The organism is Chlorogloeopsis sp. ULAP02 (assembly GCF_038404745.2).
In the GTDB taxonomy this organism is placed as follows: domain Bacteria; phylum Cyanobacteriota; class Cyanobacteriia; order Cyanobacteriales; family Nostocaceae; genus Chlorogloeopsis.
The window spans coordinates 1-57,671 of the sequence record NZ_JAYKTT020000045.1; the positions used below are offsets into that span (position 1 = coordinate 1).

The 57,671-nt window shown below is 41.9% G+C and carries 50 protein-coding genes, 1 tRNA gene and 1 pseudogene (1 of these 52 running past the window's edge); 24 read left to right on the plus strand and 28 right to left on the minus strand.

Annotated elements, in window-relative coordinates:
* The first annotated feature begins 320 nt into the window (after positions 1–320).
* From U2718_RS15790 to U2718_RS15810, 5 genes are all read left to right on the plus strand, one after another.
* A complete protein-coding gene (locus tag U2718_RS15790; protein WP_341996564.1) occupies positions 321–1,277 on the plus strand; it encodes an AraC family transcriptional regulator in 957 nt (318 codons plus the stop codon).
* Between the two features lie 236 nt (positions 1,278–1,513).
* The gene (locus U2718_RS15795; RefSeq protein WP_341996566.1) at positions 1,514–4,222 is read left to right on the plus strand and encodes a TonB-dependent siderophore receptor; all 2,709 of its coding nucleotides are present in this window, start codon (positions 1,514–1,516) and stop codon (positions 4,220–4,222) included.
* A 13-nt stretch (positions 4,223–4,235) separates the two neighbouring features.
* Positions 4,236–5,231, plus strand: coding sequence for an iron-siderophore ABC transporter substrate-binding protein (locus U2718_RS15800; protein ID WP_341996568.1), 996 nt, complete (start codon positions 4,236–4,238; stop codon positions 5,229–5,231).
* A 757-nt stretch (positions 5,232–5,988) separates the two neighbouring features.
* Complete coding sequence (locus U2718_RS15805; protein ID WP_341996570.1) at positions 5,989–8,148, plus strand: AMP-binding protein; 2,160 nt, start codon at positions 5,989–5,991, stop codon at positions 8,146–8,148.
* Between the two features lie 83 nt (positions 8,149–8,231).
* A complete protein-coding gene (locus U2718_RS15810) occupies positions 8,232–9,431 on the plus strand; it encodes a hypothetical protein (protein WP_341996572.1) in 1,200 nt (399 codons plus the stop codon).
* A gap of 127 nt (positions 9,432–9,558) precedes the next feature.
* Here the strand turns inward: U2718_RS15810 and U2718_RS15815 are convergent, their stop codons facing one another.
* Entirely contained in the window at positions 9,559–11,169 is a 1,611-nt protein-coding gene (locus tag U2718_RS15815) for an acyl--CoA ligase family protein (protein ID WP_341996574.1), read from the minus strand.
* A 161-nt stretch (positions 11,170–11,330) separates the two neighbouring features.
* Between U2718_RS15815 and U2718_RS15820 the strand changes: the two genes are divergently transcribed.
* Positions 11,331–11,585, plus strand: coding sequence for a DUF4212 domain-containing protein (locus tag U2718_RS15820; RefSeq protein ID WP_016873370.1), 255 nt, complete (start codon positions 11,331–11,333; stop codon positions 11,583–11,585).
* A 9-nt stretch (positions 11,586–11,594) separates the two neighbouring features.
* On the plus strand, positions 11,595–13,277 hold the full coding sequence (locus U2718_RS15825) for a sodium:solute symporter family protein (RefSeq protein ID WP_341996577.1): 1,683 nt from the start codon (positions 11,595–11,597) through the stop codon (positions 13,275–13,277).
* 166 nt (positions 13,278–13,443) lie between these two features.
* Here the strand turns inward: U2718_RS15825 and U2718_RS15830 are convergent, their stop codons facing one another.
* Positions 13,444–14,559, minus strand: coding sequence for an ABC transporter permease (locus U2718_RS15830; RefSeq protein ID WP_341996579.1), 1,116 nt, complete (start codon positions 14,557–14,559; stop codon positions 13,444–13,446).
* A gap of 55 nt (positions 14,560–14,614) precedes the next feature.
* The gene (locus tag U2718_RS15835) at positions 14,615–15,490 is read right to left on the minus strand and encodes an Npun_R2479 family HD domain-containing metalloprotein (RefSeq protein ID WP_341996581.1); all 876 of its coding nucleotides are present in this window, start codon (positions 15,488–15,490) and stop codon (positions 14,615–14,617) included.
* A 333-nt stretch (positions 15,491–15,823) separates the two neighbouring features.
* Between U2718_RS15835 and U2718_RS15840 the strand changes: the two genes are divergently transcribed.
* Positions 15,824–15,895, plus strand: a tRNA-Gly gene (locus U2718_RS15840).
* A gap of 180 nt (positions 15,896–16,075) precedes the next feature.
* On the opposite strand, the gene U2718_RS15845 is transcribed toward U2718_RS15840, so the two are convergent.
* The 4 genes from U2718_RS15845 to U2718_RS15860 all read right to left on the minus strand — a co-directional run bounded on the left by U2718_RS15845 (position 16,076) and on the right by U2718_RS15860 (position 20,082).
* On the minus strand, positions 16,076–16,225 hold the full coding sequence (locus U2718_RS15845) for a hypothetical protein (protein ID WP_341996582.1): 150 nt from the start codon (positions 16,223–16,225) through the stop codon (positions 16,076–16,078).
* Between the two features lie 170 nt (positions 16,226–16,395).
* Positions 16,396–17,472, minus strand: a complete 1,077-nt coding sequence (locus U2718_RS15850) for a PstS family phosphate ABC transporter substrate-binding protein (protein ID WP_341996584.1) — start codon at positions 17,470–17,472, stop codon at positions 16,396–16,398.
* A 191-nt stretch (positions 17,473–17,663) separates the two neighbouring features.
* Entirely contained in the window at positions 17,664–18,800 is a 1,137-nt protein-coding gene (locus tag U2718_RS15855; RefSeq protein ID WP_341996586.1) for a serine/threonine-protein kinase, read from the minus strand.
* 322 nt (positions 18,801–19,122) lie between these two features.
* Positions 19,123–20,082 (minus strand): YegS/Rv2252/BmrU family lipid kinase, encoded by a 960-nt coding sequence (locus tag U2718_RS15860; RefSeq protein ID WP_341996588.1) that lies wholly within the window; start codon positions 20,080–20,082, stop codon positions 19,123–19,125.
* A gap of 419 nt (positions 20,083–20,501) precedes the next feature.
* On the opposite strand from U2718_RS15860, the gene U2718_RS15865 reads away from it, so the two are divergent.
* Positions 20,502–22,811 (plus strand): cytochrome-c peroxidase, encoded by a 2,310-nt coding sequence (locus U2718_RS15865; RefSeq protein WP_341996590.1) that lies wholly within the window; start codon positions 20,502–20,504, stop codon positions 22,809–22,811.
* A gap of 226 nt (positions 22,812–23,037) precedes the next feature.
* Here the strand turns inward: U2718_RS15865 and U2718_RS15870 are convergent, their stop codons facing one another.
* Positions 23,038–24,447, minus strand: coding sequence for an MATE family efflux transporter (locus tag U2718_RS15870; RefSeq protein ID WP_341996592.1), 1,410 nt, complete (start codon positions 24,445–24,447; stop codon positions 23,038–23,040).
* Positions 24,448–24,682: 235 nt separating this feature from the next.
* Between U2718_RS15870 and U2718_RS15875 the strand changes: the two genes are divergently transcribed.
* The 5 genes from U2718_RS15875 to U2718_RS15895 all read left to right on the plus strand — a co-directional run bounded on the left by U2718_RS15875 (position 24,683) and on the right by U2718_RS15895 (position 30,486).
* On the plus strand, positions 24,683–25,570 hold the full coding sequence (locus tag U2718_RS15875) for an AraC family transcriptional regulator (RefSeq protein ID WP_341996594.1): 888 nt from the start codon (positions 24,683–24,685) through the stop codon (positions 25,568–25,570).
* A gap of 133 nt (positions 25,571–25,703) precedes the next feature.
* Positions 25,704–26,675 (plus strand): hydroxymethylbilane synthase, encoded by a 972-nt coding sequence (gene hemC, locus U2718_RS15880; RefSeq protein WP_341996596.1) that lies wholly within the window; start codon positions 25,704–25,706, stop codon positions 26,673–26,675.
* Between the two features lie 138 nt (positions 26,676–26,813).
* Positions 26,814–28,247, plus strand: a complete 1,434-nt coding sequence (glgA, locus tag U2718_RS15885) for a glycogen synthase GlgA (protein WP_341996597.1) — start codon at positions 26,814–26,816, stop codon at positions 28,245–28,247.
* Positions 28,248–28,685: 438 nt separating this feature from the next.
* Positions 28,686–29,603, plus strand: a complete 918-nt coding sequence (locus U2718_RS15890; protein ID WP_341996598.1) for a M23 family metallopeptidase — start codon at positions 28,686–28,688, stop codon at positions 29,601–29,603.
* Between the two features lie 214 nt (positions 29,604–29,817).
* Entirely contained in the window at positions 29,818–30,486 is a 669-nt protein-coding gene (locus U2718_RS15895; protein ID WP_341996599.1) for a peptidoglycan-binding domain-containing protein, read from the plus strand.
* Positions 30,487–30,573: 87 nt separating this feature from the next.
* Here U2718_RS15895 and wecB read toward each other — a convergent pair whose 3' ends face one another.
* The 3 genes from wecB to U2718_RS15910 all read right to left on the minus strand — a co-directional run bounded on the left by wecB (position 30,574) and on the right by U2718_RS15910 (position 33,636).
* Positions 30,574–31,689 carry a non-hydrolyzing UDP-N-acetylglucosamine 2-epimerase gene (wecB, locus tag U2718_RS15900; protein ID WP_341996600.1) on the minus strand — a complete coding sequence of 372 codons (1,116 nt, stop codon included), beginning with the start codon at positions 31,687–31,689 and terminating at the stop codon, positions 30,574–30,576.
* Between the two features lie 273 nt (positions 31,690–31,962).
* On the minus strand, positions 31,963–32,337 hold the full coding sequence (locus U2718_RS15905) for a hypothetical protein (RefSeq protein WP_341996601.1): 375 nt from the start codon (positions 32,335–32,337) through the stop codon (positions 31,963–31,965).
* Between the two features lie 321 nt (positions 32,338–32,658).
* Positions 32,659–33,636, minus strand: a complete 978-nt coding sequence (locus U2718_RS15910) for a Rieske 2Fe-2S domain-containing protein (RefSeq protein WP_411813305.1) — start codon at positions 33,634–33,636, stop codon at positions 32,659–32,661.
* A 429-nt stretch (positions 33,637–34,065) separates the two neighbouring features.
* Between U2718_RS15910 and U2718_RS15915 the strand changes: the two genes are divergently transcribed.
* From U2718_RS15915 to U2718_RS15930, 4 genes are all read left to right on the plus strand, one after another.
* A complete protein-coding gene (locus U2718_RS15915) occupies positions 34,066–35,379 on the plus strand; it encodes a type IV pilus twitching motility protein PilT (protein ID WP_341996605.1) in 1,314 nt (437 codons plus the stop codon).
* 162 nt (positions 35,380–35,541) lie between these two features.
* Positions 35,542–36,297, plus strand: a complete 756-nt coding sequence (locus tag U2718_RS15920) for a circadian clock KaiB family protein (RefSeq protein WP_341996609.1) — start codon at positions 35,542–35,544, stop codon at positions 36,295–36,297.
* 198 nt (positions 36,298–36,495) lie between these two features.
* The gene (locus U2718_RS15925; RefSeq protein WP_341996610.1) at positions 36,496–37,911 is read left to right on the plus strand and encodes an NAD(P)/FAD-dependent oxidoreductase; all 1,416 of its coding nucleotides are present in this window, start codon (positions 36,496–36,498) and stop codon (positions 37,909–37,911) included.
* Between the two features lie 92 nt (positions 37,912–38,003).
* On the plus strand, positions 38,004–38,588 hold the full coding sequence (locus tag U2718_RS15930) for a Uma2 family endonuclease (protein ID WP_341996611.1): 585 nt from the start codon (positions 38,004–38,006) through the stop codon (positions 38,586–38,588).
* Positions 38,589–38,664: 76 nt separating this feature from the next.
* Here the strand turns inward: U2718_RS15930 and U2718_RS15935 are convergent, their stop codons facing one another.
* The 6 genes and pseudogenes from U2718_RS15935 to U2718_RS15960 form a co-directional block, all read right to left on the minus strand.
* The gene (locus tag U2718_RS15935; protein ID WP_411813309.1) at positions 38,665–39,246 is read right to left on the minus strand and encodes a phycocyanin subunit beta; all 582 of its coding nucleotides are present in this window, start codon (positions 39,244–39,246) and stop codon (positions 38,665–38,667) included.
* Between the two features lie 33 nt (positions 39,247–39,279).
* Positions 39,280–39,560 (minus strand): annotated as a pseudogene (locus U2718_RS15940) (PIN domain-containing protein); the annotation flags it as partial.
* Positions 39,561–39,580: 20 nt separating this feature from the next.
* Positions 39,581–39,796: a hypothetical protein gene (locus U2718_RS15945; RefSeq protein WP_411813306.1), complete on the minus strand. Its 216-nt coding sequence runs from the start codon at positions 39,794–39,796 to the stop codon at positions 39,581–39,583.
* A 28-nt stretch (positions 39,797–39,824) separates the two neighbouring features.
* Complete coding sequence (locus U2718_RS15950; protein ID WP_341996618.1) at positions 39,825–40,109, minus strand: hypothetical protein; 285 nt, start codon at positions 40,107–40,109, stop codon at positions 39,825–39,827.
* A 24-nt stretch (positions 40,110–40,133) separates the two neighbouring features.
* Positions 40,134–40,391 carry a hypothetical protein gene (locus U2718_RS15955; protein ID WP_341996620.1) on the minus strand — a complete coding sequence of 86 codons (258 nt, stop codon included), beginning with the start codon at positions 40,389–40,391 and terminating at the stop codon, positions 40,134–40,136.
* 113 nt (positions 40,392–40,504) lie between these two features.
* Positions 40,505–41,899, minus strand: coding sequence for a 1-acyl-sn-glycerol-3-phosphate acyltransferase (locus U2718_RS15960; protein WP_341996621.1), 1,395 nt, complete (start codon positions 41,897–41,899; stop codon positions 40,505–40,507).
* Between the two features lie 257 nt (positions 41,900–42,156).
* Between U2718_RS15960 and U2718_RS15965 the strand changes: the two genes are divergently transcribed.
* The 3 genes from U2718_RS15965 to U2718_RS15975 all read left to right on the plus strand — a co-directional run bounded on the left by U2718_RS15965 (position 42,157) and on the right by U2718_RS15975 (position 45,638).
* Positions 42,157–44,004, plus strand: a complete 1,848-nt coding sequence (locus U2718_RS15965; RefSeq protein ID WP_341996624.1) for a proline--tRNA ligase — start codon at positions 42,157–42,159, stop codon at positions 44,002–44,004.
* A gap of 161 nt (positions 44,005–44,165) precedes the next feature.
* Positions 44,166–44,969: a DUF2993 domain-containing protein gene (locus U2718_RS15970; RefSeq protein WP_341996626.1), complete on the plus strand. Its 804-nt coding sequence runs from the start codon at positions 44,166–44,168 to the stop codon at positions 44,967–44,969.
* A gap of 66 nt (positions 44,970–45,035) precedes the next feature.
* Entirely contained in the window at positions 45,036–45,638 is a 603-nt protein-coding gene (locus tag U2718_RS15975; RefSeq protein ID WP_341996628.1) for a GerMN domain-containing protein, read from the plus strand.
* Between the two features lie 51 nt (positions 45,639–45,689).
* Here U2718_RS15975 and U2718_RS15980 read toward each other — a convergent pair whose 3' ends face one another.
* From U2718_RS15980 to U2718_RS16020, 9 genes are all read right to left on the minus strand, one after another.
* Complete coding sequence (locus U2718_RS15980; RefSeq protein WP_289788507.1) at positions 45,690–46,037, minus strand: ArsR/SmtB family transcription factor; 348 nt, start codon at positions 46,035–46,037, stop codon at positions 45,690–45,692.
* 68 nt (positions 46,038–46,105) lie between these two features.
* Positions 46,106–46,624, minus strand: coding sequence for an acetyl-CoA carboxylase biotin carboxyl carrier protein (gene accB / locus U2718_RS15985; RefSeq protein WP_341996630.1), 519 nt, complete (start codon positions 46,622–46,624; stop codon positions 46,106–46,108).
* Between the two features lie 135 nt (positions 46,625–46,759).
* Positions 46,760–47,317 (minus strand): elongation factor P, encoded by a 558-nt coding sequence (gene efp, locus U2718_RS15990; RefSeq protein ID WP_341996632.1) that lies wholly within the window; start codon positions 47,315–47,317, stop codon positions 46,760–46,762.
* 499 nt (positions 47,318–47,816) lie between these two features.
* Complete coding sequence (locus tag U2718_RS15995) at positions 47,817–48,002, minus strand: hypothetical protein (RefSeq protein WP_341996634.1); 186 nt, start codon at positions 48,000–48,002, stop codon at positions 47,817–47,819.
* A 122-nt stretch (positions 48,003–48,124) separates the two neighbouring features.
* Positions 48,125–48,529, minus strand: a complete 405-nt coding sequence (locus tag U2718_RS16000) for a salt stress protein, Slr1339 family (RefSeq protein WP_341996636.1) — start codon at positions 48,527–48,529, stop codon at positions 48,125–48,127.
* 105 nt (positions 48,530–48,634) lie between these two features.
* Positions 48,635–49,240 carry a VWA domain-containing protein gene (locus tag U2718_RS16005; RefSeq protein WP_341996638.1) on the minus strand — a complete coding sequence of 202 codons (606 nt, stop codon included), beginning with the start codon at positions 49,238–49,240 and terminating at the stop codon, positions 48,635–48,637.
* Positions 49,241–49,316: 76 nt separating this feature from the next.
* Complete coding sequence (locus U2718_RS16010) at positions 49,317–49,922, minus strand: VWA domain-containing protein (RefSeq protein ID WP_341996640.1); 606 nt, start codon at positions 49,920–49,922, stop codon at positions 49,317–49,319.
* A 214-nt stretch (positions 49,923–50,136) separates the two neighbouring features.
* Complete coding sequence (locus tag U2718_RS16015; RefSeq protein ID WP_341996642.1) at positions 50,137–51,039, minus strand: phosphodiester glycosidase family protein; 903 nt, start codon at positions 51,037–51,039, stop codon at positions 50,137–50,139.
* Positions 51,040–51,236: 197 nt separating this feature from the next.
* Entirely contained in the window at positions 51,237–51,623 is a 387-nt protein-coding gene (locus U2718_RS16020) for a GxxExxY protein (RefSeq protein WP_411813310.1), read from the minus strand.
* A gap of 174 nt (positions 51,624–51,797) precedes the next feature.
* Between U2718_RS16020 and U2718_RS16025 the strand changes: the two genes are divergently transcribed.
* Positions 51,798–52,634 (plus strand): pentapeptide repeat-containing protein, encoded by an 837-nt coding sequence (locus tag U2718_RS16025; protein ID WP_341996646.1) that lies wholly within the window; start codon positions 51,798–51,800, stop codon positions 52,632–52,634.
* Between the two features lie 264 nt (positions 52,635–52,898).
* Entirely contained in the window at positions 52,899–54,755 is a 1,857-nt protein-coding gene (locus U2718_RS16030) for a hypothetical protein (RefSeq protein ID WP_341996652.1), read from the plus strand.
* Positions 54,756–54,766: 11 nt separating this feature from the next.
* Here the strand turns inward: U2718_RS16030 and U2718_RS16035 are convergent, their stop codons facing one another.
* A complete protein-coding gene (locus U2718_RS16035) occupies positions 54,767–55,543 on the minus strand; it encodes an ABC transporter permease (RefSeq protein ID WP_341996653.1) in 777 nt (258 codons plus the stop codon).
* 656 nt (positions 55,544–56,199) lie between these two features.
* Between U2718_RS16035 and U2718_RS16040 the strand changes: the two genes are divergently transcribed.
* Entirely contained in the window at positions 56,200–57,324 is a 1,125-nt protein-coding gene (locus U2718_RS16040; RefSeq protein WP_341996656.1) for a DegT/DnrJ/EryC1/StrS aminotransferase family protein, read from the plus strand.
* A 64-nt stretch (positions 57,325–57,388) separates the two neighbouring features.
* On the opposite strand, the gene U2718_RS16045 is transcribed toward U2718_RS16040, so the two are convergent.
* On the minus strand, positions 57,389–57,671 hold the final stretch of the coding sequence (locus U2718_RS16045; RefSeq protein ID WP_341996658.1) for a DUF561 domain-containing protein. 470 nt of this gene lie beyond the right edge of the window; the window shows 283 of its 753 coding nt (coding positions 471–753); its start codon lies beyond the right edge, outside the window — the gene reads right to left on this strand; its stop codon occupies positions 57,389–57,391.

Sequence of the window (57,671 nt, forward strand, 5' to 3'; positions counted from 1 at the left end):
TATATAAATTATTGGTGTTAGCAGAACTTAACGAAGTTATGGCTTGCAGCAAATCCTGATATGTTTTGGCTTCGAGCTACCATCACAACATACCAATTATGGGTGTTTAATTGAGCAGGATCAGGTTTATGCCGCGATTCAGAAGTCGCTGACAATAATTACCCAAGCAATACTCAAATACCTATCATTGATTATGTTAGCCCCCAAAGATTGGCAACCAAACCTGTACATCAGCCATACTGGTGATGATAAAAACAGATGATCTTCTCTTGTTAATTGAGAAGTAGTATCATTAATGCTAAAATTAGCAAGCACCAGCTATGACGAGCGCACTCACAATACACGAGGAAGTTGAACTTTGGGATGAGTCAGCACAAAATACTCTCCAACCTAAATTTATAGAGCCATTTGAATTTTACGTGCAAACGCCCCATTACTTGGGAAGTGGCTATCAGAAACACATCAAATTACATCCCGAACTGGAACTGAGTATCGTTGACTGTGAGTTTCGCGACGATTTTGTCATTAAGTATCCAACTGCAAGTCATCCCCTGCAATTTGGTGTATTCCTACCAGAAGAAGGTACTTTTATTTCAGGGGGTGGGATTCAACGGGAGAATAAGGTTAGGTATTTTCAATCTCTGCGGGTATTGGGGATTGACATTAACATGTCTCCTGAGTTGTTAGCTACCTTTTTCCCTGGTGAAGATGGAGAGATTCCCCCAGAATTAAAATTATTAGCAAAGGGAGATGATTGGCAAACACTGGTTCATCCAGAAATGACTCCCACAGTACGATTTTTGACACAACAAATATTGAATTGTCCCTACCAAGGAATTACAAAACGAATTTACTTACAAGCAAAGGTATTAGAACTTATCGCTTTACAAATATCTCCTTTGCTAGCGGGTGGTGATTTTTACCAACCATTAAAATCTGATACCATTGCTCGGATTCATCATGCCAAACAAATTATTCTATGTCGTTTAGAAAATCCCCCTTCACTGATAGAATTAGCTGGGATGGTTGGGGTGAGCGACAGGACTTTACGCCGAGGATTCCGAGAATTATTTGGCACGACTGTCCATAGTTATCTTACCGAGAAGCGGATGGAAAAAGCCGAGCAATTTTTGCGCTTCAGTAATATGACAGTTGCCGAAGTTGCAAATTTAGTCGGTTATACTCATTTGGGTCACTTTGCCGCAGCCTTTAAGAAAAAGTATGGCATGACACCAAGAGAATGTTTGTTAGGCAAAAAGTCCGTTTCGGGACTGTAGACCTGTTACTAATTAACGAAAATCTGCAATTTGAGACTATTCTCTGTTCTGGCTGGTAGCTTAAAAGTTAAAACCAGTTTCGTCAGAAGTGCTGAAAAATCACTGGCTCAGATGCAAAAGTTCTGGTGAGTCCGTTTCGGGATAGACTCAACTGGTTATATTACTCTACACTTTGGTTTGTTGCAATTAAGAAATATACGCAATAAGTAGTATTGTTTCATGGTGTAGGGAGTGATATGAAAAGTTGGCGTTCTACTTCTGGTAATCAGTGTTGTGTGCGTTATCTCAATATTTATCTAGGGCTGATAGTGACTGTAGTCGGGAGTTTCAGCAGTGTACTTGCTCAAGTTGAACAGGTATTAGCATCACAAAATGAGCAACAGACAGTTGTCACGAAAATCAAAACAATCAGCGAAGCTGATTTCCCCGCTACTAGCGTTAAAGATTTACTTTCGCAGTCACCACCTCACCCCCCTGTTTCCCCCCTTAGCAAGGAGGGAGGTGTTGTACTAATTACTGGAGTTAAGGCAAATCCCACCGAAAAAGGTGTGGAGATTATTTTACAGACAAGCCAAGGAGAACAACTACAAGTTACAAATCGCAGTGAAGGTAATAATTTTATTGCAGATTTACCAGGGGCGCAGTTACGTTTAGCAAACGGTGATGCTTTCATATTTAAATCTGAGAAACCCATCGAGGGAATTACCCAAATCACAGTTACGAATATTGACGCGAATACTGTGCGGGTAACTGTGGCTGGTGAGAAGGCTTTGCCTGCGGTTGAGTTATTTGATGATGATATTGGGTTGATTTTTGCTGTTGCATCTACAGCCACATCTGCACAGAACCCCACCCCGCCTGCGGCACCCCTCCCCTTACCAAGGGGAGGGGAAGGGGAAGGGTCAGAACAACCCGCAGCACAACAGGATGAACCAATTGAGTTGGTGGTGACGGGGGAACAGGATAGCTATCGCTCAGAAGAGACCTCAGTGGGAACAAGAACCGACACACCATTGCGGGATATTCCCCAGTCAATTCAAATTGTACCGCAACAGGTGATTCAAGATACTCAAGCGCGGAGTATTACCGAAGCTTTAGAAAATGTTCCTGGTTTGATTGCACAAGGGGCGGGTGCAGCAAATACAAGGGATTACTTTACTGCCCGTGGCTTTGAGCAATATGATGCCCTGGTCAATGGTTTACCGGATCAGCACATCACTTCGGATGGCAATATTTTCAATGTTGAACGCATTGAAGTTTTACGGGGGCCAGCCTCTGCCTTGTATGGGGATAGTGGTAACGGTTCTGTCGGTGCGCTGATCAATTATGTAACTCGCCGTCCCTTGAGCGATCCGTTCTTTGAGGTGGAAGCCAGTGTTGGGAATTATGGCTTTTACCAGGGTACTATTGATGTCTCTAGTCCGCTCAATTCTTCTAATTCGATTTTGGGGCGGCTGATTGTCGGTTATCGCAATTATGATAGTCCGGTAGAGTTTGCCACAGCGGAAACTTTTGGTGTTGCCCCCAGCTTAAGCTTCCAACTGGGCAGCAGAGCGAATCTCATCGTAGAGGGCGATGTCAATTTCATAGAGCGTAACTTTGCAAGTGCTGTACCTGTCGTAGGTACACTGCTACCCAACCCCAATGGTAGAATTCCATCTAGCTTCAACCCGGCAGGCCCACTTGATGATGCTGCAACAATCATCAACGGGAGGGTAGGCTATGAATTTGAATACCAGTTTAGCGATAATTTAAGGCTTCGCAATGCTTTTCGCTATAACTTCGCTTTTACGGATTCTAACGGAGTATCTGAAGTTTTTCCTACGAGCCTAGACGCAGACAACCGCACTCTCAACCGGACAACAGCCTTTTTCAGAGGTGACTATAACTATTATTTACTTGATACAAACCTGTTGGGCAATTTTAAAACAGGCGAAGTTGAACACCAAGTTTTGTTTGGGTTTAGCCTCAGCCGTTATGATATTGACCTTGCTGGACGCTTTGGCATACCAATGGCACCTGTCGATATTTTTAACCCAGTTTATGACCAGACTGTTACTCTTGGAGACGCAACCATCGATAGCTTAACCACAACGGATGTTGCTGCTGTGTATCTACAAAATCAGATTACATTGCTGCAAAATCTCAAACTGCTGGTGGGTGGACGCTTTGATTTTTCTGAAAATCGCAGAATTGATCGGTTGGCTGATACAGAGTCGAGCCAGTCAGACACAGCCTTCAGTCCTCGTGTGGGCATTGTGTATCAGCCGATTGAACCTATTTCCCTCTATGCCAGTTATGGGCAATCATTTAATCCACTCATTGGTAGAAGTTTCTCTGGTGAGTTTCTCATCCCAGAACGGGGAACTCAGTATGAAGTTGGTGTCAGGGCTGATATTACCAATCAGCTCTCAGCTAATCTCGCTTTGTATGACTTAACTCGTTCTAATGTGACCACTAGTGACCCCGTGAACCCTGGATTTTCCGTACAATCGGGTAAACAGAGGAGTCGGGGCATTGAATTAGATATTAATGGCGAAATTCTGCCTGGCTGGAATATTATTGCTGGCTATGCTTACACTGATGCCAGAGTTTTGGAAGATAACACCATTCCTGTGGGCAACCGTCTGTTTAATGCCCCAGAACACGCGGTTAACCTCTGGACAACTTACCGGATTCAAAGTGGTCCAGCCAGAGGGCTAGGTTTTGGTTTAGGGCTTTATTATATTGGCGAGCGTCCTATAGATAATGCTAATACTGTTAACCTACCTAGTTTCGTCAGAACAGATGCGGCAATTTTTTATGAAAGAGATCAGTTTCGCGCGGCTTTGAACATCCGCAACCTCTTCGATATAGAAAACTATGTTAGTAGATATGGCTCCAGTGATGTTGTTCATATCGGCACTCCATTCACGATTCAAGGTTCTTTATCATGGCGATTCTAAACCTGTACACTACATGATGATCAGATCAAGACGCATTTGGGTATCTCTCCTCTTTGCTGCCAGCTTGACTTTACTGGTGATTTTTTACCAAGGCAACAACAGTTTACCCAAGGCTGAAACCAATACAATTGAACAGAATTGTCGCATGGTTCAGCACGGCATGGGTGTCTCCTGTATACCTGATCAACCTCAACGGGTGGTGACGTTATCCACTATGGATTTAGCGAATGCCCTGGCGCTGGGCATCAAACCCATCGCCACTGCCAATGATTTTAGAACAGCCACAGGCGAATTCCCTCCTTATTTGTCTTCCCATGCTCAGGGAATACCAACTCTGGGCAATTCTGGCCAACCGAATTTGGAGAAAATCCTGTATCTGAAACCAGATCTGATTTTTAGCTGGTGGGGTAGCCCTCCCAAATCAATCAATCCTTTGGTGAGCAAAATCGCCCCAACAGTTGCCTACAGTTGGTGGGAATCAAGCTGGAAAGAAATTTTTAATTCCACAGCTAAACTGTTAGGGAAAGAGCAAGCTGCCCAAGTTGCTTGGCAACATTACCAAACTAAAATTCAAGACTTGAAAACTGCACTAGGTAACCGTTATCAAGATAAAAAAATATCCTTTATCTACTTTTACTTTGGTCGAATAGGCACAAATGTCAACAATTCTTTTCCCGGATCAATTTTAAAGGATGCAGGTTTACAACGCCCGCCAAACCAGGATAGAGTCATTGAACCTTATGGTTATACAGAGTTTTCTCTAGAAGAAATCAATCAAGCCGATGGCGATGTTCTCTTTGTTGCTAGTTTTACCGATGATGATCAAAAAGTTGTGGAGAATTTGCAACGCAATCCGCTTTGGCAAACATTAAAAGCCGTGCAACAAAAGCGAGTCTACTTTGTCAGTGGGGTGACGTGGATATGGGGTTCAGATATGATTGGCGCTGAAGCAGTGATTGATGACCTGTGGAAATACCTTGTGGAAGTACCAGACAGCAAACAGGGATAATTGCTTGAATAATGTGCCAGTGCGATCGCAATGTAATATACTTATATACTTTAATTCAAATTCGGGGCGAGTCAGGTGATCGCTCCTGACTAAATTAATGATTTTAATTTGCCTGTAGCCAGTCGAGTAAATCAGCCATGCTGGTAAAATCAAGCAACGCTACTCTACGAACCGCAACATTTCAAGACTACAAATTTTCGATAAATTCTTCATCTGAAACACCAGCTTGATTCAAAATACTTTTGAGCGTTCCAATTGCGACTCAGCAACGTATACATCATCTCCCCAATAAACAATAGCTGTGAATGCACGATTCATATTATGTTTGAGCCTACGCTACTTCAATCTATATCCTATTACAAACCAGATTTTAGTGCGTTATTGTCGTTTACCTGGATCAGAGATGTTATATTGTGTCCGCTTAAAGACTTATTATTAAGGCTGACGCGGGGACACGGAGACAAAAAGACGTGGAGAAATTTTAATCGTAATTGATTAGCCGAACTTGATATTATTCATTAGCGATTGTTTTAAGTATTTAAATGATCGCGCTAAAATCTAATTGTCAGCGGTCTAAATTGTGTAATTTACTTGCAGCCAGTTGAGTAAATCTGCGTTCGGTTCAGCCGTTAGAGTGAAAATTTTGTTGTTTATAGAAAATATACGATACGGGCAATGCATTATTACAATCTTTGAGTTCAAACTAAATGCACGATCATACTAACCCGAACCTCATATCCTAAAACAGGCAAAGGACATGAGCAAGCAACTATCACTTGAACAACTTCTTAACTGTGGCTTGGAAACAAACACAGCCTCCGCAATACTACCACGGGTCAATCAATGGCTTGTCTCCCTTTCTGCTGTTGAGTGTTGGCAGCATTTGGTTCAATATATTCTCAAGCCCAGCCATCCTTTTGCACTCCACGAACTCCTCTATAAAACTACCTTCTCTGATTGGGATATCAGCCAAGGGCAACCTCCAGCCTGGTTTCCTTCTCCTGAGCAAATTCAGGCAACTAATATCGCCGCATTGATGAAAGTGCTGAAGCTGGATTCTTACGCAGAACTTCACACTTGGTCGGCACAACATCGGGCTGAGTTTTGGGAGATGATGATTAAACGGCTAGGTATCTGCTTGCAAAAGCCATACACTCAAATTGTTGATTTATCGCAGAGCATGGAGTTATCCCAATGGCTGGTAGGTGCGCGTCTTAATATTACCGATAGTTGTTTTCAAGCACCTGCCGACAACCTTGCGATTATATTTCAGCCGGAGGGTGGCTCCCTTACAACTTGGACTTATGGAGAACTCCTGGCTTTAACCAATCGAATTGCTAATGGGTTAGTAGAAGCTGGCTTTGTTCCTGGGGATGCGATCGCTATTGCTATGCCGATGAGAGCTGAATCTGTGGCGATATATTTGGGGATTGTTAAAGCAGGTTGCGTAGTAGTCTCGATTGCTGATAGTTTTGCTGCCGATGAAATTGCTACACGCTTGCGCATATCTAAAGCAAAAGCAATTTTTACCCAGGATTATATCAGGCGTGGTGGAAAGCAGTTGCCTCTTTATACTAAAGTCGTTGATGCTAAAGCACCGAGAGTGATTTTGGTAGAAACTGACACGGGGAGGTGGGGACACGGGGAGGTGGGGAATGAAGAGGACACCCAGACACGAGGACACCTAGACACGGGGAATGTTTTTGATCGTTTCTCCGCGTCTTTAAAACTGCGTCTTGGTGATTTAACTTGGGAGAAATTTCTCAGTTCCAACGATAAATTTGATGCCTTCTCTGCTCATCCAACTGCTTACACTAATATCTTATTTTCTTCAGGTACTACAGCAGAACCAAAAGCAATTCCTTGGACGCAGACAACCCCAATTAAGTGCGCGAGTGATGGGCATTTACATCATGACATTCATCCACAAGATGTGGTAGCGTGGCCGACTAACTTGGGATGGATGATGGGGCCATGGCTAATTTATGCGAGTTTAGTAAATAAAGCAACTATTGCCCTTTATGACGGTGCGCCTACAGAACGAGGATTTGGTGAGTTTATTCAGGATGCTCGTGTCACTATGCTGGGCTTAGTTCCCAGTTTAGTCAGTAATTGGAAAACCACCGCCTGTATGCAAGCACTTGATTGGAGCGCTATTAAAGCATTTAGTTCGACGGGTGAGTGTTCCAATCCCCAAGATATGCTGTTTTTGATGTCCTTGGCTGGCTACAAACCGATTGTAGAGTACTGTGGTGGAACGGAAATCGGTGGGGCTTATATTACTGGTACATTAGTGCAACCTGCGATTCCCTCTACCTTTACCACACCTGCTCTTGGTTTAGACTTTGTGATTCTCGATGAGGAGGGGCATCTCGCGGATAAAGGCGAGGCGTTTATCGTTCCTCCTTCAATTGGACTTTCTACTGAACTGTTAAATAAGGATCACCATCAAGTTTACTTTGCTAATACTCCCACTCTAGGGCAGGTACAAGGCACTGCCTCTCCTACTCCCTTACGCTGTCACGGCGATCAAATAGAGCGATCGCCTAATGGCTACTACCGCGCTCTCGGTCGTGTTGACGATACCATGAACTTAAGTGGCATCAAAGTTAGCTCGACGGAGATTGAGCAAATTCTCAATACTGTAGAGGGAATCTGCGAAACTGCTGCGATCGCTATTTCTCCTCCAGAAGGCGGGCCAAGTCTACTAATAATTTACGCAGTGGTTGAGTCTAATGTAAAGACTGAAAAAGCAGCACTTAAAGCTTCCTTGCAAACGGCAATTAAGCAACGCCTCAATCCGTTGTTTAAGATTCATGATGTTGTTATAGTCGAGTTTTTGCCCCGAACTGCCTCCAATAAAGTAATGCGTCGTGTGTTACGCGATCGCTATAAAGTTGCAGTTCCCAAGACATAAAAGACATACTCATATCATACGCATCTATCTATATTTACGGTTCTCCTCCAATTGTCATCTTTATATTTCAGGAGGAATAAATAATGACAAGTATCGAACTAAAACAAGAAAATATAAATCTCCTTAAGCTTGAAGATTATGATGTAAGCCGAGAATGCGGTTTTTTACCAACCCATCTGCCTGCCAACGTTCAATTGCCGGAGGTGTTTCGGCAAGTGCAACAAGCTGCTGCCTTACTACCCAAGTGGCTGACTACTGGCAAAATTCGGCAAGTTGTAGAGAAACTCCCAGAAGTAGACGTGGAGCAAGCAACTTTAGACGAGATGCACTTGCGTCGGCTCATGCAGGTGTATTCTTACCTAACCCATGCCTATGTTTGGGGTGAAGCTAAACCTGTAAAAGTGCTGCCGCGCAATATTGCCGTACCTTTTTACAATATTTCTCAAAGTGTAGGTAGACCTCCAGTATTGTCTTATGCTTCCTATGCCTTAGACAACTGGGTGCGAATTAACGAAACTGAACCGATCACAATTGGCAATATCATCATTGCGCAAAACTTCTTTGGTGGATTGGATGAAGACTGGTTTATTCTTATTCATATCGATATTGAAGCTAAAGCTGCACCTGCACTCTGTGTTATTCCTACTCTTTTAGAGGCAATTGCTCAAAATGATTTTAGTGAAGCGATCGCTGCTTTAGAAAACATCAAGAACGCATGGACAAACATCAACACCACCATGAACCGGATGCCAGAAGGTTGCGATCCCTATATTTATTACAACAGAGTGCGTCCTTACATTCATGGCTGGAAAAATAACTCTGTACTACCAGAAGGACTCATATACGAAGGCGTAGAAGTTTGGGGCGAAAAACCTCAGCAATTTCGTGGCGAGACGGGCGCACAAAGCAGTATTGTACCGACGATGGATGCTCTATTCAATATTTCTCACGAACACGATCCACTGTGGCAATTCTTGATAGAAATGCGGAATTATATGCCACCAAAACATCGCGCTTTTATGGAAGAAGTGGAAAGGCGCTCAACACTGCGCGATTTTGTTAGAAATAACATGGATCAAGTACCAAAGCTTAGAGATTTATATAATGATTGCGTATCTCTTATAGAAAAATTCCGTACCCAACACCTAGAATTTGCTAACCGCTACATCCATCAACAAACTGCAAAGTTCAGCAACGATACCAAAATTGGCACAGGCGGTACACCATTCATGCGGTATTTGCAAAAACATCGTGATGAAAGCCGACGACATCTTTTGGAATAAATGTTCGAGTATGGGAGTTGTCGATTCTTGACATTCAGCAACGCACTTTTAGCTTTCTATAAGGTGGGCATTGCCTGTCAAAGCCTATAAGATATTTGAGATATAGATGAGCAATGCCCACCCTACATTAACTTCCTTGAATTTTCTTGTCATAACCAGCCCACTCTTTAGCACGCAAAAGATACTTTTGAATTTTACCAGTGCTAGTTTTAGGTAAAGAACAAAATTCCACAGCAGTAGGACATTTAAAAGCTGCTATTTGACTGCGGCAAAAATGAATTAATTCATCTGCGGAAACGTTTGCTCCTGCTTTTAAAGTCACAAAGGCTTTGGCAACTTCTCCTCTTTTGGGATGAGGAATGCCAATAACCGCACACTCTAATACTGCTTCGTGGCGATAAAGACATTGCTCGACTTCAATACTGGAGACATTCTCGCCGTTGGTAATGATGATATCTTTCATGCGATCGCGCACTTCAATATAGCCATCAGGGTGCATCACTGCTAAATCACCACTGTGAAACCATCCTCCTCTAAATGCACGTTCTGTCGCCTCTGGATCGTTATAATAGCCTTTCATGACCATGTTTCCTCGCATTACAACTTCACCCATCGTTTGTCCATTAGCGGGGACATCATTCATATCTTGATCTACAACCCGTAAACTATCTCCACAAACATAAGGAACGCCTTGACGCGCTAACAGTTTTGCTTTTTGCTCAATCTTTAAATTGTTCCAGTTTGACTGATATTCGCAAACAGTATAAGGCCCATAAACTTCTGTCAAACCATAAGTATGAATAATTTTTGCCCCAATATTAGTAATTTTTTCTATCAATGTTGGTGAAGGAGGCGCACCTGCTGTCATGATTGTCAAAGGTTGTTCTAAATGTTGAGGACAATCTGGATGATTCAGCAAAGAAATAAGTACAACTGGGGCAGCATTTAGATGAGTTACGCCTTCTTGTTGAATCAGCTTCCAGACTTTACCAGGATGAAATTTACGTAAACAAATATGAGTACCGCCAATAGCAGTAACAGCCCATGTAAAACACCAGCCATTACAGTGAAACATAGGTAAAGTCCATAGATAAACAGAGTTGGAAGTTAAAGTTGCTTCAATAATTTCGCCCAAGGAGTTAATATAAGCGCCTCGATGAGAGTACATCACCCCTTTTGAATGACCTGTTGTTCCACTGGTGTAATTAATAGTAATTGTCTCCATTTCATCTTGAGTCACCCAAGGGAAAGGAGCAGGATTACCACTTTGCATAAATTCTTGATAGTCCTGATTTTCATTGGGAAAACTATCTTCAACATCATTAATATTTATAATTTTTTTAACTGTTTCTAAACTATTTTCATCAAATTGAATTAAATGAGCTAATTCCCTATCTACAAAGAGAAATTTTGAACCACTCTGATTGAGAATATAAGTAACTTCTTGAGATGTTAAACGAACATTAATAGATACTAATACACCGCCCGCTAGAGGAACAGCAAAATGAGCTTCTAGTAGTGGGGGAATATTAAAAGACAAAAAAGCTACTCTATCTCCCTGTTGCAATCCTGCATAGCGCAAAGCCGAAGCTAGACGATTGACATTAGCCGCAAATTGAGCATAAGTTAAGCGTTGTTGACCGTAAACAATAGCAACTTTATCAGGATAAGTTATGGTGCTGCGCTTAAGAAAAGTTAAAGGCGTCAGGATGTTTTGGTAAACAAGTTTGTGATTCATTTTTATAACCAATCTGCTAAATCTAAGTTTACGTAGCCAAATAATGGATTTTGCAACTTTTATTAAAATTATGTAAATAACATTTAGAATTTTAGAAATTTCCAGTAGAATTATGACTTCTTGATACTATTTTTGTTTTTGATGCATTGACTTAAAAAATCATGGATAAGCATCAGTATCGTTCTTATTGGCGTGCCAATACAACTTTAATTCGCAATCTTTTAATAATCTGGGCACTAGTTTCCCTCGTTTTTAGTATTTTGCTGGTACAACCGTTGAACGCAGTACGTTTTTTTGGCGTACCTTTGGGTTTTTGGATGGCGCAGCAGGGTTCAATTTTGATATTTGTAGGGCTGATTTTTACCTATGCCTTTCAAATGGATAAGTTAGATCGCAAATATAATCACAAGAAGTGAGGAAAGGCTGTGTCAGTAGAACTTTGGACAATTGTAATAGTAGGGTTATCTTTTTTAATTTACCTTTACATAGGCTGGCGATCGCGAGTCAAAGATAGTGAAGGTTTTTTTGTAGCAGAACGAGGGGTTCCCTCAATTGCCAACGGTGCTGCTACAGCAGCTGATTGGATGTCTGCCGCCTCGTTTATTTCGATGGCGGGGCTGATTTCTTTTATGGGCTATGACGGTTCAATTTACCTGATGGGTTGGACTGGTGGCTATGTGCTGCTGGCATTACTGCTAGCTCCTTACTTACGCAAGTTTGGTAAGTACACAGTTCCAGACTTTGTCGGCGATCGCTATTACTCTAATCTCGCCCGCTTGGTAGCTGTAATTGCCGCTATTTTTGTTTCTCTGACTTATGTAGCCGGGCAAATGCGGGGGGTAGGAATTGTTTTTAGCCGCTTTCTGCAGGTTGATATTAATACCGGTGTAGTCATTGGGATGGTGATTGTTGGCTTTTTTGCAGTCTTGGGTGGTATGAAAGGCATTACCTGGACGCAAGTAGCACAGTACTGTATCTTAATCGTTGCCTACTTGATCCCGGCGATCGCCCTCGCTGTATTGCTGACAGGTAACCCCATTCCCCAATTGGCATTTACCTTTAGTGACATCGCTGACAAGCTCAATCAAATCCAAGTTGACTTGGGATTTAAGGAGTATACCCAAGCCTTTGTCAACAAACCAATGATTGATGTGCTGTTCATCACCTTAGCACTAATGATCGGCACTGCTGGTTTACCTCATGTTATTGTACGTTTTTACACAGTACCTAGTGTACGTTCCGCTCGTTTTTCCGCTGGTTGGGCGCTACTATTCATTGCAATTTTATATACAACTGCTCCTGCCCTTTCCATGTTTGCCCGCTACAACTTAATTACTTCGCTGCACAATCAAACAGTAGAAGAAGTACGGCAGCTAGACTGGGCAAACAAGTGGGAAAAGACAAAACTATTAGCTTTTGAAGATAAAAATGGTGACGGGCGTTTGCAGCTAACTCCCAGCAAAGACACCAACGAAATTACAATTGACCGAGATATCATCGTTCTTGCTACCCCAGAAATAGCTAAACTTGCACCTTGGGTAATAGCTTTGGTAGCTGCAGGTGGCTTGGCTGCTGCTTTGTCCACGGCATCGGGATTATTACTGGTAATATCAAGTTCCATTGCCCACGATGTCTACTATCGTATTGTCGATCCGCAAGCATCAGAGCAAAAACGGGTGTTTGTCGGGCGCGTGATGGTTGGTTTATCGTTAGTTGCGGCTGGGTACTTTGGCGTCAACCCGCCTGGGTTTGTGGGTGAAGTGGTAGCTTTTGCCTTTGGTTTAGCTGCTTCTAGCTTCTTTCCAGCAATTATCCTCGGTATTTTCGACAAGCGTACCAACTCCACTGGAGCGATCGCCGGGATGTTAACAGGTTTAATTTTCACAAGCATTTATATTATCGGCGTCAAGTTTGTAGGTATGCCAGCTTGGTTCTTTGGAGTATCCGCAGAAGGCATTGGCACGCTGGGGGCGATTATTAATTTGATTGTCACTTGGGTAGTTTCGCGCCTGAGCGCACCACCACCAGTAGAAATTCAGGCATTGGTGGAAAATTTACGTACCCCCGATCTTGAAGACAAACAAGCTGTAGCGACATTAGAAAACTGATAACACAAGGATGTAGGGGAATATTATAGAGACGGTCTCTATAAAAAGATATTTTTATGATAACGACCACAGATGGACACAGATAAACACAGATAAATTATCCGTGTGTATCTGTGTTTATCCGTGGTCGATTTCTAAAACATTATTTTTACTTGTCTTAAATTTTCTACTTTTGCAAGCTGCGCGGATCGAGTGCATCTCTCAACCCATCACCTAATAAGTTGAATGCCAGCACTGTTAGGATAATTACTAAGGCTGGTGGCCAAATTAACCAAGGTTGCAATACCAAAATTGAAGCATTAGTTGCTAGTGATAACATGTTGCCCCAAGATGGATCTGGTTGTTGAATTCCCAATCCAATTAGACTAAGGACTGCTTCTGCGCCAATAAAACTAGGAACTGCAAGGGTTGCAGAGATAATTATGTAAGTTGCAGTTTGTGGTAGGATGTGACGAATCATAATATAGAGTGGTTTTCCGCCCATTGCTTGTGCAGCTTGCACAAATTCTCGCTCTTTGATGGATAGTACCTGTCCGCGGATGACTCGTGCTAAACCAGCCCAACTAATAAACGACGTAATCAACACAATTAGCACAAAGCGTTCAGTACTAGAAAGCCCTGGTGGTAAAACAGCGCCCAAAGTTACCAAAAGGTAAATGCTGGGAAAAATCATTAGTACTTCAGCCAAGCGCATCGTGATAGTGTCAACCCAGCCTCCAAAATAACCAGAAATTCCACCAACAATCATCCCCAAGGGAAAGGTTAAGGCAACTCCCACAATTCCAATAAACAAACTAATCCTACCACCGTGTACTAAACGACTGAACTGATCACGTCCTTGATCGTCAGTACCCAAAATATTGATTTTTGTTTGATTAGTAGTACCAAATAAATGCCAATTTAAGGGAATACCAGGGATGATAGTTACCTCATCCCACTGTGGTGGCAGTGGCAAACTTAACTGAAACAGACGATATTCAGCACCTTCAACAAATAACCGTACTGGAGAGGGCTTGCTTTTGTCTACAATCAGTTCGCGATCGCCTGTTTCTAAATTTGTATCTCCTTGAATTGTCGGATAAACATGAGGGCCGATAAACTGCCCAGACTCTGAAAACCAGTGAATTTTGGTAGGTGGCAGTAGTGAACCGTTTGGTTGCGAAGCATAAGGATCGTAAGGAGCGACGAAATCAGCTGCAATTACTACCGCATAGAATATTATTAGTAAAATTGCTCCAAATCGCGCCAAAGGATTTTTCTTTAGTCTTTGCCACCAATTCATAGTTGTTATTTGTCCTTTGTCGTCTGTCCCAAATCAATAATTAATGAATACTATATTAAGCGTGTAGTTGCTCAACTAGATACAACTTGTCTTCTTGAGGCATTTCATGTTCCACAACGAACACATTCGAGTAAAGATTAGCGATAAATTGTTTACCCTGTTGTGTCAAAGATAGATAACGCAGTCCATCTTGGATATACGGATAAACCACATTCCAGTAGAACTTAGCATAGTTTTTGCGTAAATCAGCAGGAGTTTGATACCCCAAAACTTTATTCATTCCTGTTTCTTCAAACTCGTAGAACAAAGAAGTAATTTTCTTTAAATAGCGAGGATCGCTTAATTGCCCAATTAAATCCGCAGCACGCACCAAGCCTGCATAGCTATCAGTACAGTGATGATCCTCGGCTGCTGGTACTGGGAAACGAGTCAATTCAATGTTGCTTTTAATTACCTCAGAATCTATCAGTTTATGACCGCCAAAGCGTTCATTAATGAAAAGTTTTGCCCTATCCACATGATACGGTGTCAAACTAGCATCAGAAGCTCCTGGAGCTAAACGAATCATGATGTGATCTTTACCTGTAGCATACAAGCCTTCTAGCTCTCGATCTTGGCGACACACACCTTTAACGTAGCCGATATCATGACACACTAGGGAAATCATAAAATGCAGCCAATCTTCACTGGATACTCCCCCTTCGCGAATGTGTTTGCCACGCAACATTTCCTGTCCAACCAGGGTGACAAGGATTGAGTGTTCTACATTATGATATAAGGCGTCACTATTGGCTATGTTTTCTAAAGCCATGTTGCCCGCCCAAGCAATAATATCTTGATAATCACTTTTAAAACAGCCGTAAGTACGGTAGTAGCCTTCTCGAATTTGCTTTACAAAAGCGTCTATTAATATTTCCGTCGAATTAAACATACTGGTTTCTCAGTCGGACAAGTTGATATCAAAATTTACAAGTACCTTGACGTGAAATTAAAGTTAAGCACAATTAGTTTATAATTGTATTGATTTTAACATTATATTTTTAAGTGTTGTTCAGATGCGATCGCGGCTGATGAGCGCTTATGTATGGGTTTTACATCTAATTAGTTTTTCATATCAATGCTATTGTCGGCTGCGATCTAGATCCAAAAGTTCTGTGATTCAAACATCGTGCAGTTTTCTGCCTGATGCAAACCATATTTGAACAATAGCTGTTGAAAACTTATATATAATAATTGTTATCTAGATTTTGGCTAATAACTGTTCGCGGGTGTAGTTCAGTGGTAGAACGTCAGCTTCCCAAGCTGAATGTCGTGGGTTCGAGTCCCATCACCCGCTTATAATTCAAAATGGGGTAATTTTTGGAAACAACTGGCGAGCACCAAGCCATATACTTCGAGGCTGGCTTTTGTGAGATGAAATTGAACCTTTAACGCCATTGATGTTTGTGCGATCGCAGCTTAATCCATCCTATTGTCTAACACTATCCCTGGAATTCGGGACAACTCTCTGACATTATTAGTTACCAGTATCATCCCAAAAGTAATTGCTTGGGATGCTATCAGCATATCCATTGAGCCTTAATGTTATGAGAGTGGCTTTTTCAGCAGTAGTTAAACCATTAGCGTCTGTGATATTTATGTGTTTGAGAATTACAGCCATTTTCATGATGAATAGACCACACGATACTGTAAGGGCGGGTTTTGTTTCAATCTCTAGCTCAAACCGAAAGGATATCTGCTAAACCCGCCTCTACAAAAAATTGTGATTCAAATAAATGAATTGCAAATAAGGGTAACAAGTTCCTACTTGCTAGGAAAACTAAATTGAATGGAAACCTAGCGAACTCCCGCAAAACCAGCTTGCTTGATCGCTTGTTGTCCTTGATCACTGAGTAAAAGATTGGCATAGGCTTCTCCAGCCTCCTCTTCCTTACCGTTGTTCTGTTTAATAATCACAAACAAGTTAGTAGTAATTGGATAGCTACCATTTTTGATCGCTTCAGTATTAACTTGGTTGCGTTGACGCGGGCATTGCTCAGGTGTGACTAGAGGTTGGCGATAAGAAGGAACAAACTCAGTAGGAGTGTTACCGAGTGGTAAAGGCTTGACGCTACATTGAGGCACTATGGCACGGGCAGAACCATAATATATACCTCCAGGGGTTTTACTAACTTGACGCAAAGCTTCTGTGGTAGAAGATATATACTGAACATTAGAACCAAGCTGTTGTTTACTCACGTCTGTGTGAGTAGGGAATATTACTGAATCTATATTTTCTGGATTTCGCGAGAAAGGAGTAATAGGTAAGTCTTGTCCACCTACTTGTTTCCAGTTAGTAATTTGTCCCAAATAAATTTGCTGCAACTGCTCAACTGTTAAACCAGGCACTTGCAGTGATGGGTTGACTGCTACCGCAATTCCATCAATTCCAACTTGGCGTTGCTCAAGGGTGAAACCTTGTTGTTTAGCTAAAGTGTATTCTTCTTCTGTTAAAGGACGAGATAACTGAGCAAAGTCCAATTGCCCGTTAAGTAACATCCGAATGCCTGAATTAGAACCAGGACTACCTTCAATAGGACTGATATAACGCAATTGTAATTCTGGGCGATCGCTTTGAATGAGAGAATCTACCAATTGGCGGATAGGCGCCCAGGCTGTACTGCCACCATAGTTATATGAGCCGACGGGAACATTAGCAACACTGTTAAAAGTAGATCCAGAAATCAAGGTAGGATTTGAGCTTTGCCCGGAGGAAGAGACTGCATTCTTGCGTACCAAAGTGTATGGCCGTAAAAACCACCATAAAAGCCCACCGATTACCACAATAGTCATCACTTTACCGATGATCAAGCCTCGAAGTAAAAGTGTTGCTTCTTCGTTCATTACAAACTTTCTTCGATTTGTATTGTCCATATGTCTGTTTTATCTGTATTGATGATTCCGAGCTAAATCAAGTAATGAAATTTTTAAAGATGCTATTTCTACTAATTGCTAGAAAAGTTAAAGAAAATGAATTGCTAACATTTAATCATTAAACCGGAACATCAACTAATCAAACATCTATGGATAGAAGTCATGCTATGTAAAACTTTATGACCTTGGTGCTATTGTTTTTTTAGCTCACCAATAGTATTGTCTGCCAGTGGACAATTCACCAAAAGCATTAATTTGTTACGAATTGGTTCTACAATTTTTTCTAGAAAACTCTTTGATTGATTCGGTTGATTTAGAACTATTGTACTTGTCTGAAGAAATATATAAAATAAAACGACCACTACCAGACTAGTGGTAGCGCCAAGGCTTACCCCAAGTAATAAGACAGATTTTTTATACGGCAGCAAAGAACTAAAATCGACATTTCTACCTACTGGTACAGGTTGTAAAGTCGATGGTAGTTCCCGAACTGCAAGAAGTGCTTGCAAAGCTTCTGTTGCTGAATGGTAACGTTGGCTCAAGCGCTGGCGAACCATTGTATCTAAAACATTGGCAAGAGCGTTACTTACCTGTGCTTTGTCACGCCAAATTACTTCTCCTGTGTTCGGATCTTTTGGCAGTTGATCGGCTCTTAAACCTGTCAGAGCTTGAATACCAATCATTCCGACTGCGTAAACATCGCTGCTAAGTTGTGGCTTTCCTTTAGATTGTTCATTGGGCATATAGCCAGGAGTACCAATTGCAACATTGATATTGGCTTGTCCCTGCTCGTTAATACCCAGAGTACTCATTTTTTTGATACTACCAAAATCAATCAGCACAATCTTATTATCCCAGTGCCGTCGCATTAAATTTTGGGGTTTAATATCCCGATGAATGATATTGTGTTCGTGGACAAAGACTACTACTTCTAAGATGTCCCTTAACAAATCAAAGACTGCTTCTTCGCTCAAACATTGAGATGGTAGGATTTCTTTAGTCAAATCATGACCATCAATAAATTCTTGGACTAAGTAGAAATCTCCATTTTCATCAAAATGGGCAAACAATCTGGGAATTTGGTCGTGATTATTGCCTAACTGGTATAAAACTTCTGCTTCCCTAGCAAATAAGCTTTTGGCAATAGGTTCAAAATCAGCGTTGAGGCTTTTCGGTTTGAAATGTTTAACTACACAATGGGGTAACCCTGGCAAGTCCAAATCGACAGCCAAATAGGTATCGCCAGAACCTCCTCTCCCCAGGAGTTTGACGATTTTGTAACGATTGCGAAGCGTTTTCCCAATTTGCGGGAGAGGGTACTGGTTCATAGATTGCATTCTAAATGCTATTTTACCTACCAGTTCAAGTACTGAATAAATCTACTTGCTACTCACTCTTGAAATTTGTGATGTTAACCACAGCATTTTAGAGAGTTGGTAGTGAGTGTAGAGTTAATTCTAAAGAGATTTACTTGATTGGCTTAGTCAATATTTTTCTAGACATCCTCATATTATGAAGTTTCTGCAATGATTTTAATACCGTACAAATGTACCTTAAGTATGGGACTTAAGTAAAATTAACAGCAATTAAGTAGGGGACTAGGGATTAAGAATCAAGAAATCCTAGTACCTTTTCCCCACTCCCCAGTAGTTATTCTTTCGTTTCAACAACTAAGTTGGGCAATCCCTCTAATTTTTCTACGGGCGAAACTTCTTCTGTTGATGGCACAAAAATTTTTAAACTTGCTGGCAGGCATTTAATCTCCACAGGAGTTTTTCCCAAAATTTCACCATCAACGGCAACTTTTTGGGCTGGATCGGTTGTAATCTTGAATCTTGTCGCCCGCAGATAACCAATATCATTTCTTTCTACAGCATTTCCTGTAGAAGCTGTTTGAAACAAATGAAAAGCAGCGGCGATCGCTGCCGCTTTTGTTGCAGGGGCTACGATTGTTAAATCTAGCAATCCATCATCTACAATAATTCCTGCTGGGCCTTGCGCTAACACCGAAGTTGGAGGAGCTGCATTAGCCACTGTTACTGCTGCTGCTGAGGTTTTAATTATCTTATCTTCTGTTTCAATTTCTACTTCAAAGGGCTGTAATTGTCGCAGTTGTTGCAATCCAGCGAGGATGTAGGCGATCGCACCAAAACGATTTTTTGCTTCTCGATCTGCCTTTTCTACGGTTTCAGCTTCAAAGCCAATCCCTGCGAGCAAAACCATCGGGCTGCCGTTACATTCAGCCGCATCCACAGTTCGAGTCGTACCCTGCAAAATAGTTTGGCAAGCACCTGCTATTGTGTCAGGAATTCCTAAAGCTGCGGCAAAAGCATTTGCTGTTCCCCTAGAAATAATGCCGAAGGGAATATCTGTACCTACTACAGCAGCAGCAGCAGCAGATAGAGTGCCGTCTCCCCCAGAAGCAATAATGGCATCTACCCTCCTTTCAACGGCGGCATGTGCCAAATCATCAGCGCAAGTATCTTCTGTTGTCATTTGAATATCTAGATCAAATGCTGGCTCTAACATTGACCGAATTTGCACTAAATCTTGCTCTGAGTCACCTTGCCCTGCTACTGGATTAAAGATAAGGCAGGCCGATCGTTTCATATGCTAAAAAAGTCTAATTAGTAAAGGTTCCTACTTAATTATTAACGTATCTATTGGTCTTAGTACGAATAGTTTCTAGTCATGAGTAAGTGGATGATCATATCCACTATAAAAGACACTTTTGCTACTTATACTGCTTTTCTATCTTCTAGCAATTTTACATACGCATATTTTTACCCAAAGTCAATAAGTATTAGTAATTTAAAATTTAAATCCGTAATTAATAAAGATTTGATAGAGATTGATGACTATAAAAAAAGATAAAACGATACATCTTTTGTTGAGCTTGGCATTTACCAACAAGCTTTAGTTTGTAAAAAACTATAACAAAAAAATGTTATCTGGCATACAAACGAGGAATCATAACGACAAATAAACAGATACCAATTTTGGTCATCTTGCTATAAAAATAAGGAAAAATGAAAGATTCTGATGCAAACAGGTATAGCAGTGTGTCTGAGTCAGAACAATTCAAATACAAAACTCAGACAAGTCACAGGAGTGAAAGTACCACTGTTTTTAGTCGTTTAATTTCGAGTTTTTTGCAGTTCAGTAAAATTCTTGCTTTTTCGGCAGTGGGAATGCTCATCAAAGCGTTCCAAATCACATCTCGGTTGTCTAAAAGCATTAGGCAGGGTACGGCTATAGTTGCACTAGTAACAGTTGCAATTGTTGCTGGGCATCTTGCTTCGGCTCAAGTAGCCTCACCTTTACAACCATTGAGTAAAATCACAGTTCCACAACCAGATAATATCGAGGACTTTATTAGGAATAAAACAGCTGCGATCGCTCTAGGAAAATCTCTGTTCTGGGATATGCAACTTGGTACAGACGGCATACAAGCTTGTGCTAGCTGCCATTTCCATGCCGGAGTAGACAACAGATCCAAAAACCAAATCGATCCGGGGCGATCGCGTGTCAATGCCGACAAAACTCCAAACCCAGATACAACTTTCAATACAGGAGGCAGCCCAAACTATCAGTTACAGAAAGGAGATTATCCATTTCACAAGTTAGCAAATCCAGGCGATCGGGCTTCGACAGTTTTGTCCGACAGTAACGATAGCACCGGCTCTCAGGGAGTATTTAGGACAAGATTTGTTGATGTCATTCCTGGTAGTGACAGGGACAATATAACTCCACTTCAAGATGACATTTTTAATGTCCAAGGCACAAACGTCCGCCAAGTAACGGCTCGTAATTCACCCAGCACAATTAATTCAGTATTCAACTTCCGCAACTTCTGGGATGGAAGAGCACAACACATATTTAATGGTGTGAGTCAGTTTGGGTTAAGAGATCCTAATGCTTACGTTTTGAAGGCAAGCCAACCTCGACTACTTGAAGATGTAAAAGTTAGTATCAATAATTCTTCTCTAGCTTCCCAAGCCGTTGGCCCACCACTGAGCGCTTTGGAGACAGCAGCCGAAGACCTTCCCATTGCACCATTCCGAGTACAGGCATCCGAAAATAATGACCGGATTGTAGTGTCTGATGCCAATACTGGTCAACAAGTTGCAGTACTGAATCCTGAAGGTGAAACTGTCAGTGGCAGGACAGACTTAATGCCACCAGAAACAGAACCACTTCCAACCAATAATCAGCAGTTTCAACGCATTGGTAGAAAGTTGGGTAAGAAGTTACTTGCTCTTAGACCACTTAACAAGCAACAGGTAGCTAGAGATGACAGCGTTCTCAGTCGCTACAGCGGCTTTCCTAGAACTGGTCTGAATATAAGTTACGAAAATCTGATTAGGGAAGCTTTCCAGCCAGAGTGGTGGAACTCCAATATCATCATCCGCATTAACCCAGAAACTGGCGAGCGCAGATTCCTGCCAAGACAGAGAAGGCGTGCCTTAAATACCAACGAATACACATTGATGGAGTACAACTTCTCTCTATTCTTTGGCTTGGCAGTTCAGGAATACGAATCGACTCTAGTTGCCGATCAAACACCATTCGACCAATTTCTTTCGGGAAATAATGGCGCTTTGACATCACAGCAACAGCAAGGATGGCAGATTTTCCAAACTAAGGGTATTTGTATTGGCTGCCACGGTGGCTCAGAATTGACCGTTGCCTCGGTTAGCAGTGCTAACAGTCAAGGAAGAATTAGACGTGCGCCACCATTTGCAGGAGGAAGAGTTGAAGACGCTGGTTTCTTTAATATCGGTGTCAGACCTCCTCTAGATGACCTTGGTGTAGGTAGTAATGACGCATTTGGCAATCCACTTTCGGAATCACGCTTGGCCTTGAATGGAACTTTTGAGGAGTTACTCGGTGAAGATCCACCTGTTATCCCTAGCAGTGAACAAGATTTGGTTGCAGACGGAGCCTTCAAAACTCCAGGACTCCGCAATATTGAACTTACTGCGCCTTACTTCCATAACGGTGGACAATTGACCCTAGAACAAGTAATAGATTTCTACAATCGCGGCGGGGACTTTGGTCGGAATTTGCCACCACTGAACCTAACCGCAGAGGAAAAACAGGCGTTAGTGGCATTTCTCAAAGGTCTTACCGATGAGCGAGTTCGCTTTCAAAGAGCACCTTTTGACCATCCACAATTATTTGTTCCTAATGGTCATCTTGGCAACCAAAATTTTGTTACTATCGATCCAAATGTTACAACCCAAGACGAAACTACACAAGCTAGGGATCAACTCCTAGAAATACCTGCTGTTGGTCGTAATGGCGGTAAATTACCTCCAAACTTCTTGGGAACTTAATTGTTAATAAGGAGAATCACGGTAAGATCCCCGACTTCTGGTGAGAAGTCGGGGATCTTAGTTTTTATTTACCTTCTGCCTACCTACGCTCTTGCGCGCAGCGACTTGGTGCAAGTAGCCGTACCTACCCTACCCTGCGGGAACCCCTTTCGGGGAACGGGAACAGCTTCGCTGAACGGAAGCCGCTAGCTAACGCAACGCCTGACGGCGAACGCGTCTACCGCGTCTACTGCCCTCTGCCCTCTGCCTTCTGCCTTATTTTCAGAGTAGCAATATGTGCAGAAGTTAGTTTGTGAAAGCGCCACAAAAAAATCACTCCTGCGATCGCCACCCCGATCGACTGTCCGATCCACAATCCAACACCGCCAAGAGCAAAGTAGAACCCTAGCAGATAACCACTGGTTAACCCTACACCCCAAAATGCCAGTAAACTGAGCAGCATTGGTACACGTGTATCTTGAAGTCCGTATAAGGCACCCATAGCTGTTTTTTGTACACCATCCAACAGTTGAGCCAAGGCTGCAATCCTCAGCATTGATACTGCCAGTTTGAGTACGTTGGCATTTTCTGGATTATGAATATCCAAATATATTCCAACCACTTGCTGGGGATAGGTGAGCAGTATAATTCCTGTGAGTGTCATAAAAACTACCGCCATCGAGATACTGATATACCCTGCTCGTCGTGCACCCTCAAGATTTCGCTGTCCTACCCACACACCAACTCGCGCAGTCGTAGCGAAAGACATACCTAGAGGCACCATGAAAATTACGACAATAGTTTGAAAAACAATTTGGTGTGCTGCCAATACCTCGGTTCCCAATAAGCCCATTAGATAGGTGACAACTATGAACAGCCCAAACTCCAAGGTAATAGTTACTGCGATCGGTACCCCAATCCACACCAACTTCTGAAGAATTTGTGGTGTGAGGCGATGGAAATTCTGTAAGAATTGGTAATCCTTCAGTTGCTTGTGTTTGAGTGTGTAACCAAGTAAAAGCAAGAACATCACCCAGAAACTGAGTCCACTTGCCAAACCTAATCCTGCCAGTTCCATCCGTGGAAATCCAAACTTGCCGAATCCTAAAACATAATTACCTATAACGTTGACGAGCGTTCCCACAACGACAATAGTCATCACTGGGCGAGCTTGAGAAAGTGCAGAGACATAGCTTCTGAGCATGGCAAACCCCAAAGCTGGAAAAGTTCCCCACAAAATGAAATCTAAATATCTATCTGCTAGCGCCACAGTTTGTTGTGCTTGCCCAAAAAGAATCATTACCGAATCTAGATGCCCGATCATGAACATCATCGGGATGCCAAAAAGTAGCGAGAGCCATAGTCCTTGACGTGCAATTTGCTCGATTTGCGTTTTTCGACCTGCTCCATAAGCCTCAGCAACAAGCGGACTGACTGCCATGACAACGCCGCCTATAGTATTTAGCAAAAACTGAAAGGTAGTTGATGCTAATCCACCTGCCGCTAGGCTTTCCTGCCCTAAATGCCCCATAATCAGAGTATCTGCAAATCCTACAGCAGCTTGGGCAACTTGAGCACTTGCTAAAGGAACAGCGAGTTTGAGGAATTCTTGGATTTCGATTCGGATATTCGATTTAGCAAACGTTTTAGTTGCCATTAAAGTGCCTCTTGGCTGTAAATTTGATTCATAACTTAGAATTTAAAAAATTTAATAATTTCTGACTACGCAAAACTTGCGCAACTCTCAAAATCTTGCGGTGAATTTTGAGTCACCGACACCCGCGCATGGTGCGGCTACACGTATGATGTTTGCCGACGCGGACTACCAAATTTAGCCTGAGAGATTTAATTTGAAAACTTGAAAAGACCCATTCACCCCCCCATCCACAAAGATGGTTCATCTGCCACAAAACGAACTCCATCCTCCAATCTATTCCAGTCAAACCCAAGGTTGGAAAAACATTGTAGTTGAAGAATTTTGCCAACCACCAGGACAGGAGACGTACCAAAGTCAATCAGAGCACACGCTCTGCATATCTCTGAACAATCGCCCGTCTCGCCTGTTACAAGTAATGGGCGATCGCCGCTATACTGGCCTTATCACTCAAGGTGATATCGCCATTGCTCCTGCTGGAGAGTTGTTCTTTTGCCAATGGAGCGAACAGGACAAATACCTGCGTATCCGGATTACTTCGCAGTTTCTCCAACAAGTTGCCCAAGAAGCCTTAGACATTAATCGCGATCGCACAGAATTATTGTCAGAGTTTCGAGTTCGTAATCCCCAAATTGAAGCGATCGCCATGATGCTCCTGACGGAACTGAAGAATGGAGGGCTAGCAGGACAGCTTTACGTTGAATCGCTAACAAATGTACTAACCGTGCATTTACTTAGAAATTATTCTGCTGTTCAACGTTATGTTACTTCGGATTATGGAAAATTAAGCGATCGCCAGCTAATTCAAGTGACTGATTACATCAACGATCATCTGGCTCAAGAGATCAAACTCTCTGACTTAGGTAAATTGCTGGGCATGAGTCAATTTCACTTCGCTCGGCTTTTCAAGCAATCAATTGGAGTAACACCTCACCAATATGTGCTTCAGCAACGGCTAGAACGGGCAAAGCACTTACTCAAACGCACAGAACTACCAGTTATGGAAATTGCCATGTTGTGTGGCTTCAGCAGTCATAGCCATCTCGGTAAATGGATTCGACAACATACAGGAATGGCTCCTAAAGATTACCGATTAAAAGGGAACAGTGAAATTTCTAGTTCCTGAGAATATGTAAAGAAACGTAAAGCCAAAAAGAATAAACTTGATTGCGATCGCGCCTAGTAGAACACCGAAGCGTCACCCACTGCGGTAGTCTAGATCGAAGTGACTTTATCTCTGCTTTTTGACATACTGCTTTATGACCTCAGTTGTTTCCAGCCCCCCCCGCACGATTCGCATCGGTTCGCGCAAAAGCCAACTTGCTCTTGTTCAGACTTACTGGGTACAAGAACAACTTCAAAAAAGTTTTCCTGATATTACTTTTGAAGTCCATACTATGTCCACCCAAGGCGACAAAATCTTGGATGTGGCGTTAGCCAAGATTGGTGATAAAGGATTATTTACCAAAGAGCTTGAATTGGGGATGATTAATAAGGAGATTGACTTTGCCGTTCATTCTCTCAAAGATTTGCCGACTCGCTTGCCAGAGGGGTTAGTTTTGGCAGCAGTTACCGAAAGGGAAAATCCCGCCGATGCTTTGGTGGTAAATGAAAAATATAAAGATAGGCAAATCGATACTTTGCCAGAAGGTTCGGTGATTGGTACTTCTTCCCTACGGAGACTAGCCCAGTTACGGCATCGATTCCCCCACTTTACCTTTAAAGATGTACGTGGCAACTTAAACACGCGCATGGCAAAACTCGATGCAGGTGAATACGACGCTCTTATTTTGGCAGTAGCTGGATTGGAACGTTTGGGAATGGGCGATCGCGTCCATCAAATTCTTCCCAAAGAAGTTTCTCTGCACGCTGTTGGGCAAGGAGCATTAGGTATCGAATGTCGTGCTGAAGATGCAGAATTGATATCTCTCCTCAAGGCGATTGAACATCCCGAAACACGCGATCGCTGTTTGGCAGAGCGGGCTTTCTTACGAGAGCTAGAAGGTGGCTGTCAAGTCCCCATTGGTGTAAATACTGAAATTGAAGGTAGTACTTTAACCTTAACTGGTATAGTCGCCAGTGTAGATGGTCAAAAACTCGTTCAAGATACTGTCAAAGGGGAAACTACAGATGCCGAAAAGCTAGGCACAGAGCTAGCAGAGCGTTTACGAGCCGCAGGAGCGCAAGAAATTTTAGACGAAATTTTTACCCAGATCCAGCGTGGTTCTTGAGATTGAACACCAGCAAATGTGATTATATGAAGAAAGATTTCAATGGCTGAACATTTTTACAGACGCGTTAGTCTGCACTTGATGTTTTGCCAAATGAAATTGAACATATAGGCAGAATCGGGGGAAACACTAATTACCATGCGGATTCTATTTGTTGCAGCTGAGGCAGCTCCCATTGCGAAAGTTGGAGGCATGGGTGATGTAGTTGGGGCGCTACCAAAAATCCTCAGAAAAATGGGGCATGATGTGCGGATTTTCCTGCCTTACTACGGCTTCCTGCCAGATAAAGTGGAAATTCCCAAAGAGCCGATTTGGAAAGGATATGCAATGTTTCAGGACTTTGCAGTTTACGAAACGGTTCTGCCTGGTACTGATGTTCCCTTATACTTATTTGGACATCCAGCTTTTTCACCTCGCCGCATCTACTCTGGAGAAGATGAACACTGGCGCTTCACTTTATTTGCCAATGGTGCAGCAGAATTTTGCTGGAATTACTGGAAGCCGGAAATTGTCCACTGCCACGATTGGCACACGGGTATGCTTCCCGTGTGGTTGCACCAATCTCCCGATATTACCAGCGTGTTTACGATTCATAACCTAGCTTATCAAGGGCCGTGGCGTTGGTATTTAGAGAAAATTACCTGGTGTCCCTGGTATATGCAAGGACACAATACAATGGCGGCTGCTGTGCAGTTTGCTGACAGGGTAACTACAGTTTCCCCGACTTATGCCGAACAAATCAAAACAGCTGCCTATGGTGAAACCCTAGAAGGTTTGATGTCGTTTATTAGCGGCAAACTATCTGGGATACTCAACGGTATCGATACAGAAGTTTACGATCCAGCAACTGATAAATACATTGCCCAAAAGTTTACTACCGATACCCTTGAAAAACGCAAAGCCAACAAAATTGCTTTGCAAGAAGAAGTGGGATTAGAAGTCAATTCCGGTGCCTTTTTACTGGGTATAGTGACGCGGTTGGTAGAACAAAAAGGTATTGATTTGATATTGAATATTCTGGATCGGTTTATGTCCTATACCGATGCTCAGTTTATCGTTCTGGGAACAGGCGATCGCTACTACGAAAGCCAATTGTGGCAGATGGCATCCCGCTTCCCCGGACGGATGAAAACTTATCTACTCTATAATGATGCCTTGGCTCGCCGCATTTATGCCGGTTCTGACGCTTTCTTAATGCCCAGTCGATTTGAACCTTGCGGCATCAGCCAAATGATGGCTTTGCGTTATGGTAGCGTGCCAATTGTCCGCCGCACTGGCGGGTTAGTTGACACCGTATTCCACCACGATCCAACTAACCACACAGGTACTGGTTATTCTTTTGACCGCTATGAACCATTGGATTTGTTCACCTGCATGGTGCGGGCTTGGGAAGGCTTCCGCTATAAAGATTACTGGCAGGAGCTACAAAAACGTGGCATGAACCAAGATTTTAGTTGGTATCAATCTGCTAAGAAATACGTCAAATTGTATCGCTCAATATTTGGCTTGCCTGAAGAAGAAGAAGTGATGCAGGAGCCAGAATTAACTGCAACTGAGCCTATCGCTAAATAGCAGAATTTTCAAGTAAATCTCAAACAATATCAGCATTAATTTACAGCTCATGGTAGTTATTATTCATGAGCTTTTTTTGCGATCGCCTTTTCAAAACAGTAATTTTATTCTTCTGTCTTTCGCCTGAGGTAGATAAATAAAATACAAGCTATACCAATAGTGCAGTAGCCGTTGTAAGTGGGTAGACATAATTAAACACAAATGGCTATTTTTAGACAGTAGATGTAAACAATATTAGACCTACTGCCTACCTTCGCTCTTGTGCGGAGCGACTTGGTGCAAGTAGCCACTTCATGTTTACTGCCTTCTACTTAACACTTGTGAACTAGACAACTTGACGGTTGTAGTTTTACTAGTCTAATACTGAAACAACGCGGAACCAAACACTGTCTAATTGCCGAATACAACCTGAATCATTGTTATGTAAATTTTGAAGCCATGAAAAAAGCCACCCTTTCTCGATTCCATACCTATGGCTTAGTAGGGTTAGGAATTTTCTGTACGGTCATATTAAGTACAAGTTCTTCTGTTTTAACTAAAACACCAAACCATACTTCTGGGCAACAAAAAAATATTCCTGCTTCTAAGTTTATTTGGCCTACTCAAGGCATTGTTTCTCAAGGTTTCCGTAAATATAATCATGAAGGAATTGACATTGCCGGCGCACATGGAACTCCTGTTGTTGCTGCCGCATCCGGTACAGTAATTAAAGCTGGTTGGGATGATTGGGGATTAGGCAAAGCCGTAGCAATTAAGCATTCTGATGGCAAAGTCACAGTCTATGGTCATAATAGCCGTCTTTTAGTGAGTAAAGGTAAACAAGTTACTCAAGGTCAAATTATTGCTGCAATGGGTTCTAGTGGTAACAGTACAGCACCTCATCTGCATTTTGAAATACACTCTCATGGTGGTTTGGCAGTTGATCCTTCTAGCCTATTGTCATCTACAATCGCTGGCAAAACACCACCACAGCAGATTGCAAATTCTAGTTCTAAAAAAGCTATTCCTCAAGTAGTCTCTTCACCCACAGTTTCGCCTTCCAAACCTATTCCTGTGGAAGTTTTATCTAAAAATACTGATGTTGAATGCAACGGTAACATAGTAATTCAAGGAGAGACAGCAAATGCTTTTGTGAAAGTCTGCCAAGAAAATGGCCAATTATTTTATATCGGTCAATTAAAACAAGAACCAACGAAACCGATCAGATTACAAGCTATCAACATTAACACAACTAAGTATCGGGCAGACAATGGTAGTTTTTCTTACTTTGTTACACCAAATGGAGTTGAAATTTGGCGAAATGGTAGTCTAGTGCGATCAGATCATTTTTACACCGCAAAGCGATTACCAAGCTAAAAATTTTTCTATCTTCAAATGGGCAAATCTTAACATTTTCAAGACTACATGACCTATTTTGATAGGTAAGTTTGCATTTAGTCATTATTGCGTAAGGATAGTGCTCATTTTTCATCCGGACATTTGTTAACAAACTTATTGTTTTCTTAATCCAATTCTAAATAAAAATCTCGTATGATTATACGTAATTTAAATTACACTCAAGCAATTCTCAGTGAAAAGCGAAGCAGATCTCAGCTTTGACTTGGTATTGCTTAGTAAGGAGGTTATTTTGGAGTATCTTGCTTATTCAGAAATGGCTCTTGCCAATGCAGAGCCAGATTTAGACATTAAGCTTCGGCTACCCGAAATTCAGCTTAAGTTTAATTGGCATAACAGTCTCAAATCTGCTGGATTAGTTTTCGCTAGCTTAGGAGTTTTATTCTCACTTTTAGCTCCGATTCAAGAAGTTTCAGCCGCATATTATGGGCCTGGCGTATATTATGTCAGAACAAATGGTCGTTGTCTGAATGTTCGCAATGGCCCAAGTCTTTATTTTCGGTCTGTTGCTTGTTACAGAAATGGTTCTCGACTACCACGGGTTGTAGGATACAGGAATGGTTTTGCCCGGCTGTCTACAGGTAATTATGTTGCTTCCAATTGGATTAACACCAGACCTGGCAGTTGGCATACTCCTGGTTTAGGAGTAGGTGGTCGGTATTTTCTCAGAAGAGGCTCTAGAGGCCCAGCAGTGGCATCAGTTCAAAGAGCTTTAGGAATAAGAGGAACTGGATATTATGGCCCTGTAACTGCAAATGCCGTCCGAAATTTCCAAGCCAGAAATGGTTTACTTGTGGATGGAATCGTTGGGCCGCAAACACGAAACGCATTAGGAGTATACTAGAGGCACATTTGTTCAGTTAATTCTGGTTGCCTGTTGTAAACAGCAGACAAAAATATTTTGGTGCCTTCAGCATAGCTGCCTTCTATTTCAAGTCCGCCCCAGGTAATTTTGCACAATTTGCAAAATTCGCTCTGCTGCATAACCATCCCCAAAGGGATTTATTGCATTTGCCATTGCTTCATAGGCAGCGGGATTACTTAACAATTCGGCGGCAGTAGAGACAATTGACTGTGGCTTAGTTCCCACAAGTTTAGCTGTACCAGCAGCAACAGCCTCTGGCCTTTCTGTCGTTTCTCGCAGAACTAAAACAGGTTTTCCAAGACTGGGTGCTTCTTCCTGCAAACCACCAGAATCCGTAAGTAGTAGATGCGATCGCATAATTGCTCCTACTAGTTCTGCATAATCTAAAGGTTCAGTTAAAAAAATTCGAGGATGATTCCCTAAAATCGCCTGCAATGGTTCTCGTACCGTAGGATTGCGGTGTAGTGGCAACACTAATGCTGTATCAGGAAACTTGTCTAATATCTGTAAAAACCCTTCAGCAATTCCTTGTAGTGGCTCTCCCCAATTTTCACGCCGATGTACAGTTGCTAGTAAGACACGATATTTTTCCCATTCCATCCCAGGTATACGACAGGCTGGTTCACTCCTCGCCACATTCAGCAGTGCATCAATCACCGTATTACCAGTAAGATGAACTTCGCCCAAAACACCAGAACGCTGTAGATTTTCTACAGCCAAAGGCGTTGGTGCAAAGTGTAACTGAGTTAGTTGCGAAATCAGCCGCCGATTAGCTTCTTCTGGATAAGGATTAAATAAGTCATCAGTTCTTAAACCAGCTTCTACATGACCTACAGAAATTTGTTGATAAAATGCTGCCAAAGTAGCAGCAAATGCTGTGGTAGTGTCTCCCTGTACCAACACTAAATCTGGCTTGCCTTGTTTAAATAATTCTTCCAGTCCTCGTAAACTACGGCAAGTAATATCAGTCAAAGATTGCTGTGGCTGCATAATTTCCAAGTCACGATCTGCCTTTAACTGAAACAGCTGCATGACTTGCTCAACCATCTCACGATGCTGCCCAGTCAAAATTACCTGCGTCTGGAAACCTGGAGAGTGTTGAAATAGTTGAATTACCGGAGCTAGTTTGATGGCTTCCGGACGAGTACCCAAAATAATGTAAATGCGCTTGTCAATAGTCATTAGTTAATAGTCATTGGTTAATAGTCACTAGTTCATCGTCATTAGTTCATCGTCATTAGTCAATAGTCAATAGCAGGGGCGGGTTTTGCTGATTATTGTTCGGCCGAAACCGACAATTAATCTTCTAAACCCGCCCGTACTTATTTGTGAATGGTAAATGCTGAATAGTCAAGGATTAAGAATTATAAATAATTGGTAAAAATGGACAAAAAAGCATGAAAAAACCCGGTATGACCGGGCAGATGCACTGTTTGTCGAATTTAGCAGGTAGGATTATAGTTTGATGTCACATGTCAACGGGCAAGCGGCATAGACGGTTTTTTGCATTTCTTCTGTTTCTCCATGCAACCAGCTTAACCATTTAACTTCGTTGGGGTGGATTCCCTTAGCAGTCAGTACACCTGCACCAACCACAACCGCCAAAACATTAAACAAAATTAAACCACCTGCTACAAGCAAAACAGCGCTAACCGGCATTACCGATTGCAATACAATTGACAACAGACATCCAACCGTAGCCATCAAGACAACTAAAGGAAAACCGACAACCAGCAAGCATACTGCCAATGTAAAAGACCATATTAAAAAGCTTTTGATCATCAACAAAGAGTAACTCTTACCGAAATCAGATGTTTGTGACAAAGTCATGACTTTCTCTCCTAAATACGCAAATTTGATTGGGATTCAGAAGCATATCTGTAGACGTTGATCTCTGAAGGGATCAACAATTAGTGATGTTCAGTATATAAAAACCAATTGATAAGATGAGCATTTATTTAATAAAATTTACAGTTAAAATTTTGTAATTGATGAATAAACACTGATTTTAGGGCTTGACAGCAAACCAATATTTGCCATCTATCTTATGACAGATAAGCAAAAAAGCCCTAGCTAACTAACTACTTCATGGACTGGCTTTCTAGTGTTCTTAATATTTCTTATAAAAAACAAAGACTATTCTCATAAATTCTAGATGCTACCAAAGGTGACACCCTGTTGTTTAAGCCACTTGCGGTAAGTCACAGAATAGCGATCGCTTGGCAAATGAACCTCTGCTTGCAAGTCCAAAGGGAGGCATCGTGGTCGCTGCGATTCTACTACGGCAATGTCTTGACTTATAATCTGGTCTTGCCTGGCAACAAAGGCTTGCTCTGGAATGTGATGAAGATAGTTCTCAAGGAGCCAGAACCACAAAACGCACTCTTCCTCGTCGATTGGAGTAACCATGAAAAATAGACTCATGAGACTATCATCTTGTGCGCGGCGTTGGAAATAACCAATTAAGGGATGATAGAGGTGATACTGAGTCGTCACAAATAACATCGGTGAGTCGGGTTGTCCCGATCTAGTAATCACTTCCCAAACACCGAATTTGAAACTCATACCATCTGGATGCAACTCTAAGTCACAATGCGTTACCTCCGGATGGTTGGAGTCGGCGAATATTCCTTTATGCACAAACGCAAAGTGGGCTGGATCGATGAGGTTTTCAACGACACGTAGAGGGCTAGACTTGAAGTGGTAAGGGCCGCAGAAAATTTTGCGACAGGAGGAGTCTTCCCAGTCTGGAAATGTAGGTATATTATATTGCGGTGTTCCTAGACAAACCCAGAGTAGACTGTAGCGTTCTTGAACATGGTAAGTTTGGATACAAGCTCTTGCAGGGGGCGGCTGGTCTGGGCTAGCCGGAACCCGCACGCATTGACCTTCGGTGTTAAAGGCTAAACCGTGGTAAGGACAAACAAGCGTATCTTTCTCTACCCATCCCAGAGAAAGGCGTGCTCCTCGGTGAGGGCAAAAGTCCTGCCAAGCTAGAGTTTTGTCCCCATTGTGCCAAAGGACTAAATCTTCACCTAGTAGACGCTTTTGTAGAACAGTTCCAGGTTGCAAGTCTTGGGAGTGTGCTAAGACATGCCAATTATTTTGTAAAAACTGGTCTTGCACCATGAAAATTGTACCCATCGAGTGAGTAGAGATTATGATAATTATCTCATCACAAAAATTGCAATCAACGTAGAGAAGTGTACGCAGTAGGAGTTCCCAAAAATAATTTCGCGTCTCTATTGCTGCCAGATATGAAGCAACGTGAATTACCCGGATATTTTCTGAAAGTACAAGTCTAATTCAAATATACAAATATATTTTTATACTATTAAATCTAGTTACTTTCACTATGCATAGATAGGGAACCTGCTGTGTTAAACATATTGTTATAGGCATTGAGTAAATTGTGAACAGAGGTAATCCTGAGATAATGTAAAAAAAATATCAGTAATTGAACTTGCCACCCGCCACAGTCAAAAACGAATTTTTGTATTCACAAAGCGCTTCTCTGAACTGGAGGAGTGAAGCTAGTATGCATTTATCAAAAAAATTATGACAGAATCACAAACCCCATCAACTCCGACCATACCTCGCAGCACCGCTCCACTACCCCCGCCGCCACCAACGATCGCCACTCAGCGTCAAGCAACCCAAACATTAGATATGTCGGTAGAAAGGAGTGCTAATCGTACTGCTCAGTCCATCGTAGCACCGCCACCACCACCAGTTCCTTCAACCAATGCCGCCCACCGCCCCGGAACTCCGCCCCCAATGCCCAGTTCCGTGCGTCCCAAAACCACTAGTTTGCAACTAACTTTAGAGCAATTGATTAAGGAAGCCTATGATAAGGGATATTCTGATATTCACTTAGGTGTGGGTGAAGTGCCGCGTTTCCGCAACCGAGGAGAAATGCAGCTAACAGACTATCCCGAAACGGATCGAGAGACTTTTATGAGTTGGATGCGGGAGGTGCTGACAGAATCAGAAATTCACCGCTTTGAAGAACAGCTAGAATTTGACGGTGCAACTCAGTATGAATTTGCCCGCGTACGGATTAATATTTTTGATTCCCTCAAGGGTTATGCAATGGTAATGCGGTTGATTCCGTTGAAAATTTTAACCATTGAACAGTTACGCTTACCTCCTGTTTTTCGAGACATTTGCCATTACCACAAAGGTTTGATTTTGGTCACAGGCCCCACAGGTTCCGGTAAATCTACTACTATGGCGGCGATGATTGACTACATCAATAAAGAGATGCCCAAGCACATCATCACCATTGAAGATCCAGTTGAATTTGTTCACAAAAGTCAAAAATCTTTGATCAAACAACGGGAAGTGGGAATGCACACCCGAAAGTTTGATAATGCCTTGAAAGCAGCCTTGCGAGAAGATCCTGATTTGATTCTGGTGGGCGAAATGCGGGATAAAGAAACCGTGAATACTGCCCTCAAAGCTGCACAAACTGGTCACTTGGTCATGGGAACTCTACATACCAACAGCGCCGTCAAAACAATTGAGCGTATCCTCAATCTTTACTCAGGTGAAGAACAGGATGCAATGCGGGTAGCACTTGCCGAATCTTTAGTAGCAGTAATTGCCCAAGGTTTGTGTCGCACCACTGATGGCAAACGTGCAGCCTTCCACGATATTCTCATTAACACTGATGCAGTCAAAGATTGGGTTAAAGACGGTAAGTATGATGAAATTACCGAACTGATGAAGCAAGCTAGCTTTGATGGCATGATTACTATGAACCAATCATTGTTTAATCTTTATCAGGAAGGTCGGATCACGGAAGAAACAGCCTTGGAAATGTCACCAACTCCAAATGAAATGGCTCAAGCACTCCGAGGTAGAGTATAAGGTATAGGGGATTGGGGATTGGGAAGAAGAGGACATACAGACAAGGGGAATCAAGAAGACAAGGAGACAAGGAGAAGAATTCTCCCCCACTCTCCCCCTCTCCCCCTCCTCTTCCTAGTCCCCAGTCCCTAGTCCCTAACCCCTAATCCCCAATTATCAGCCTTGACTCCTGACAAACCACCATTACCCCAGTTGTTCAAAGGCATTGCCCTGTTTACGCCTGGAGGAGATTTAATTTATTGCATCGATCCCAGTAAACAAGGTCGATGGCATTTACATTTGTGTGCTACCTTGCAGGAAATTCTGGACTTGCCAGAACCGCCTCACTTTTTAGTACCTTGTTACACAGCGACTATCGATCATTGGTTAGATCCGCGTACTCAACAAATACGGACTTTTGCCGAAGCTTATCCAGTGGTGATGCGATATCAGCCTGTGCTGAATGCTATTTTTGGCACAGGTGATTTGGTTTGGCAAAGCGCTCCTTGGCAAGAGGGATTGTGCGATCGCATGGTTTTAACAAGTTATCGCTCTTCATTTCCGCAACTGTGGGAAGATCACGATTTAATTTTGCGTTTAGATCCTACTGAAGCAGTCTTATACTATCAAGAGACAACAGCACAACAGTTACAACTAGACACCCAAGGTTATGTCCTTCGCCTATTTATTGCCGGACATAGTCCTGGTACAGAACGTATTCTCGAAAATCTTCACGAACTGCTAGAAAAGTACTTGGGGCAACCGTACACCCTAAAAGTCATTGATGTTTTTACTCATCCAGAACTAGCTGAAGCAAATCAAGTGACAGCAACTCCGACTCTGGTAAAAGTTTGGCCGCAGCCGATTCGGCGTATTGCTGGAAATTTAGAGCACGCAGATAAAATTTTACAGATGTTAGGAGCTAAGGAAAAATATTAATTAAGTAGAAGGCAGATGACAGATGGCAGTAGACGCTCCGCGGCTACTTGCACCAAGTCGCTGCGCGCAAGAGCGTAGGTAGGCAGAAGGTAAAAGGCTGTTTTCGCCTGCTTTTTAGCAGTCGTCATTTTACATTTAATTATGTCCACCTACTTAATAATAATTAAGTATTAGGGTCTATTGGTAGTGTCTATACTCATGGAAAACCAACAAAATCTTAACAATAGCAGCCATGCTTTAGTAATTGGTAGCAGTATGGCTGGACTGCTGGCAGCTAGAGTATTAGTAAATTACTTTGACCGTGTGACTGTGGTTGAGCGCGATCGCTTGCCCCAGCAACCAGAATTACGTCCGGGAGTTCCCCAAGCCAATCAAGTTCATGTGCTGTTAACTCAAGGGCAAAGACTTTTAGAGCAGCTTTTTCCTGGCTTAGAGGCAGAACTTGCCGCCGCAGATGCGCCGAAGGTAAATTGGACAGCCGATTATCCCTTGCTAGGAATTTGGGGTTGGTTTCCCCGCGTTGATTCAGACTTAGTGACTCATACTTGTAGTCGTTCTTTACTAGAATGGCTGGTTCGTCGTCGCTTAAGTGCCTATCAAAATCTGCAATTTCTTGATCAAACTCAGGTGACTGGGCTTTTGAGTGATAACAGCAATTCTAAGGTGACAGGAGTAAAATTGCGTTGCCGCAATCCTTCTGAGCTAACAGAATTAAGCGCTCACTTGATTGTAGATGCTAGTGGACGCAACTCCTCATTACCAAAATGGTTGGAAGCTCTAGGTTATCCATCCCCTAAGGAAACCACAATCAACTCTTTTTTGGGCTATAGCTCCCGGTGGTACGAACGTCCAGATACTTTTCAAGCAGACTGGAAAGTCCTGACTGTGGTGCAAAAACCACCCTTTGAGCGGCGTGGTGGGGTAATTTATCCTGTAGAAGGCAACCGTTGGGTAATTACTGTGGCTGGTATCGGTAAAGACTATCCACCGACTGATGAAGCTGGTTTTCTCGAATTTGTTCGCAGTCTACGCAGTCCCATCCTTTATGAAGCCATTAAAAATGCTAAACCCCTTTCTCCTGTTTATGGCTATCGTCGCACAGAAAATCTTTGGCGTCACTACGAACAACTGCCTCGAATGCCACAAGGATTGGTAGCACTAGGGGATGCAGTTTGTAGTTTTAATCCTGCTTATGGTCAGGGTATGACAACTGCGGCTTTGGGTGCATTAACTCTTGAACGTTGTTTAAAAGAGCAAAAGCTTACAGATTTAACTCGCCGCTTCCAAAAACAACTTGCTCGCGTTTTAGAAACTCCTTGGATGATGGCAACCAGTGAAGATTTTCGCTGGGAAACTACCGAGGGTGGAAAGCCTAATATAATTACCAGACTTATGCACCGCTACATGGATCGAGTGATTTTGCAAGCGGTAAATGATCCTGAGGTGTATCGGAGATTTGCAGAAGTTATCCATATGGTTAAACCGCCATCTGTGCTTTTTGCACCTGATATTTTGGCAAAAGTTTTAGCACAGGTAATCAAGGTTCAACAAAATACAACTTCATCTGTTGACGAGGTTAATACTCCACCTCCACAGCTTACTAAATTAGTATAAGCTACTGTGATCATCACAACTTATAAACGCTTCAGCATATACCAAGATCAACATGGTTACAATGCAACTAACTCTACGCTGCCTTAAATATTATGACTATAGCCACCGCTAAACGCTTTACTATAACTGAATATGACCGTTTAGCAGAACTCGGATTCTTTACTGAAACTGACCGAGTTGAGCTAATTAAGGGAGAAATTATTTCAATGGTATCTAAAGGTAAGCTGCACTCTGTGTGTGAAACCCGCTTAGAACGAGAATTATTTAAGTTAGTGGGGGAACGGGCGACACTGCGAGGACAACAACCGATAATTATTCCTGACTACAGCGAACCTGAACCAGATCGAGTAATTGTCAAAAATCGCGCTGATGATTATCTCAGCACTCATCCCACTCCAGCTGATATTTTACTGTTAATTGAGATAGCTGATTCTTCTTTGAAATATGACCAAGAGGTAAAATTACCACTTTATGCAGAAGCAGGAATTTCTGATTATTGGATATTGAATTTAGTAGCAAATTATTTAGAATCTTACAGTGAACCTTATCAAGATTTGCAAGGTAAATTTGGTTATCGAAAAAAGATAATTTTTCTGCCCAATGAATCAGTTAATCTGCCATGTTTTCCTGATTTAGTTCTGGATTTATCTAGAGTTTTTCCTGAAATTCTAGATTAGAGCCAATGAATTAAGTGGCGATTGCTCAATTATCAATCAGTCTTCCTACTCTCTTAAAAATTTCAAAAAATTTTGGTTATGTAAGAGCAGCAGCAACCTGTTCAAAATAGCCAGATAGTTCAAATATTAGACTACTGTAATCATTAGGAGGGGCAATGCTAATGGATTCATTAACGATGTTGATTGTAGTTTTCTCCATCAGTTGAATCGCAGCTATTACCAAGTCATAAGATATGCCTAAAGATTGGTAGTTTTCACACAAACCATTGAGACAGCCATCGATAACACTAGAATCATGTAAAAACATGGCATAACTTACATATCGCAGAATAATTTCCATGTCATGCAGACAAGCAGCCATTTGGCTTTCAGCATATGGGTTACTGTCTAGCTCAAATACTTGAGAATGTTTGATAAATAAGATATTTGCAGAATCGGCAATTATTTTACCAGCATTGCTAACAATAATATTTACAAATTCTAAAAGTTTACTAGCTTCATTAATGCCAAGAACAAAGTTATCAAATGAGCTTCTACCGCTTAAAAATTTATCAGGTGGAACAACAGATAAATTACTTTGAGAAATATCTGATAAATCCTGAATAAAAAACCATTCAGAATATTTAAATTTTCCAGTAATAATGTAGTCAAACTCCATGACAGTTGCACAAGCTAATTGTACAGCAGCATCAAAATCAGGAAGGTTGAACGAACTTGCCTTCTCCAAAATTGTGTCATCGATAGGACAGACTTTCATTATTGCTCGGATTTCGGATAATGCCTGCCACGCAATCTCTTTTCCGCCGTTTTTTATACCAATATCAAAGATTTTGTTGAGAGTAGTTGTGTTACATACCCCTCTATCTGCTTTGACTCAATCAACCGCCATACTTCTGAAGAATCTTCTACAAATGGCTCACGATCTAGCAGAACATTTAGAAGTACCTCATCATCTAGCAAAACCCGTCTCATTACTGGTATTGCACTAACCCTTAATTCCCATTTTTAGAAACTTCAGTATCAGTGGAAGTTACTTGTTTATTTCCTACTTTCCCACGCTTAAATAGTCCCCGAACTCTCTTCAGGCGTGGAAAGTCCTCTGGTGCTTTGTCTGGGGTATTTGCAACTTCAGGAAGCAAATGTGCAACTCCCAACACCTGTCCCAAGCGAGATGTTTTGAGAAAGGCTTGTCGTTCTGCATGAGTCATAATCACCTTTGTGCCTGCTCTTACCTCATCACTGGTCAAAGAACCTTGGCATTCCCTGTTCACTTTCGTGTCGCTCACAGAAGGCTGCTGCTGTTCGTGAAAATCTGAAGGCATACCCATCTTCTCCCGGAGCTATTGTTACAGGCTTCAGATACTCCATCTGAACCTTATCTCTGTAGTATGACACAGCCGTATCTAGAGAAACCAGGAAAATTAGCAGAGCCTCTGCTTCTCCTTGACAATATTCCAAACCAACCTTTGTTGCATACCAGATTAACCATTTGCCAATTGGTTCAATCAATCGTTCAGCCACCTCTCCTCGGCTTGTAGGATTTGCTTATAGCTGTTCTATTTCCAAAAATTCAGGAGAACCAGGATAGGGATAAAGACCATATCGCACTAATCCCCAGATTTGTCCTGCATAAACTAGTTTGACTATATTTTGGCATTCAAAATCAGTTCGCTGCCACAAGCCAGACCAATCAAATGACCAATTAGTCGGCATATCATCTACTTTAGCTGGGGAAAGAAAAGCAACTTGCTCGATTCTCGATTTAAGTCGGACTTTTACTTCATATGAGCCAATGGAAGTCAATATAGTTTTAGAAGCTTTAGTGCCAAGGTGTAAGTTCTACTGATTATAAAGCGAATGCTGACTTATACAGCAATTAATTGTTACAGCTAATTTTGAGACAGTACTCGCCAGCCTCACTCTCCCTTCACAACTAAACTTTCCATCGCTTGCTGCAAATCTTTCGTTAAGTCGGCAACAGCTTGTCTAGCTCCTTGACGACTGGTTTTATAAACTGGATACCTTTGTGAAACAGATAGCGGTTCACCTATAGTAATTTTCACCCGTTGCTTACCTAGTGGCGGAGATTTAAATGGATTACCGCCCCTAATCCTAGTTACCATATCCCGAATCAGTGAAGTTGTCTCAGCAAATCTTTCTGCTGTGGGTTTTTCGCGCACATACTTGCCTGTAACAGCCACAAAACTTTCTACTAAACGCATATGCCACATCCGCAAATTGGCTTCTTCGGCAACGCGATCGCCTAATGCTCTTTCTAAAGGTGATAATGCTTTAATATCTTTGTATTCTTCTCTAAAAATATAATTCCAACCAGCCTGCTCTACACGACGACAGCGATCGCTAAAATTTCCTTTTGGTTGTAAATCAAAATACTGCTCTGCTACTTGTAAAACTACATCTAAAAGCACATACAGACGAGCAGCTATTACCTCGTTCGCATCTTCGGTTTGATTTTTTACTTCTGGCAGTTTTTGATGGTAGAAGCGTGTATAAAATTTTTCCATCAAAGATAGCAAGCGTTCAGCTAACCTCAGTAGACGGGGATAGAGCGACTCGATTGGGGGAGTATTGCTGTATACTTTTGTATCGCCAGGTAAACCGCTAGCTGCTTCTAATTCACTTAAAAGATTGGCGATCACATTCCAGGGCGCTTCGACGTAACTGTATTGGATGCCAATTGGTACAATGAATACCTGTTGATCTTGTCCAGCTTTGTGCAAGTCTTCAGCGCACCAAAAGCCCAATTGCGCGATTCCGGGTTCGAGTGGGTTAACTACCTCCGAAAGTCCATTAGTGGCTCCTTCTGGCGCTGCTGCCATCGGGAAACGCCCATTGGCAAACAAGTCACGAGCTGATCGCAAACCTGTCCAATCAGCCTTACCGCGTTGGATTGGTGTGCCACCCAGGCTAGAAACGATCCAGCCAATGTGTGAGCCAGCCCACAGAGGAATGCCGCGATCGTAGATAAAATGGGCATGAATTGGACGCTGTAGAGATACTCCCATCTGTCGTGCTACCTTTGGCACAAGTTGGGAGAACAAGTAACCCAAGCAAAATGGATCTTGTGTTTTAGGATGACGAAATGCTATCAAAAAGCGGATCTTTCCCTCCTGAAATTGACGATAGAGATCCACTAAAATCTCAACGTTGTCTGCTTCAATTTGGCTAATTGCTGATTTCCAGCGTAACCAACTGGGTAGCAACAGATGAACGGCTTCTAAAAACCAAGGCTTGAATGCTGGCGGGATAAATTCCAAGGGTGGCTGTGCTTGATAAATTATATTGGGCAAGGTGGTTTTCTCCTCAAAAGAAGGCAGAGGGCAGGAGGTAGAAGGAAAGAGGATTTAACTTGTTTATTTCATTTGTAGCGGGTGGTGTACCGCTAGTGTGCTTACTCTAAAAGGATGAAGGAAAAAGAACTCAGAACTCAGAATAAATATTTTTGTGTTCTGGATTTTAAGTTCCTATTGATACCTATTTCATACTTCAACCTTCATATAGACTTTAACTGAGTTCGAGATTAGCGAAACTGGAAAGGGGACAAACGATGCGACTGTCACAAATGTTATTTGTTACGCTCCGGGATGATCCTGCTGATGCAGAAATTCCCAGTCATAAATTATTACTCCGCGCAGGTTATATTCGTCGCATCGGTAGTGGTATATACGCTTATCTCCCATTCATGTGGCGGGTACTGCAAAAAGTCTCCCAGATAGTACGGGAAGAAATGAATGCCACAGGCGCACAAGAGTGTCTCTTACCCCAATTACAACCTGCCGAGCTATGGCGCGAATCTGGCAGATGGGATACTTATACTCAAGCTGAGGGTATTATGTTTGCCCTTGTAGATCGGCGCGAGCAAGAATTAGCATTGGGGCCAACTCACGAGGAAGTAATCACGACAATCGCCCGTGATATGATCCGCTCTTACCGTCAGCTACCACTACATCTGTATCAAATTCAAACTAAGTTCCGCGATGAAATTCGTCCCCGCTTTGGTTTGATGCGCGGACGAGAATTTATCATGAAGGATGGCTACTCGTTCCACGAAGACGAAGAAAGCCTAAAAAAAACTTATCAAGATATGTACCAAGCCTACAGTAATATGCTGCGGCGCTCTGGTTTGGCTTTTCGTGCTGTAGAAGCAGATTCTGGTGCCATTGGTGGTTCTGGTTCTACAGAATTTATGGTTTTGGCGGAAGCTGGCGAAGATGAGGTTCTTTACACCGAAGATGGACAATACGCTGCCAATGTGGAAAAAGCTGTATCTTTAACGGCAGATGCCGAACCTTCCTCATTTACAAGTTATGAAAAACGGGAAACTCCTGGAACAGAGACAATTGACAAACTCTGTAATTTCTTGAAATGTTCTCCGACTCAAATAGTCAAAAATGTTCTCTACCAAGCACTTTATGATAATGCCACAACGATTTTAGTCTTGGTGAGTATCCGAGGAGATCAGGAAGTTAACGAAGTTAAGTTGCAAAATGAACTGACAAAGCTAGCTTCCCAATACGGTGCTAAGACAATTTTGAAGTTAACCGTACCAGATGCAGATGCGCAGAAGAAATGGGCGGCTAAACCTTTGCCTTTAGGTTACATTGCTCCTGATATTGCAGATGATTATATTACCCCCCCTACTCCCCCCCTTAGCAAGGGGGGGACTGAGGGGGGGTTAGTCCATCCTAAGTTTTTGCGCTTAATAGATAAAACAGCACCTGATTTAAAGAACTTTGTGACAGGCTCAAATGAATCTGGTTATCACGTAGTTGGCGCTAACTGGGGCGAGCAATTTAAACTACCTGATAATATCGTAGATGTGCGTAAAGCCAGACCAGGCGATCGCGCGATCCACAACCCAGAACAAACTTTAAAAAGCGCTCGTGGCATTGAAGTTGGTCACATTTTCCAACTAGGGACAGAATATTCTCAAGTAATGGGAGGAAATTATACCAACGAACAAGGTGAGGAAAAACCACTAGTCATGGGTTGTTATGGTGTGGGAGTTTCCCGACTGGCACAAGCAGCAGTAGAGCAATCCTACGATAAAGATGGAATTATTTGGCCTGTTGCGATCGCGCCTTATCATGCCATTGTGACAATTCCAAATATTAACGACGCTCAACAAGTAGAAATTGCCGAGAAACTCTACACAGAACTCAATCAAGCCGGAATTGAAACTCTACTCGACGATCGCAACGAACGGGCAGGAGTTAAATTTAAAGATGCGGACTTAATCGGGATACCCTATAGGATTGTCACTGGACGAGCGATCGCCAATCGCAAAGTCGAAGTAGTAGAACGCGCTACCCATAATTCTCAAGAAATTCCAATTACAGAAGTAGTTTCTACTATCAAGCAATGGATTATTCAAGCAATAGAGGCTAAAAATTAAAGAAAGGTAAAGAAAGGCAGAAGGCAGGGGGCAGGAGGCAGAAGGAAATTTTGGTAATGGTGATTGAAATCATAGGGTTTCTAATCTTTGTTCCCTATCCCCTGTCCCCTTCCCCTGTCCCCTGTACCCTATCCCCTACACCTTTTTAATTTCCAAAACATATGGAATTGTTGACAATCCTCGTATCTGGTTTGCTGGGTTTAATAGTTCCTGTGGGGCTGGTAATTGACAGCACTGCTGAAAATGTCATCCGTTCACAATTAGCTAAAGCAGAACAACTGCAAGTGCGAGTTGATAATGCTCCTACTCATCAATTGCTACAAGGTAAAGTAGAAAGTGTACGAATTGCAGGACGTTCTTTGCAATTAAAACAACAGAATATTAACATTGCTGTTTTAGAATTGGAAACTGATGAAATTGAATTAGATCCAAGTAGTTTTAGGCAAAAACTACCTAAAATCAAACAACCTTTACAGGCTGGTGTGCGTTTGGTATTAAATCAAGAAGACATCAACAAACTTTTACAGTCGCCGGAATTTCTCAGCGGACTACGGAAGTTTAATATAGGAGGTTCTTCAGAATCTGAATCATCTTCAGTCTACAATTTTATCAATCCCAGGGTAGAAATTTTAGCTAATAATCGTCTGATTTTCCAAGTAGAATTACAGGAGGAAAAGCAGGAAGAAAAGCTAGCTATTAAGGTGGAATCAGGATTGAGTGTAGTAGCTGGGAGCCAGTTTCAGCTAATTAACCCAGTTGTGTTAGTTGATGGAGAGGAATTTCCACCTCAATTTTTGAATAATGTGGTTAATAACATTAATCAAAGATTGGATCTACGTAACTTGGAAGGTGACGGGCTCCAAGTACGGATTCTAAAATTAGATATGAAGCCAAAAAAATTAGAGATTGCGGCGTTTTTAAGGATTGAGCCATCTTCTAAGTTCTTGGAAACTCGCCGTTCGTGAGTGCCGTCGTTAGCTAGACTTCTCCTCTATAAATACTATATAAGAGCCTTAAGGAAGGTTGTTAATATGAATCAACAACAAGGATCTAACCGTATTTCCTCAGGTTTAATAGCTGCTATTTCAGCGACGATTGTGGCAGTAGGAGGAGGTGTAGCTTGGTTCGTCTCGTCTAATAATCCATCGACAGTACCATCTCAACAGCAACCAAATACGCCAACTCAATCTCTAGTCGGAAACGAAAAAACAGCTCAAATCTATTGGCTGCAAGATACTGGTGCGAGTTTTAAATTGGTTCCTCAGCAAATTCAAGTAGCAGCAAATCGCAACCAGCCTGATCGCTTTTTAGAAGCAACTTTTCAACGCTTGCTGGAAGGAACTGCACAGGGAAATAATTCCACTACTATACCACCAGGAACCAAATTGCTAGGTGTGGATGTAGAAAACGATAGTGTTCGCGTCAATTTATCTGAAGAATTTAGCAAAGGGGGTGGCAGCGCCTCTATGATGGGTCGCATCGGGCAAGTTGTTTACACCGCTACGAGTTTGAATCCCAATGCCAAGGTTTACATTGATGTCAATGGCAGACAGTTGGATGTTTTAGGTGGTGAAGGTGTGGAGTTAGAACAGCCACTTACCCGTGAAAGTTTCGATCAAGATTATCAGCTTTAGTCATTAGTCATTAGTCATTAGTATAAGAACTAAGGACAAATGACTACCAACTTAGGGCTTGCCATTTAAGACACGAAAATTACGGGCTTGTTGTTCTAACCGGGTGGCAAGGCGATCGCAAACTCGATTGCACAATTCAAAAATCATTTCATCTTCCACCCGATAGTAGGCACAGGTTCCCTCACTGCGGCGGCTGAGAATTCCCGCTTGCCACATTACCTTCAGGTGTTTTGATACATTTGCCTGAGACGTTTGGGTTGCCTCTACCAATTCTTGTACGCATTTTTCTTCATCCCGCAATAAATGTAACAACCGCAGGCGCATTGGCTCACTCAACAAGCCGAAATATTCAGCCACTTGTTGTACAACTTCTGTTGGTACAGGCAACGTTTGTTTCATCAGGATTGTCCCGGAACAAATGAACAGAAAAATTTTAACAATCGGATATTCCTTATATAGATTAATACTTAATCTGGATTAATTCGCATTAGAGCCTGACCATATTCTACAGGTTCGCCATTTTGAACGAGAATTTCAATAATTTGCCCAGATACTTCGGCTTCGATTTCATTCATCAGCTTCATAGCTTCAATGATGCACACTGTTTGTCCGCTACGGATGCGATCACCTACTTCTACGAACGGCGCTTCACCAGGTGCAGAGGCACGGTAAAAAGTTCCCACCATCGGAGAAGTGACTTCTAGATATTTTTTTTGCTCAATTGGTGATGGGGTAGCTGACGGCGGTGTGCTTGTGCTGGTAGGTGGTTCGTAGGTACGACTTACTTCTGCGGTTGGAGGCGCTGTTGTTGGAGGTACGATTGGCGAAACAGACGACAATCCTGTGCTAACTCCAACACCTGTAGTGGCAATCGCAGCCTTACGTACTGTGATTTCAAAATCGTCGCTTTTGAGCGTTACTTCTGTAATATCAGTTTGTGCAATAGTCGTCAATAACTGACGAATTTCATTAAAGTCTAATGGCACAGCTTGTATAACCTCATAATTACAATACAGGTAGTAGATAAAATTATGGGCAGTGTTTAATATATTACACAGGGCAGGGAGTTAAATCCCCGTTAGTGATGGAAATCAGGATTTCCATCTTGTTTGAGTTAAAACTTATTCCCTGCCCAAGTATGAATCGTTACGAGTATCAATGCGAATCCGTTCTCCCTGGGTGATAAACAGAGGAACCATCACAATAGCACCAGTTTCTAGGGTTGCAGGTTTACTGCCTCCTGTTGCAGTATCGCCTTTTACACCAGGATCTGTCTGCACTACTTCTAATACCACAGAGTTAGGCAGTTCTACTTCTAGTACTTGCTCACCCCAACGAACGACGTTAGCTTCCATACCTTCTTTAAGATATTTAACGCGATCGCCAATCTGGGCTGCACTCAATCTACCTTCTTCGTAGGTTTCCATATCCATAAAGACGTATTCATCACCCTCTTTATAGGTATGCTGCATCGTGCTTTTTTCTAGAGTAGCTTGCGGTACAGTTTCCCCGGCTCGGAACGTTCTTTCTACTACGCTCCCACTCTGAACATTTTTCAATTTTGTCCGCACAAACGCGGAACCTTTGCCTGGCTTGACGTGGAGGAATTCCACTACCCGCCATACAGATCCGTCTAAAACAATTGAGACACCAGGTCGAAAGTCGTTACTGGAGATCATGAAGCTTTAAAACTTTGGAAGACAATCGGCATTTATTGTACCCCTCAACAGGAGAAATTAATCATTAGTCATGATTTATTAGCCATTAATACTTAAAAGTTTTGGAGATGTGTTATAAAGTTCACGCTTCCTAAATTTGCGATCGGGCTTTTACTAACTTTCTGCGATCACAAGCTGAATCCGAAAAGTTTCCATACCTCATCTGAAAATAAGAACTAGAGGCTAATGGTTAGGGAATAATTGCCACTCTGAAAAAAGCTATAGATTTTTGGATATAAGAGTGCTAAATCACTAACTACGAGTAAAAAAAACAGCAGCAATGATAATTAAGCCTAAAAGTACCAAGGGAACCCACAGATTAGGGAGATCTTCAAAACTCATAAGCAAAAATGAGGGATTAGGAAAGCTTGGAGAGCAGGAACTAGTGCGGTGGTGAACCAGCACTGCAAACAGAAGTCGGGGTGGCTACTTACCCCACGGAAAGTCCAACTACGTCTGTTTAGGTGTCTACTGCCGTTAGCGTAAGTCCTGCGGGCATGGCTGCGCTTACCGCGTAAGCGTGTTGCTTTGCGACTGACGGAACTTCAAAGAGGGTAGTACGAGCGCATATGACTGGTGTAGACGCACAGACGCAGAGCGGCATACTCATTGGTAGCAGATCGGCGAAAGTAAGGGTTCCTGGCATAAAGGAGCGTAAGCGGTTTAAGTGCGTTATGGTTACTGGTGTCAACTAGCATGAGTAGACAAGGGGAATCGTGATTCGCGATCTTTATCTCCGTGTCCCCCAGTCTTCTTTCCTGCTGCCTTTTACTTAATTGATCCGTTATCTTTCAAGTAATCTATCGCTGCTTCTAATTTTGAGGAATATCTCTCGGCAAACCTTTCAAACCAGAGTCCTTCTGGCGAGAATGGATCTAATTTTGTTAGCCAATCTTGAGCAAATTCCTTCAAAGCTTGCAGTTGCTTTGCTTTGATTTGTTCTTGCTGAATTCTTTGCTGTTCTAGCTGTTGCTGTCGTCTCAAGTCTTCAGCTTGAGTGCGTTCCTGAAAATCAGCTTTTACTTCTGCTAACAGGTTATCTATCAACGATGCTGATTTTAGAGGAGATGGGATAGAGGGTGTAGCTTGAGTTGGTTGTGACTGTTTTTGTTCGTTTTTACCTGCTTGATATTCAGTTTTCAGTTCGGCTAACAACTTATCAATAGAATCCATGTTAAATCCTCATATTTATTATGAATTCAATATTCCTCCCCAATTTGGTCAAGTGATAGTGACAATTGAAGTTCAAATTTTATTTGAAATTATTGAGGAGAAGAGTTAATCATTAATTGCGTTGAGCAATACTTCTGATAAACTCATATCTTCCATATCTTCCATCGTCAAGGTGTCACAGATATCGAATTTTGCACCAGCACTTTGCAGTTCATCATCCAATACTTTCAAAAAGCGAGTAGCTTGTTGATCTGTACCAACTTGAATAAAAGAAATGGCTAGCTCTTCATCACGCTCCATACGCCGAGAAGCTTCAATTATCACTTTCATGACTGCTTTACGATCATCTGGCTCACCATCAGTAACCACTAATATCGTTTCACCATTTGGCTTGGTCTGACCAGCAGCTTTACGTTCAAAATAGTTATCAGTCGCATGTTTTAATACTCCAGCCAAATCTGTGCTACCAGCAGGATCATTTTCTTGAAAAATTTGTGAAACTTTGCTTGATGTCACATTTTCATAGCGCTTAAATCTACCAGAGAAAACGTACACAGTAATACCATCTGGATCTAATTGCTCACATTTACTTGCCAGTGCAAAAGTTGATTCTTGAGATGTTAGCCATCTGGTTCTACCACCTTTTTGATCTGGTGTTGCCATGCTGCCACTTTTATCGATAATTAGCGTATAATCACGATTTTCCAGCATTTGTAATTTCTCCAATCAAGAGTCAAGAGTCAATAGACAAAACCTTTGAAATTTGAACTAAATTAATTGGACTAAATTAATCAGTGACCGCATTCATTAATATTTCTGAGAGGCTCATCTCTTCCATATCATCAAGGGTTACGGTATCGCAGATATCAAATTTTGCACCAACATTTTGCATTTGGTCATCTAAAGCTTTGAGAAACTTAGTTGCTTGAGAATCAGAACCTACTTGAATAAGTGAAATTCCCAATTCTTCATCACGTTCCATTTTTTGAGTTGCATTGATGATGACCTCAAATACTGCCTTGCGATCATCAGGTTCACCATCGGTAATTACTAAAATTGTTTCTCCATTTGGCTTAGTTTTACCGGCTGCTTTACGTTGGAAGTAATTATTAGTAGCATCTTGCAGTACACCTGCTAAATTTGTTGTGCCAGCAGGATCATTTTCGCGAAATATTTGTTCTACTTTGGCTGAAGTAACATCATCGTAGCGTTTGAATCTACCAGAAAACACGTAAACAGTAATACCATCTGGGTCAAATTGTTCACATTTTCTTGCCAGGGCAAGAGTAGACTCCTGAGCAATCTCCCATCTACTTTTACCACCCACTTGGTCGGGAGTGGACATACTACCGCTTTTATCAATGATTAGAGTGTAGTCGCGATCGCTCATCATAATTTCCTCTAATTTTTACCCTGTGGTTCTAGTCTAACTGTTGGTCAATACTAAGACAGCTGCCTAAAAGGGTTTGTAATAATGATTTAGCTAGCTAAGTACAAATTACTTTTTCCATACAAGCAAAATTTTTACCAGGCAAGAACTCAGTTGACACAAAAGATACTGACTGTACCTTTGATATGCCGAGTTCTCTTCAACCCTTCTTGAAGCTTCACTTTTCCTTGTTTCCTCCATCCAGAGGATTGGCATAAAAACCCAAGTGATTAGCAACTGGACGCTCGCGCATAGGTAATTTAGTGTGTATTGGAGCATTTAACACTTTTGCTCCCTGCCTGGTTGCCATCACTAGCGTAGTCGAACCACCGCCATCTAGGTTGAGTGCTGTATATGCACCTAGATCCATAACAATATCAGTCAATTCGCTTATCTTTACTCCTTCACTGTAAAGGGGCTGTTTGCCATCAACAGTAATTAGCCAGAGTTTTTTACCTTCTTTATCTATAGCTACAGCCATACGCGGATAGGGTTTATCATTGGAGTCTTGGAGAAACTCGACTTTCGGCTTACCGCGCTCAATCAAAATTTTACTACCTGCAATAGCTTGGATTGTATCCACGGGACACTTACCACTATCGAAAATTTGGGCGCGGTTGCTTTGAGAAAAACACAAAACTCGCCAGCCACCCTCTGTTTTGGAATAGCGATATCCATTAGAGATAACTTCACCCAGAGGATGGGAAGGATCACCACTGCGAGGATAGTAATGCCAAGGAGTTTTTTCCTCAAAATGATGGAAGTAGCTACCATTAACTGCCAATTGGAGTTTAAATTCACGCAAAAATTCTGAAGTTGTGCTGGCGCTAGTTTCTCTATCACTGCCAGGTGGCATTCCGGGAGTAACCAAAGGTTTCACTCCTGGTACAGTTAAGTCAACACTGACAATATGGATAATTCTGGGACGTGGTGTAAAACGGGCATAGCGCTTATAGACAATGCCACGAAACAATACTTGCTCCTTCTCAGTCTGGGGTGGGCGTAAGAAGTGCAATGAACTATATAGTATCAATGGTAACAATAGTAGGCTCGTACCAGCACTTAACAAATATTGTTTCATGGGTTGCAGGATATGGGGTGTTTATTGACTTGGTTCATCACATTTTCCCCATTGTCTGGATTGCAGATTGATACGGATTACTAGATTACACGGATGAGAAAATAGGGTAGATAGTGAAGTAAATGAGTTATTGATGAGATTCTTTCTCTGCTGTGCAAGTTTTTTGGTGTTATTTTTTAACCTGTATCATCAGTGTTCTACATTACAAGCCTTTTGAAAGTTAGGCTTTTGCTACCAAAGTTTATCAGTAATCCAACTTCTAATCTATAGGCTTTTAAATAGTTGAGGGCTTGGGCTAAGTGGACATCTTCTAGTTGAATGACAGCTTTTAGTTCTACAAGAATTTTGTTTTCAACTACAAAGTCAGCTCTACGTGTACTGTTAGGTTTGGGTAAGTTTTTATAGTAAATATGTTGTTTTATTTCGCGGGCAAATTCTAGTTTTGCTTGACGCATCTCGTAGGCTAAGGCACGTTGGTAGATGACTTCTTGGAAGCCGTTACCTAAAAATTTATGGACTTCAAAGGAAGCCCCGATAACTTTTTGGGTGATTTCGGCATATTTTAGGCTATTAATTGTCTTTATCACTGATTTTCACGGATTATTAAAATGATACAGATTTTACATCCGTGTCATCCTTAAATCCGTCTCATCCGTGATCCAGATTTTGGTGTTGATTTATGGCTTTGTATTTATCGCCCTTTTATTCTAGAGCTGATATTTCTGCGTCCATGTCACTAAGAACTAGCTTGATCGATCATGAAAAATCAAAGTCCCCTCAATTTTGCTCATCAAAATTTGCGAAATCGTTCGTTTCGGGGACAAAACCTGATTGGTGCAGATTTTAGCGGTTCAGATATTCGAGGTTGTGATTTTAGTTATGCCTTATTGCAAGGAGCTAATTTCAAACAAGTTAAGGCTGGTCAAACTTTTGGGCATTTAATTTTTATAGCATCTGTTGCAGTGGTTGTGGCGATCGCAACATTTCACGCTGTTAGCCAACTGATTTTTAGTGCTGTTGGTGTTACTCCAGACGAACCAGCTTGGATTTATGCTCTGGCTTTGTTCTGGAGTTTAAATTTGGCAGGAGTGAGTTCGGCAATTAGAGGCATGACTCACAACAGATATATCATCAAGTGCATTGCTACAGCAGTTTCGGGGGCGACATCAGCAGCATTACTGGCTTTATTTTATTTGCACGGAAATGCTGCAACGCTGAAGAATCCAAAAAGTGCGGTTATGACGTTGGTTTTTGTTGCGATAGTAATGGCTATTGTGGGTTTTTACTCTACTAAAGGATTAGTAGCTGTTGGCATTGGAGTTGCAGGTGCAGTAGCGGCATACGGATTTACTTTTTTAGTTGTGGGGGTAGCGAGCGCTTACCTTAGCACTCAAAACTTTGTTTGGGGATTGCTTTGGAGTGTTATGGCTTTAGGAGCGATCGCGCTGTTAATAATTTCCCTAAAGCAGTCTTTTAAAGATATGACAAGCTCTTTTGCGACATCTTTTCGCGGTGCTGACTTGACAAATGCTAATTTTGAAGGTGCCAAACTTGAGAATACAGATTTTTCTGGTGCAGGAAGCCGACACCCTTAAGGATGTCGCTACACGTACAAAGCCTGTGGGCTGATTTTAAAAGTTCGTTGCAGTTAATAAGTAGTCATATTTAATAATCTTTGTAGAAATATTTTTACTTCTATTTTGGCTTTTGATGAAATCTCAAAAAATGTGTTAAAAATTTGGTCATTTGAATTGTAAGCAATGGTTGATTGAATTGTATTTTTACATTCAAAAAAATCAAATTAGCTGCTCTAGCAAACTTAAAGAAATTCAAACTATATAAATTAACAGGGTAGTTTTATGACAGTGGCAGTCCTACAGGAAGATTTACAATTTATAGCGCAAATTTTACAAGAACAACTGCGGGCAGAAATTCCCTCTGGTGACTTCTTCCAGGTAAAGTGTGCAGTCAAAAACGATCAGATGTTGATTTTGGTTCAACATCCAGACGCTGTAACACCTGATACTGAAATTATTTTTGCGGTGCTTGAGGAAGCACTATATTCACTACCAACCCACCGGGAGCAGCAGGTAGAACTTTTTTTGAGAGTAGCTGGAGTGAAATTGCCTTACACGAAACGTTCCCTAATATGGAGTAATCCTCATCCACAGGAAGCTGGAGAAGAATCTACAAATGAACAAGTAGAACTAATAGAAATATTGCAAGAAAAACAGGAGATGGAAAGTTCTCCAGCAATTTCTACTGCCAACTCCAACCCAAATCAACAGTTGTTACTCTCTAATACTCCCGATCCCAAACCAACACAGCTGCAATTTCCTCCAATGATAGATATTCCTGTTGATGAACAACAGGAAGAGCAATTTGATCCAATGGCAGGTGCGCCTGATTTTTCCTCGTATACTCAGATCAAACAGAGAAGACAAGTCCAAACTATTGTGTTAGGTACATTTGCGATCGCAATTGCAGGTTTCGGTGGGGGAGCTTACTTGTTGACTCGCCCTTGTGTGATCTCTGAATGTAAAGAAATACAAACTGCACAAAATTTACAAAACTCATTTCGCCAATTAATCCGCAGCGTCAAATCAGAGCAAGAATTGACAAATATTCAACAGCAACTTTTGACAGCAAGTGTACAATTAGAGGTTATTCCTAGTTGGTCGCCACGTCATCAACAAGCAGAAACACTGGCAGCAAATCTGTCTACACGTTCAGAAATGATTGCTCAAGTTGTCAAGGCTTTTGAGACTGGCTCATCAGCTATGCAAAAAAATCAAACTCCAGCCAAAAGTATTGAAGAACTAAAAACTAGACAGCAGCAATGGCGACAGGCGATCGCGCCATTAGAGGCTATTAATGCCAATAATGAATTATATGGCTTAGTGCAGCCAAAATTAGCGGTTTATCGCACTAAACTGCAAGCACTGAATCAGCAATTGCTTGTGGAAGAAAAATGGCTCAAACAACTAGCAACTGCAAAAGATACAGCTTACGCTACAATACAGCGGGAAACGACAGCTAAATCGTTATTAGAATTGCAAAAAGTCCAAGCTAATTGGCAGATGGCAGTTAACATCTTAAGTTCCATTCCCCAATCTAGCTCCATATTTCCAGAAGCACAGAAACTTTTAGTAGAATATAAACCCAAACTAGCAACTGCACGCGATCGCGCCACTAAACAACTACTCACAGCCAAGAGTTATCAGCAAGCCGTTAACACCGCCAAAATCGCTAAACAAAACGAGAAACAAAATCAATGGCAGATGGCTGTATCTCATTGGAAGCAGGCTTTAACAATTGTCAAGCAAATCAATCAAGAGAGTTTGTACTACAACCAAGCTCAAAGTTTAATCGAACCTTATGCAAACTCCCTTAGCCAAGCAGAAGAAAAACTTGAAGCTGCTAACTTTTTCCAGCAAATCCGCGCCGATTTAGAAAAAACCTGCGGTGGCGAAATTCGAGTTTGTTCTTTTACCGTCACAGAGCGGGAAATCCTTGTCCGCATTACTCCAGAATATGAACAAGCATTAAATATCAGCTTGAATCAAAAGGATCAAAATAATGTTGCCACCGTTACAACTCACTTACAAAGTTTACAGCAAGCTCTAGAGGTAATTGGTGACAACGCAAAATTGGCAGTGATCGTCTTTGATGCCCAAGGTAATCAAATTCACAGCCATATGCCAGGAGGAGGCTAAGTGGAACAATCCTATTTAATTAATTGGGCTGCGGAGTTAAAAAATAAACGGCTCAGTCCCTTTGTTAATAAAATGATTGTCAATAAGTTGGCAAAAGCGATCGCAAACATAAATAAAATTTGGTAGGATACCGCATCAAGAGCACTTACTCCACTCAACAGTTGTCCGCCGACAAACCCTGGTATAGTAACCATGCCAATGATCGTCATTTGATTGAGCATGGGAATTAAGCCAGCGCGAATAGCCTCTTGACGATACCGTGCTACTGCACGCTCTGGAGTGGCACCCAAACTCAAATGAGTTTCGATTTCTACCTGGCTATTATTCATAGTACTGACAAACCTTTCTCCAGCGATCGCTGCTGCATTCATCGCATTACCCAAGACTATGCCAGCCAGGGGAATCAAATATTGTGGTTCGTACCATACATTTGGTTGCACAATCACAAGATTGGTATAAACCACCGTTACAAGGGTGCTGAATAAAATTGAACCCCAGACTAAAGGTAAAACTTGCGGTATTTTTTGAGTGATGCGATTTCGTGCGACGATAGCTGTAATCGTTAGCAATACCCCTAAAAACACCAAAATACCCCAGACATTGTCAAAAGCAAAGATGAAATCTAAAACGTATCCCAATACGGCTAGTTGTAGGATGGTTCTGCCAGCAGCCAAAAGTAAGTTAAATTCTAGTCCTATTCTTTCCCAAGCCGATAAACCAATCGCTATAACTATTAATGCGGTAGCACTAACCAAATCAACAAAATCTAGATTAATTAGTTCCTGCATAAATTTTTGACTTTGTTAGTTGTTATGTAATAGTAGTTTTTGATTAACACAGGTATCGGCTCTTTTTTTGATATTATCTTTTACCCAGTTATGAATAGCCATACCAAGAATCAGAATGCAAAACTCCACTAAGCTTCTAAATCATTTATGACAAATTTTTCAAGACACTTATAATGAAGAAATTTTCATCATGAAGTATGAAAATATCTTGACCTATATCCTCATCACTTGTCCCTTATTTTTAAGACAGCTATTCACATCCGGTTTAGGCACAAACCTTGCCATGAAAATACCTATTTCCTGTACCCTGTACTTTATCCTCTATTTTCAAGTTAGACGCCCATGTGATTAAATCACACCACGAGGGAATAAAAATCTCTTTCCCTGTTAAGAGTTCCCTATTTTCAAGACAGTCCTGATGAAACTTGTTTCATCGCCAAGAATGAAAGTGGAATTTTTACTGTTCCCTGTTCCCTGTTTCCTGTTCCCTATTTTCAAGACAGATGTGTGATGGTGTAAATTCTGCCACTCTGCTAGTAGCAGTAGTCAAAACGCTTGAGGTAGTCTATTAGAACATTTAGCAGTAGCTATTTGATTCAAAATCAATCAGCAAATATCCAGCATAGGCTTCTATTTTGACATAAAATCACGAACTCATGATTAAAAGTGAAATTTCCATTCCTGCGTTTGATATTAAACAGCAATACACCACGATTGAAGCAGAAGTGAGTGCAGCTGTATTGGAGGTTCTGGCTTCGGGTCGTTATATTGGTGGTTCAGTAGTAGAGGGCTTTGAACAAAAGTTTGCTGCTTATACTGGTGTGAGTGAATGTGTCGCTTGTAATTCTGGTACTGACGCACTATATTTAGCACTGAGAACTTTTAACATTGGTAAGGGTGATGAAGTTATTACAACGCCTTTCACTTTTATCGCTACATCCGAAGTCATCAGTGCGGTAGGTGCAAAACCTGTATTTGTTGATATTGATGCCACTACATTTAATTTTGATTTACAGCAAGTAGCCGCAGCAATTACACCTAATACCAAGGCAATTATCCCAGTTCATTTGTTCGGACAACCTGTGGATATGACTGCATTGGTAAGTATAGCTAGAGCTAACAATATTGTCGTAATTGAAGATTGCGCCCAATCAACAGGAGCAAGTTGGGATGGGCAAAAGTTAGGTAGTATCGGACATATCGGTTGTTTTAGCTTCTACCCTACCAAAAATCTCGGTGGTTGTGGTGATGGCGGAGCGATCACAACAAACGATCCAGAAATAGCTGCTAAGTTACGAATACTCAAAGAGCATGGTCAAAAATCTCGTTATATATATGAAGATATTGGTATAAATAGCCGTTTGGATGCAATCCAAGCGGCTATTCTACAAATAAAACTACGTTATTTGGATATTTGGAATCGACAACGACAGGCGATCGCATCTCGCTACCACCAGTTTATTAATCAAGTTTCTGGTATTATCGCACCCCAAGAATTAGCTGGAGGAGAAGGAGTTTGGAATCAGTATACAATTCGCATCTTGAACGAGAAACGTGACTTGGTACGCTCTCAACTACAAGAACGAGGCGTAAATACAATGATTTACTATCCTCGTCCTTTGCATTTACAGCCTGTGTATGCAAGCCTGGGATATCAATCAGGGCAACTGCCAGTAGCAGAACAAGCCTCACAAGAGGTTCTTTCCTTGCCCATGTTCCCCGAACTTTCTCTTGAAGAGCAAGATCAGGTGATTTATAGCCTCAAGGATTGTTTGGGATAGTCAGTTACCAGTTACCAGTTATCAGTTAACACCAATAGCCCTGATAACTGTTAACTGTTTACTGTTAACTGATGAAGTCCCTAACCTCTACACGAGTTGCCAGAGCTTCCACCAAACCACGAACAGCAGCAATCATTGCCACTTCACTATTGAGTTGGTTGATGGCAGAACCAACACCAACACCAGCAGCACCAGCAGCGATCGCTAATGGTGCGGTGACATTAGAAATTCCAGAAGCACACAATACTGGCACTGAAACTGCACGGGAAATTTCATAAGCTGCTGCCAAAGTGGGAGCAGCTTTTTCAATTAAGCCTAAACTGCCAGGGTGAGTGGGTTTGCTGCTA

What these genes read in the sequence shown, in the direction of transcription:
- U2718_RS15970 (WP_341996626.1), top strand. Translation starts at nt 44,166, where the DNA reads ATGGAATTGTTGACAATCCTCGTATCTGGTTTGCTGGGTTTAATAGTT.
- U2718_RS15870 (WP_341996592.1), bottom strand. Translation starts at nt 24,447, where the DNA reads ATGGCAACTAAAACGTTTGCTAAATCGAATATCCGAATCGAAATCCAA.
- U2718_RS16030 (WP_341996652.1), top strand. Translation starts at nt 52,899, where the DNA reads ATGACAGTGGCAGTCCTACAGGAAGATTTACAATTTATAGCGCAAATT.
- U2718_RS15805 (WP_341996570.1), top strand. Translation starts at nt 5,989, where the DNA reads ATGAGCAAGCAACTATCACTTGAACAACTTCTTAACTGTGGCTTGGAA.
- U2718_RS15820 (WP_016873370.1), top strand. Translation starts at nt 11,331, where the DNA reads ATGGATAAGCATCAGTATCGTTCTTATTGGCGTGCCAATACAACTTTA.
- U2718_RS15945 (WP_411813306.1), bottom strand. Translation starts at nt 39,796, where the DNA reads ATGACTCATGCAGAACGACAAGCCTTTCTCAAAACATCTCGCTTGGGA.
- U2718_RS15875 (WP_341996594.1), top strand. Translation starts at nt 24,683, where the DNA reads ATGGTTCATCTGCCACAAAACGAACTCCATCCTCCAATCTATTCCAGT.
- U2718_RS15935 (WP_411813309.1), bottom strand. Translation starts at nt 39,246, where the DNA reads ATGGAGTTTGACTACATTATTACTGGAAAATTTAAATATTCTGAATGG.
- U2718_RS15855 (WP_341996586.1), bottom strand. Translation starts at nt 18,800, where the DNA reads ATGAACCAGTACCCTCTCCCGCAAATTGGGAAAACGCTTCGCAATCGT.
- wecB (WP_341996600.1), bottom strand. Translation starts at nt 31,689, where the DNA reads ATGACTATTGACAAGCGCATTTACATTATTTTGGGTACTCGTCCGGAA.
- U2718_RS15795 (WP_341996566.1), top strand. Translation starts at nt 1,514, where the DNA reads ATGAAAAGTTGGCGTTCTACTTCTGGTAATCAGTGTTGTGTGCGTTAT.
- U2718_RS16040 (WP_341996656.1), top strand. Translation starts at nt 56,200, where the DNA reads ATGATTAAAAGTGAAATTTCCATTCCTGCGTTTGATATTAAACAGCAA.
- U2718_RS16025 (WP_341996646.1), top strand. Translation starts at nt 51,798, where the DNA reads ATGAAAAATCAAAGTCCCCTCAATTTTGCTCATCAAAATTTGCGAAAT.
- U2718_RS15850 (WP_341996584.1), bottom strand. Translation starts at nt 17,472, where the DNA reads ATGGACAATACAAATCGAAGAAAGTTTGTAATGAACGAAGAAGCAACA.
- U2718_RS15830 (WP_341996579.1), bottom strand. Translation starts at nt 14,559, where the DNA reads ATGAATTGGTGGCAAAGACTAAAGAAAAATCCTTTGGCGCGATTTGGA.
- U2718_RS15810 (WP_341996572.1), top strand. Translation starts at nt 8,232, where the DNA reads ATGACAAGTATCGAACTAAAACAAGAAAATATAAATCTCCTTAAGCTT.
- U2718_RS15815 (WP_341996574.1), bottom strand. Translation starts at nt 11,169, where the DNA reads ATGAATCACAAACTTGTTTACCAAAACATCCTGACGCCTTTAACTTTT.
- U2718_RS15915 (WP_341996605.1), top strand. Translation starts at nt 34,066, where the DNA reads ATGACAGAATCACAAACCCCATCAACTCCGACCATACCTCGCAGCACC.
- U2718_RS15790 (WP_341996564.1), top strand. Translation starts at nt 321, where the DNA reads ATGACGAGCGCACTCACAATACACGAGGAAGTTGAACTTTGGGATGAG.
- U2718_RS16035 (WP_341996653.1), bottom strand. Translation starts at nt 55,543, where the DNA reads ATGCAGGAACTAATTAATCTAGATTTTGTTGATTTGGTTAGTGCTACC.
- U2718_RS15865 (WP_341996590.1), top strand. Translation starts at nt 20,502, where the DNA reads ATGAAAGATTCTGATGCAAACAGGTATAGCAGTGTGTCTGAGTCAGAA.
- U2718_RS16000 (WP_341996636.1), bottom strand. Translation starts at nt 48,529, where the DNA reads ATGGATTCTATTGATAAGTTGTTAGCCGAACTGAAAACTGAATATCAA.
- U2718_RS15980 (WP_289788507.1), bottom strand. Translation starts at nt 46,037, where the DNA reads ATGAAACAAACGTTGCCTGTACCAACAGAAGTTGTACAACAAGTGGCT.
- U2718_RS16015 (WP_341996642.1), bottom strand. Translation starts at nt 51,039, where the DNA reads ATGAAACAATATTTGTTAAGTGCTGGTACGAGCCTACTATTGTTACCA.
- U2718_RS15975 (WP_341996628.1), top strand. Translation starts at nt 45,036, where the DNA reads ATGAATCAACAACAAGGATCTAACCGTATTTCCTCAGGTTTAATAGCT.
- U2718_RS15835 (WP_341996581.1), bottom strand. Translation starts at nt 15,490, where the DNA reads ATGTTTAATTCGACGGAAATATTAATAGACGCTTTTGTAAAGCAAATT.
- U2718_RS16010 (WP_341996640.1), bottom strand. Translation starts at nt 49,922, where the DNA reads ATGATGAGCGATCGCGACTACACTCTAATCATTGATAAAAGCGGTAGT.
- U2718_RS15995 (WP_341996634.1), bottom strand. Translation starts at nt 48,002, where the DNA reads ATGCCAGGAACCCTTACTTTCGCCGATCTGCTACCAATGAGTATGCCG.
- U2718_RS15925 (WP_341996610.1), top strand. Translation starts at nt 36,496, where the DNA reads ATGGAAAACCAACAAAATCTTAACAATAGCAGCCATGCTTTAGTAATT.
- U2718_RS15860 (WP_341996588.1), bottom strand. Translation starts at nt 20,082, where the DNA reads ATGAAACGATCGGCCTGCCTTATCTTTAATCCAGTAGCAGGGCAAGGT.
- efp (WP_341996632.1), bottom strand. Translation starts at nt 47,317, where the DNA reads ATGATCTCCAGTAACGACTTTCGACCTGGTGTCTCAATTGTTTTAGAC.
- glgA (WP_341996597.1), top strand. Translation starts at nt 26,814, where the DNA reads ATGCGGATTCTATTTGTTGCAGCTGAGGCAGCTCCCATTGCGAAAGTT.
- U2718_RS15890 (WP_341996598.1), top strand. Translation starts at nt 28,686, where the DNA reads ATGAAAAAAGCCACCCTTTCTCGATTCCATACCTATGGCTTAGTAGGG.
- U2718_RS15930 (WP_341996611.1), top strand. Translation starts at nt 38,004, where the DNA reads ATGACTATAGCCACCGCTAAACGCTTTACTATAACTGAATATGACCGT.
- U2718_RS15910 (WP_411813305.1), bottom strand. Translation starts at nt 33,636, where the DNA reads ATGGTGCAAGACCAGTTTTTACAAAATAATTGGCATGTCTTAGCACAC.
- U2718_RS16005 (WP_341996638.1), bottom strand. Translation starts at nt 49,240, where the DNA reads ATGCTGGAAAATCGTGATTATACGCTAATTATCGATAAAAGTGGCAGC.
- U2718_RS15800 (WP_341996568.1), top strand. Translation starts at nt 4,236, where the DNA reads ATGATGATCAGATCAAGACGCATTTGGGTATCTCTCCTCTTTGCTGCC.
- U2718_RS15965 (WP_341996624.1), top strand. Translation starts at nt 42,157, where the DNA reads ATGCGACTGTCACAAATGTTATTTGTTACGCTCCGGGATGATCCTGCT.
- hemC (WP_341996596.1), top strand. Translation starts at nt 25,704, where the DNA reads ATGACCTCAGTTGTTTCCAGCCCCCCCCGCACGATTCGCATCGGTTCG.
- U2718_RS15845 (WP_341996582.1), bottom strand. Translation starts at nt 16,225, where the DNA reads ATGAAAATGGCTGTAATTCTCAAACACATAAATATCACAGACGCTAAT.
- U2718_RS15905 (WP_341996601.1), bottom strand. Translation starts at nt 32,337, where the DNA reads ATGACTTTGTCACAAACATCTGATTTCGGTAAGAGTTACTCTTTGTTG.